The organism is Terrabacter sp. 2YAF2, assembly GCF_052114705.1.
Lineage (GTDB): Bacteria > Actinomycetota > Actinomycetes > Actinomycetales > Dermatophilaceae > Terrabacter.
This window is the reverse complement of record NZ_JBFRFG010000011.1, coordinates 57426-115096: the sequence shown is the minus strand read 5'-3', so window position 1 is coordinate 115096 and position 57671 is coordinate 57426. Positions and strand designations below refer to the sequence as shown.

Here is a 57671-nt window from a genome sequence, read left to right as displayed (position 1 = left end):
TCCCTGATCCACCACTTCAAGCTCGTCACCGAGGGCTTCCGGGTGCCGCCCGGCCAGGCCTACGTCGCCATCGAGTCGCCGAAGGGCGAGCTGGGCTGTCACGTCGTCTCCGACGGCGGCACGCGCCCCTACCGCGCGCACTTCCGCGACCCGAGCTTCAACAACCTGCAGGCCGTGGCCGCGATGTGCGAAGGCAGCCAGATCGCCGACGTCATCGTCGCCGTGGCCTCGATCGACCCCGTCATGGGAGGTGTGGACCGTTGAGCGGCCACGACGCTTCAGGCCACCTGCACGTCAGCCCCGAGTCCAAGGCGCCGTATGCCGCCGACGTCCTCGAGAAGCTGCACGCCGACGCCGCCGAGGTCATCGCGCGCTACCCGCAGAAGCGCTCCGCGCTCCTGCCGCTGCTGCACCTCGTGCAGTCGGTCGACGGCTACGTCACGGGCCGTGGCGTGAGCTTCTGCGCCGAGGTGCTCGACCTCACCGAGGCCGAGGTGAGCGGTGTCGCCACCTTCTACACGCAGTACAAGCGCCACCCCAACGGTGACTACACCGTCGGTGTCTGCACCAACACGCTGTGCGCCGTCATGGGCGGCGACCTGATCTTCGACCGGGTCTCCGAGCACCTCGGCATCGGTCACGACGAGACGACCGAGGACGGCAAGATCACCCTCGAGCGCGTCGAGTGCAACGCGGCGTGCGACTACGCGCCGGTCGTCATGGCCAACTGGGAGTTCTTCGACAACCAGACGCCCGAGAGCACGATCGGCCTCGTCGAGGACCTCCGCGCCGGCAAGGACGTCGCCCCGACGCGCGGAGCCGCCAAGGTCTGCACGTTCAAGGAGGTCTCGCGGGTCCTCGCGGGCTTCGAGGACGGTCGCGCCGACGAGGGCGTGGGCGCCGGCCCGGCGTCGCTGCTCGGCCTGAAGATCGCCAACGAGCACGGCTGGGTCGCGCCGGGTTCGGACCGCGGCAACGGCTCGCGCCCATCCACGGCCGACGGCAAGGAGGGATCGAAGTGACCGACACCCTGACCCCGATCCTCACGAAGTTCTGGGACGACCCGCAGTCCTGGACCCTCGCGACGTACGAGCGCCACGACGGCTACAAGGCCCTCACGAAGGCGCTCGACATGGAGCCGCAGGCGATCATCGACGCCGTCAAGGACTCGAGCATCCGTGGCCGCGGCGGCGCCGGCTTCCCGACCGGCATGAAGTGGTCGTTCATGAGCCCGCCCGACGGCGGTCCGCGCTACCTCGTCGTCAATGCCGACGAGTCCGAGCCGGGCACGTGCAAGGACGTGCCGCTCATGATGGCCAACCCGCACGCCCTCATCGAGGGCGTCATCATCGCGTCGTACGCCATCGGCTGCGAGCACGCCTTCATCTACCTTCGTGGTGAGGTCGTCCACGTCTACCGTCGCCTGCTCCGTGCCGTCGAGGAGGCCCGCGCGGCCGGCCACCTCGGCACGAACGTCGGTGGCAAGGGCGTCACGGTCGACATCACGGTGCACGCCGGCGCCGGTGCCTACATCTGTGGTGAGGAGACGGCGCTGCTCGACTCGCTCGAGGGTCGCCGCGGCCAACCGCGCCTCAAGCCGCCGTTCCCCGGCGCGGCGGGCCTCTACGCCCGCCCGACGTCGGTCAACAACGTCGAGTCCATCGCCTCGGTGCCCGGGATCATCCTCGAGGGCTCCGACTGGTTCAAGGGCATGGGCACCGAGAAGTCCACGGGCTTCGGCATCTTCAGCCTCTCGGGCCACGTCACGAACCCCGGCCAGTTCGAGGCCCCGCTCGGCATCACGATGCGCGAGCTCATCGAGCTCGCCGGTGGCATGCGCGGCGGCCGCAAGCTGAAGTTCTGGACGCCCGGTGGTTCGTCCACGCCGATCTTCACCGACGAGCACCTCGACGTGCCGCTCGACTTCGACTCGGTCGCCGCGGCCGGCTCGATGCTCGGCACCCGCGCGCTGCAGGTCTTCGACGAGACCGTCTCGGTCGTGCGCGCCGTCGCCCGGTGGACCGACTTCTACGCCCACGAGTCCTGCGGCAAGTGCACGCCGTGCCGCGAGGGCACGTGGTGGCTGCGCCAGATCATGAACCGCATCGAGGCGGGGGAGGGCACGCAGGACGACATCGACAAGCTCGTCGACATCTGCGACAACATCCTCGGCCGCAGCTTCTGCGCGCTCGGTGACGCGGCGACGAGCCCGATCACGTCGGCCGTCCAGTACTTCCGCGAGGAGTTCGAGGCCGGCATGCACACGCCGGCGCACGAGCTGTTCCCGCCGGAGCGGTCGGTGCTCTTCCCGGTCCCGGCCCCCACGTCGACCAAGGAGTCCAGCGGGATGGTGTCCGCATGACCGTCACGACCTCCCCGTCCGCAGGCGGCAACGCCGTCGACAAGGGCGGCAACGCGCAGGTGCCCCCGAACCCCGACCACGTCGGCCTCACGATCGACGGCGTGCCCGTCAGCGTGCCCAAGGGCACGCTCGTCATCCGGGCCGCCGAGACCGTGGGCATCGAGATCCCGCGCTTCTGCGACCACCCGCTGCTCGACCCGGTCGGGGCGTGCCGCCAGTGCCTCGTCGACGTGGCGATGCCCGACCGTGACGGCAACGTCCGCCCGATGCCCAAGCCGCAGGCCTCGTGCACGATGACGGTGTCCGAGGGCATGGTCGTCAACACGCAGCACACGTCCAAGGTCGCCGACAAGGCGCAGCAGGGCGTCATGGAGCTGCTCCTCATCAACCACCCGCTCGACTGCCCGGTCTGCGACAAGGGCGGCGAGTGCCCCCTGCAGAACCAGGCGATGAGCTCCGGGCGCCCGGTGTCGCGCTTCGAGGACGTCAAGCGCACCTACCCCAAGCCGGTCAACATCTCCTCGCAGGTCCTGCTCGACCGCGAGCGCTGCGTGCTGTGTGCCCGCTGCACCCGCTTCTCCGACCAGGTCGCCGGCGACCCCTTCATCGCGCTCGTCGAGCGTGGCGCGCTCCAGCAGATCGGCATCTACGAGGACAAGCCGTTCGAGAGCTACTTCTCGGGCAACACCGTCCAGATCTGCCCGGTCGGCGCGCTGACCGGCGCCGCCTACCGCTTCCGCAGCCGGCCGTTCGACCTCGTGTCGACGCCGTCGGTCTGCGAGCACTGCGCGAGCGGCTGCGCCATCCGCACCGACCACCGTCGCGGCGTCGTGCTGCGCCGGATGGCGGCCGAGGACCAGGCCGTCAACGAGGAGTGGAACTGCGACAAGGGCCGGTGGGCGTTCACCTACGCCACGCTGCCCGACCGCATCCAGCTGCCGATGGTGCGAGACGACAGCGGCGAGCTCAAGGTCGTCGGCTGGCCCGAGGCCCTTGCGGCCGCGGCTGCCGGACTGTCGCGCGCCCGGACCGCCGGCGTGCTCGTCGGCGGCCGCGTCTCGGCCGAGGACGCCTACGCCTACGGCAAGTTCGCCCGCGTGGTGCTCGGCACGAACGACGTCGACTTCCGCGCCCGGCCGCACTCGGCCGAGGAGGTCGCCTTCCTCGCCGAGCACGTCGCCGCGACCGGCCCCGACAGCGGCGCGGTGACGTACCCCGACCTCGAGGCCGCCAAGGCCGTCCTCCTCGTCGGCTTCGAGCCCGAGGACGAGAGCCCGATCGTCTTCCTGCGCCTGCGCAAGGCCTTCCGCAAGCGCAAGACGCAGGTGTATGCCGTCGCGTCCCACGCGACGCGCGGCCTGGACAAGGTGGGTGGCACCCTGCTGCCGACCGTGCCCGGCCACGAGGCCACGGCCCTGGCCGACCTCGCGGCTCCCGCGCGCGAGGCACTGGCCGCGGGTGGCGTCATCCTCGTCGGTGAGCGCCTCGCCACGGCCCCCGGTGCGCTGCGCGCCGCGGCCGAGCTCGCCGCCGCCACCGGTGCCCGGGTCGCCTGGGTGCCGCGTCGGGCGGGGGAGCGCGGTGCCCTCGAGGCGGGCGCGCTCGGTGCGCTGCTGCCCGGAGGCCGCCCCGTCGCGGACGCCTCGGCTCGCGCCGAGGTCGCCCGGGTCTGGGAGGTCGACCACGTCCCGGCCGCTCCGGCCCGTGACACGGCCGGCATCATCGCCGCGGCTGCTGCGGGAGACATCGAGGCCCTGCTCGTCGGCGGCGTCGACCCGTCCGACCTCGGTGACGCGGCTGCCGCCGCGGCGCTCGAGAAGGCGTTCGTCGTCTCCCTGGAGCTGCGCGAGTCGCCCGTCACGGCTGTCGCCGACGTCGTGCTGCCCGTCGCGCCGCAGGCCGAGAAGACCGGCACCTACGTCAACTGGGAAGGCCGCGTCCGCGCCTTCCAGGAGGCGCTGGAGAGCAACGCCGTCAGCGACCACCGCGCCCTCGACATGCTCGCCGGCGAGATGGGCGTCTTCCTCGAGACCCGCACGCAGCACGAGATCCACGCCCAGTTCGAGGCCCTCGGGCCCTGGGGTGGGGACCGCGCCACGAGCGCTCCGGAGGGCCAGCGCGCCGCCGCGGCGCCGGTGGGCACCGGCGACTTCGTCCTGTCCACCTGGGCCACGCTGCTCGACGCCGGCCGCATGCAGGACGGCGAGCCGTTCCTGGCCGGCACCGCACCGCTCGCGGTCGCGCGCCTGTCCGCGGCCTCGGCCACCGGGCTCGGCGTCGTCGACGGCGACGCCGTCACCGTGACCGGCCCCGTGGGCAGCGTCACGCTGCCGGCGGCCGTCACCGAGGACATGGTCGACGGTGTCGTCTGGCTCCCGACCAACGCGAAGGACTGCTCGATCCGCACGGGCCTCGGCACCGATGCCGGTGGCCGCGTCCACGTCACGAAGGGTGGTGCGGCATGAGCCTCGGCCTGACCGCATACGGGGTGGCGGCCGCGCTGCCCATGACCGAGAACCCCACGGCCGACTTCAGCGACACCCCGTGGTGGCTGGCCCTGATCAAGGCCGTCGGCATCTTCGTCTACCTGCTCATCTCGACGCTGCTCGTCATCTGGTTCGAGCGCCGCGTCATCGGCCGCATGCAGCAGCGCCCGGGCCCGAACCGCAACGGTCCCTTCGGTCTGCTCCAGACCCTCGCCGACGGCATGAAGTCGATGCTCAAGGAAGACATCACGCCGGCCCGCGCCGAGAAGCTCATCTACACCCTCGCGCCGCTCATCGCCGCGACGATGGCGTTCGTCTCCTTCGCGATCATCCCGGTCGGCGGCACGGTGTCGATGTTCGGCCACCGGACGCCCCTGCAGGTGACCGACGTCCCCGTCGCCGTCCTGCTCGTGCTCGCCGTCGCCTCGGTCGGCGTCTACGGCATCATCCTCGCCGGCTGGAGCTCGGGCTCGACCTACCCGCTGCTCGGTGGCCTGCGCTCGACCGCCCAGGTCATCAGCTACGAGATCGCCATGGGCCTCTCGCTCGTCGCGATCTTCCTCTACAGCGGCTCGATGTCGACCTCGGCCATCGTCTCGGCGCAGAGCTCGCTCTGGTATATCCTCCCGGCGTTCTTCAGCTTCGCCGTCTACGTCATCACCATGGTCGGCGAGACCAACCGTCTGCCCTTCGACCTCGCCGAGGGCGAGGGCGAGCTGACCGGTGGCTTCCACACCGAGTACTCCTCGATGCGCTTCGCGATGTTCTTCCTCGGCGAGTACGTCAACATGTTCACCGTCTCGGCCCTCGCCACCACCTTGTTCCTCGGTGGCTGGCAGGCCCCGCCGTTCATCTCGGCGATCAACGACAACATGTTCGGCGGCGGCTGGTGGGGCCTGCTGTGGTTCACCGCCAAGCTGTGGCTGTTCATGTTCATCTTCGTCTGGCTCCGTGGCTCCCTGCCGCGCGTGCGCTACGACCAGTTCATGCGCTTCGGCTGGAAGTTCCTCATCCCGATCACCCTGGCCTGGGTCGTCGCCGTCGCGTTCATCCGCGGCGCGCAGCTCGGCTTCCTCGGTGACAGCAAGCTGACCTTCGCGAACCGCGAGCTGTCGGTGGCCACCGTCGTCATCGTGGGCATCGTCGCCGTCATCGCCCTCGCCGCGGCGTGGATCTGGGACGACAAGCGCGCCGCCCGGGCCGCTGCCGAGGACGAGACGCCGCCGGAGGAGATCGACCCCTTCGAGGACGGCTACCCCGTGCCGCCACTGCCGGGCCAGCGCCTCGCCGAACCGACCCCGCGCCTGTCCTCGTCGCGGCAGCCCGTGCTGACGACGAGCAGCGCCGCCAGCACCTCGACCGCCGTCAAGGAGGAGGACCATGGCTGACGACACCGTCGGCAAGCACGTGTCGCCCCGGAGCCCCGCCCAGGGCTCGGAGGTCGGCGCGCCGCGTGACCAGCGATCCGGCAGCGACGAGCGCGAGAAGGGCTTCCTCTCGGAGCTGTTCGCGCCGGTGGCCGGGTTCGGGGTGTCGTTCTCGACGATGTTCCGCAAGGTCGCCACCGAGGAGTACCCGGAGAAGCCGCGCCCCACGGCGCCGCGCTTCCACGGGCGCCACCAGCTCAACCGCTACCCGGACGGGCTCGAGAAGTGCATCGGCTGCGAGCTGTGCGCCTGGGCCTGCCCGGCCGACGCGATCCTCGTCGAGGGCGCCGACAACGACGACACCCCGCTCGACCAGGGTGGCAAGGGCCGGTTCAGCCCCGGCGAGCGCTACGGCCGCGTCTACCAGATCAACTACCTGCGCTGCATCTTCTGCGGCCTGTGCATCGAGGCGTGCCCGACCCGCGCCCTGACGATGACGAACTTCTACGAGCTCGCCGACAACGACCGCGGCAAGCTGATCTTCACCAAGGACCAGCTGCTCGCCCCGCTCCAGAGCGGCATGCTGACGGCACCGTTCCCGATGTCCGACGGGCTCGAGGAGCGCGACTACTACCAGGGCAAGGTCAGCGGACCGACGGACGCGCAGCGCGCCTACGTCGAGGCCCGCGACGCGGTTGCGGACGACGACGACGCGTATGCCGGCGGACCGGGCAACGTCGGGGCCGCCGTGCCCGGGGCCCACGACATCGTGCACTCGACCCACCCGACCGCTGCAGACACCCGGGAAGGGGCCAACCCGTGACCTCCACCGCCGAAGCCGTCGGCTTCTGGCTGCTCGCCCCGGTCGCGGTCATCGCCGCGATGGGCCTGCTCTTCGCCAAGAAGGCCGTCCACGCCGCCCTCGGCGTGGCGCTTGTCATGTGCATCCTCGGGATCTTCTACATCATGCAGAAGGCCGACTTCCTCGGGATCGTGCAGGTGTTCGTCTACACCGGCGCCGTGATGATGCTCTTCCTCTTCGTCCTCATGCTCGTGGGCGTCGACTCGTCCGACTCGATCGTCGAGACGATCAAGGGCCAGCGCTGGGCCTCCCTGGTCCTCGTCGTCGGCCTCGCCGGTGTGCTCGTCTTCTCGCTCGGCCAGGTCGTCTTCGACCAGCAGAGCGTGCAGGCTGGCATGGACAAGCTCGTCGCGAGCAACGCCGACACCGGCAACGTGACCGGGCTCGCCGAGCTGATCTTCGGTCAGTACGTCTGGATCTTCGAGGTCACCTCCGCGCTGCTCATCACGGCCGCCCTCGGCGCCATGGTGCTGGCCCACCGCGAGCGCCTGACGCCGCGCATCACCCAGGCCGAGTGGGCCGCCAAGCGCGTCCGCGACAACAAGAACGTCGCGGGCCTGCCCGCGCCCGGTGTCTACGCCCGCCACAACGCGGTGGACACCCCGGCGCTGCTGCCCGACGGCACGCCCAGCGACCTGTCCGTCTCGCGCGTCCTCGTGGCCCGTGACCAGGTCGCGACCGCCGACGGCTTCAAGGACGTCGAGCGGCACATGGAGCGCGAGATCGAGGAAGGTCGGTCCAAGTGAGCCCGATGCACTACGTCTACCTCTCGGTGCTGCTCTTCGCGATCGGCACGGCCACCGTGCTGATCCGACGCAACGCGATCATCGTCTTCATGGGTGTCGAGCTCATGCTCAACGCGACGAACCTCGCCCTCGTCACCTTCTCCCGGATGCACGGCGCCCTCGACGGGCAGGTCATGGCCCTGTTCGTCATGGTCGTCGCAGCCGCGGAGGTCGTCGTCGGGCTCGCCATCATCATGGCGATCTTCCGCGCCCGCCGTTCGGCCTCGGTCGACGACGCCAACCTGCTGAAGCTGTAAGGAGCGCCGCCCACCATGGGAACTCTCGTCCAGACGCTCGCGAGCTCGTCGAGCACGCTGAGCACGTATGCCGTGGGCCTCGCCACGCACGAAGGTGAGGCGCACGCCGCCAGCGGGGTGACGGCATACGCGTGGCTGCTCGTCGCGCTGCCGCTGCTCGGCGCCGCCATCCTGCTCCTCGGTGGCCGCCGCACCGACTCGTTCGGTCCTGTGCTGGCGACCTGCCTGTCGTGGGGCGCGTTCGTCGTCGGCGCGGTCGTCTTCCTCGCGATGCTCGGCCGCGGCGCCGAGGACCGCGCGGTCAGCATCAACCTCTACGACTGGATCGCGGACGGTTCGTTCAAGCTGAGCGCCGGGCTACTCGTCGACCAGCTGTCGATGGTCTTCGTCCTGCTCATCACCTTCGTCGGCTCGCTCATCCACGTGTACTCGATCGGGTACATGGAGCACGACCCCGACAAGCGGCGCTTCTTCGCCTACCTCAACCTCTTCGTCGCGGCGATGCTCCTGCTCGTGCTCGCCAACTCCTACCTGCTGCTCTACGTCGGCTGGGAGGGCGTGGGCCTCGCGAGCTACCTGCTCATCGGCTTCTGGAACTACAACCCGGCTTACGCGACGGCGGCCAACAAGGCGTTCGTGGCCAACCGCGTCGGTGACTTCGGCCTGTCCATCGCGATCATCGTGATGTTCTTCCACTTCGGTGCCGTCGACTTCGCGACGGTGCTCGGCGCGGCCGGCAGCAACGCCAACCAGGGCTTCATGACCGCCATCGGCCTGATGCTGCTGCTCGGTGCCTGTGGCAAGTCGGCCCAGTTCCCGCTGCAGAGCTGGCTCGGCGACGCCATGGCCGGCCCGACGCCGGTGTCGGCGCTCATCCACGCGGCAACGATGGTCACGGCCGGTGTCTACCTCGTCGTGCGCTCGTCGCCGATCTTCCAGGCGGCACCCACGGCCCAGCTCGTCGTCGTCATCGTCGGGGCGATCACCCTGCTCTTCGGTGCCGTCGTCGGTTGCGCCAAGGACGACATCAAGAAGGCCCTCGCGGCCTCGACGATGAGCCAGATCGGCTACATGATGCTCGCTGCGGGCCTCGGCCCGGTCGGCTACGCCTTCGCGATCTTCCACCTGCTCATGCACGGCTTCTTCAAGGCCGGCATGTTCCTCGGCGCCGGGTCGGTCATGCACGGCATGAACGACCAGGTCGACATGCGCCGTTTCGGCGGTCTCTCCGGTGCCATGAAGATCACGTGGGCCACCTTCGGCATCGGCTGGCTCGCCATCCTCGGGGTGCCGCCGTTCTCCGGCTTCTGGTCCAAGGACAAGATCATCGAGGCCGCCTTCATCGGTGAGGGCTGGCGCCCGTGGGTCTTCGGTATGGCCGCCCTCATCGGTGCCGGCATCACGGCCTTCTACATGTCCCGCCTGTTCTTCATGACCTTCCACGGCAAGAAGCGCTGGACCGACGACGTGCACCCGCACGAGTCGGGCAGCCTCATGACGATCCCGATGATCGTGCTCGCCGTCGGGTCGGCCTTCCTCGGCCTCATCCTGGGCCCCACGGGTTTCTTCAACACGTGGCTCGAGCCGGTCACCGGTGCCGAGCCCGCGGGCGCCGAGCCGGTGATCCCCGTGCCGGTGCTCATGGCCCTGACGCTGATCCTCGTGGCGGCCGGCGGTGCGCTGGCCTGGATGCGCTACTGGCGTGACGAGGTCCCGGCCACGGCCCCCACGGGCTCGCTGCTCACGCAGGCCGCGCGCAAGGACCTCTACCAGGACCAGGTCAACGAGGCTCTCCTCATGCGACCCGGTATCCACCTCACGCGCTCGCTCGTCTTCGCGGACAGCAAGGGCGTGGACGGCGCGGCCGGTGGCCTCGCCGCCCTCGTCGGCGGGACGAGCTCCCGCCTGCGCAAGCTGCAGAACGGCTTCGCGCGCTCCTATGCCCTGACGATGCTCGCTGGTGTCGTCGCCATCCTCGGTGCTCTTTGGGTGATGTCCTGATGACCGCAATGTCCACCGTCCCCTGGCTGACGATCCTCGGCCTCATCCCGCTCGTCGGCGCGCTGGTCGTCGCCTTCGCGCCGGGGACCGCCGAGAGCGCCAAGCGGATGGCGATCGGCTTCTCCGTCGTGACGCTCGTCGTCGGCATCATCGCCGCGACACAGTTCGACCGTGGGTCGAGTGCCCAGTTCCAGCTCGGTGAGCAGCACTCGTGGATCCCGCAGTTCGGTGTCAGCTACGCCCTCGGCGTCGACGGCATCGCCCTCGTGCTCATCCTCATGGCCCTCGTGCTGACGCCGATCTGCCTGCTCGCCGCCTGGCACGACGTGCCCGAGGAGCCCGGCCGTAACGGCGCTCAGCGCGTCAAGACCTACTTCGCGCTGATCCTCGTGCTCGAGACGTTCATGGTCGGGGTGTTCGCCGCCACCGACGTGTTCCTCTTCTACGTCTTCTTCGAGGCGATGCTCATCCCGGTCTACTTCCTCATCGGCCGCTTCGGCGGTCCGCGCCGGCAGTACGCCGCGATGAAGTTCCTGCTCTTCTCGCTGGCCGGCGGGCTCATCATGCTCGTCGCCGTCATCGCCCTCTACCTGCAGGGCCCCGGCGGCACCGACGGCTTCCTCATCGAGCGCCTCACCGGCCTCTCGATGGACCCGACCACCGAGCGGCTGCTCTTCGTCGGCTTCTTCTTCGCCTTCGCGGTCAAGGCGCCGATGGTGCCGTTCCACACCTGGCTGCCCGACGCCGCCACCGAGTCCTCGCCGGCGACGGCGACGCTCCTCGTCGGCGTGCTCGACAAGGTCGGGACGTTCGGGATGATCCGCTTCTGCCTGCAGCTCTTCCCGCAGGCGAGCGAGTGGGCGACGCCCGTCGTCGTGGCCCTCGCGGTGCTCTCCGTCATCTACGGCGCGCTCCTCGCCATCGGCCAGACCGACATGATGCGCCTGGTGTCCTACACGTCGGTGAGCCACTTCGGCTTCATCGTGCTGGGGATCTTCGCGTTCACGACGGTGGGCCAGGGCGGCTCGACGCTCTACATGGTCAACCACGGCTTCTCGACGGCAGCGCTGTTCCTCTTCGCGGCCATGCTGGTCCGGCGCCGGGGGAGCAAGCGCATCCCCGACTTCGGTGGGTGGCAGCGCATCACGCCGGCACTCGCGGGCATCTTCCTCGTCGCGGGTCTGTCCGGCCTCGCCCTCCCGGGCCTGTCGAGCTTCGTCTCGGAGTTCCTCGTGCTCGTCGGCAGCTTCTCGACGCAGCCGGTGGCGGCGGTCATCGCGACCTCCGGCATCATCCTCGCCGCGCTCTACATCCTGCTCATGTACAAGAAGGTCATGACCGGCCCGAAGCCCGAGGGCCTCGTGGGCGAGCGCGAGCACGACCGGCTCGACGAGCGCGGCCGTCGCGGCCTCACCGCCGTGCGTGACCTGACGACGCGCGAGAAGCTCGTCGCCGCCCCGTTGATCATCGCCTTCGTCGTGCTCGGCTTCGTGCCGAACATCGCGCTGAACGTCATCAACCCGGCCGTCGACAAGACCCTGTCGCACGTCCAGCACGCCATTCCGAACCTCAACACGACCGGCACCGTGGCCGAAGGGAGCTCGAAGTGACCGCCGTCGCTCCGCTGGCGCTGCCCGCACTTCCCGCAGCGTTCCAGCAGTCGAACGTCGAATACCTCGCAGTCCTGCCGCTGCTCATCGTCTTCGTGACGGCCCTGGTGGGCGTCCTCGTCGAGGCCTTCGCCCCTCGTGAGCGTCGGCATGTCATCCAGGTGACGCTCGCGGTCGTCGGTCTGATCGCAGCGGCCGCGTCGATCATCCTCGCGGCCAAGCACCAGGGCCTGACGATGGGCCTGACGGACGGCACGACCAGCCACCAGCTCTTCGCCCTGGCGATCGACGGCCCGGCGCTCTTCATGCAGGGCGCGATCCTGCTCATGGGTGTGCTCGGCGTCCTCACCATGGCCGAGCGGTTCGGCGGCGTCGGCCCCGACGCGTTCACCCCGAGCGGTGCGTCGACGCCGGGCTCGGCCACCGAGACGGCGGCGGCCCGTGCAGGCGCGCTGACGTCCGAGGTCTTCCCGCTGACGATGTTCGCGATCTTCGGCATGATGCTCTTCCCGACGACGAACGACCTCATCGGCATGTTCGTCGCGCTCGAGGTGCTCTCGCTGCCGCTCTACATCCTCTCGGGCCTGGCCCGCCGTCGGCGACTGCTCTCGCAGGAGGCCTCGCTCAAGTACTTCCTGCTCGGCGCGTTCAGCTCGGCCTTCTTCCTCTTCGGCACGGCCCTGCTCTACGGCTACGCCGGATCGGTCTACTTCGGCGACCTCTCCAGGGCGATCGCCGCCGGCCCGCTGGCGATGAACGGCCTGCTGGTGCCCGGTGCGTTCCTCGTCTTCGTCGGCCTGCTCTTCAAGGTCGGTGCGGTGCCGTTCCACGCGTGGACGCCCGACGTCTACCAGGGCGCTCCGACGCCGGTCACCGGCTTCATGGCCGCGTGCACCAAGGCGGCCGCGTTCGGCGCGATCCTGCGCCTGGCCTACGTCGGGCTCGACACCGCCCGCTGGGAGTGGACCAACGCACTGGTCCTCGTCGCGATCCTGACGATGGTCGTCGGTTCGGTGCTCTCGGTCACCCAGACCGACATGAAGCGCCTGCTCGCCTACTCCTCGATCGCGCACGCGGGCTTCATCCTCGTCGGCGTGCTCGCCTTCGACCGCAAGGGCGTCGGCGCGGTGCTGTTCTACCTTGTCGCCTATGGCTTCTCGACGATCGCGGCCTTCGCCATCGTCTCGATCGTGCGCCAGAACGGCGCCGAGGCGACGCACCTGTCCCAGTGGGCCGGTCTCGGCAAGCGCTACCCGGTCGTGGCCGGGGCCTTCGCCTTCCTCATGCTCGCCTTCGCCGGCATCCCGCTGACCTCGGGCTTCGTCTCGAAGTTCGGGGTGTTCTCGGCGGCCGTCGGCACCGGGGGCGCGACGGGCACGGTCCTCGCCGTGGTCGGCGTCGTGTGCAGCGCGATCACGGTGTTCGTCTATGCGCGGGTCATCGTCCTGATGTTCTTCAGCGACGCCGCCGACGACGCGGTCGAGGTCGTGACGCCGTCGGTGTCGACGACCTTCTCGATCGCCATCGGCACGCTCATCACGCTGGCCCTCGGCGTCCTGCCGTCCGCGCTGCTCGACCTGGCCGACCGCGCCTCGCAGTTCGTCCGATGACGGCGCCGGCACCGCAGCACGGGCATGGGGTTCGATGACGACGCAAGCCATCCCGCCGATCCTCGGGATCCCCGGGGCGAGCGCGGACCTGTCGGCACGCCTGCGTGACGGGCTGGCTCGGGTCGACGCCGTGCTCACGCAGGTCGTCGACCACGAGGACCCCTTCATCGCCGGCGCCTCCGGACACCTCGTCGAGGCAGGCGGCAAGCGGTTCCGCCCGCTGCTGACGCTCCTCGCCGCCGAGCTCGGCGACGGGATCAACGATGACGTGGTCAGCGCGGCCGCGGGCGTCGAGCTGACCCACCTCGCCTCGCTGTACCACGACGACGTCATGGACGAGGCGAGCGTGCGACGCGGCGTCGCGTCCGTCAACGCCGCCTACGACAACTCGACGGCGATCCTCGTCGGCGACCTGCTCTTCGGCAAGGCGTCCGAGCTCGTCGCCGGACTCGGGGCCGAGGCCGTCCTCATCCAGGCGCAGACGTTCGTGCGGCTGTGCTCGGGACAGATCCGTGACGACCGGGCGTGCCCCGACGGCGTCGACCCCGTCGACTACTACCTCGGGGTCCTCGCCGACAAGACGGGCGTGCTCATCGCGACGGCCGGTCGCTACGGCGTCATGTTCAGCGGCGGTTCGGCCGAGACCGCCGAGCTCATGCGGTTCTACGGCGAGAAGGTCGGCATCGCGTTCCAGCTCGCCGACGACCTCATCGACATCGCCTCCGACGCCGACGACAGCGGCAAGGTCCCGGGCACCGACCTGCGCGAGGGCGTCGACACGCTGGCCGTCCTGCGCTTCCGGGCCATGGCCGACCCGTCCGATGCGACGGACGCGCGTCTGCTCGATCTCATCGACGGCGACCTGACCGACGACGCGCGCCTGGCCGAGGCGCTGGGTCTCCTGCGCGCCCACCCCGCGCTCGCCCAGGCCCGCGAGGAGACGTATGCCGTCGCCCGCGAGGCGCAGGCCCTGCTCGACCCGCTGCCCGACAGCGACGCCAAGGCAGCCCTGCAGGCCCTCGCCCTCAGCGTCGTCGACCGCGTCGGCTGAACCCCGAATCGAAAGAGCGATCCGTCCGGACCACCCGCGATCGAAAGAGCGATCCGTCCGGACCACCCGCAATCGAAAGAGCGATCCGTCCGGACCACCCGCAATCGAAAGAGCGATCCGTCCGGACGGATCGCTCTTTCGATTATGTCTGCGCGCGATCGAGAGAGGATCGTCCGCTCGATCGGGGAGGGGGCCGCGAGGCGGCTGACGCTGGGTAGGGTGCAGGGCATGCATCGCCGCCTGTCGCCGCCCGTCGCGGCGCGCCTCTCGGCTGCCACCGCCGACCTGCCCGCGCCCTTGGCCGTCGTCGACCTCGATGCGTTCGACGCCAACGCCGCCGCGCTCGTGCAGCTCGCTGCGGGCATGCCGATCCGCATCGCGACGAAGTCGCTGCGCAGCCGTCCGCTCATCGAGCGAGCCCTCGGTCGCGACGGTTTCGAGGGGCTCATGTGCTACGCCGTCCGTGAGGCGTTGTGGTGGGCCCGCGACGGCCACGACGACCTCCTCGTCGCCTACCCGAGCGTCGACGTGCCCGCCCTGACCGAGCTCGCGGCCGACCCCGCCCTGGCCAGGGCCGTCATCGTCATGATCGACAGCGTCGAGCACGTCGACTTCATCGCCCGGGAAGTGCCGGGACGCGAGGGCCTGCGCGTGGCGATCGACGTCGACGCCTCCCTTCGCGTCGGCCCGGCCCACCTGGGCGTACGTCGGTCGCCGACCCGGACCCCGGACGAGGTCGAGACCGTCATCCGTCGGGCCCAGGAGCGGGGCCTGGTCGTCGCAGGCCTGATGTTCTACGACGCCCAGATCGCCGGCCTGCCCGACTCGTCGCCGGCCGTGCGCCGGATGAAGAAGGCCTCCGACGCCGAGCTGCGGACCCGCCGCGCCGAGGTCGTCGCAACCGCCCGAGACCTTGCCGACCTGGAGGTGGTCAACGGCGGTGGCACGGGAAGCCTGCACGTCACGCACCGGGACCCGTCCCTGACCGAGCTCGCTGCCGGTTCCGGGCTCTTCGCCCCGACTCTCTTCGACGGCTACGGCGCGCTGTCGCTCCGGCCGGCTGCCTACTTCGCCGTCCCGGTGGTGCGCCGACCCGGCGAGGGGATGGTGACGGCATACGGCGGCGGCTACGTCGCGTCCGGGCCGCCGGGCTGGTCGCGGGTGCCCAGTCCGCTCGCCGAGCAGGACCTCGCCCTGGTCCGGCGCGAGGGCGCCGGTGAGGTGCAGACGCCCCTCGAGGGGCCCGGGGCCGACCGGCTCTCACTGGGTGATCGGATATGGTTCCGGCACGCCAAGGCGGGGGAGCTGGCCGAGCGCTTCGCGGAGTTCGCGCTCGTCAGCGGCGACGGAGGCGACCAGGTCGTGGGGCGGGCTGCGACCTATCGTGGGGAAGGGCAGTGTTTTGGCTGACAGCGAGGGCGGTGTCGGGGGGCGCGTCGTGCGCAGCGTCGACTGGTCCAACTGGGCCGGCACCGAGTCCGCGAGGCTCGCCCGGGTGGCGACGCCGCGCAGCGAGGCCGAGGTCGTCGAGGAGGTCACCCGTGCGGGGGCTCGCGGCCTCCGGGTCAAGGCCATCGGCGCCGGCCACTCGTTCACCGGCGTCGCCGTCACCGACGGGGTGCAGCTGCGGCTCGGCGCCCTGACGGGAGTCACCTCGATCGACGCGACGCGCGGCGAGGCCACCGTCCGGGCGGGCACACCGCTGCACGTGCTCAACGAGGAGCTGGCGGCCTTCGGCTGTGCGCTTCCCAACCTCGGCGACATCGACCGGCAGAGCCTCGCCGGCGCGACCGGCACCGGAACCCACGGCACCGGGCTGCGCCTGACGGGACTCTCGGCAGGGATCCGGGCCCTGCGCATCGTCCTGGCGGACGGGTCGGTGCGCGAGTGCTCGCCGACCCGTGAACCCGAGCTCTTCCAGGCCGCCCGGCTCGGGCTCGGTGCACTCGGCATCATCACCGAGATCACCGTCGGGGTCGTGCCGGCCTTCTTGCTCCACGCGGTCGAACGCCCCGCGTCCCTCACGGCGGTGCTCGAGCACGCGGACGCCGACGTCGAGGCCAACGACCACTTCGAGTTCTACTGGTTCCCGCACACCGACCGGGTCCTGACCAAGCGCAACAACCGCGTGCCCGAGGGCACGCCCAGGCGGCCGCTGCCCACGTGGCGCGAGAAGCTCGATGACGACCTGCTGAGCAACCGTGTCTTCGAGCTGACCAACCGCCTCGCGACCCGGATGCCGCGAGCGACGAGGGGCATCAACGCCGTCGCGTCGCGCGCCCTGAGCGAGCGGCAGTACACCGACAGCTCGCACAAGGTGTTCGTCACGGCGCGCGAGGTGCGCTTCATGGAGTCGGAGTGGGCCTTCCCGCGCGCGAGTCTCTCCGCCGTGCTGCTCGAGCTGCGGGAGTGGGTCGACTCCCACGACGAGCGCATCTCCTTCCCCGTCGAGTGCCGTGTCGCGGCCGCCGACGACGTCTGGCTCTCGACGGCGTACGAGCGGGAGAGCTGCTACATCGCGGTCCACAAGTACCACCGGCAGCCCCGAGGCGCGTACTTCGACGCCTTCGAGGCGATCGCGGTCAACCACGGTGGCCGGCCGCACTGGGGCAAGATCCACACCCGCGACGCCGCCTACCTCCGCGGCGTCTACCCGAGGTTCGACGACTTCCTGGCCGTGCGCGACCGCGTCGACCCCGAGCGGCGCTTCGCCAACCCCTACCTCGAGCGGGTCCTCGGACCCTGACGTGGACCGCGGGGTCGTATGCCGGGTGGCCGGGTCCGCGTCAGACTCCTGAGCGCGCCGTGCGCTGGCGCTCCCACGCGAGGTGCAGGGCGGCCCGGATCGCGTCGGCGTCTCCCGCGAGGTCGGCCTGCACCTTGGCGTGCGCCTCCCAGCGCGGCGGCACCCCGAACGTCGTCGGATGGGCTGAGACGAGGCGTTCCCGGTCCCGTCCACCGAGGCGGACGAGCAGCGTCCCCTGAGCGTCGGCGCGGGCGACGAGCAGCCCGTCGACGTACCACGCGCGCCGCCCCTCGGTGTTGCGGGCGCGGACACCGTCGAGAGCCCGGAGGTGGGCGTCGACGTCGTCGAGAGTCATCTGCCGACCGTAGCCCGACGGTGCGGCCCACGGGGGTCATGAGACCCTGGGGTCACGGGGTCACGGGGTCACCGGGTCACCGGGTCACGGCCACGCGGCATACGACCAGGGGAGCGAAATGGAGGGTTCGGTCAGGCCTGCGTGGCGGGACGGGTCATCGACAGGACGTCGAGGGCGTCGTCGAGCTGCTCCTCGGTGAGCGTGCCGTCCGCGACGTGACCTCGGTCGATGACGACGTCACGGATCGTCCGGCGCTCCTTGACGGCCTGCTTGACCACCGCCGCGGCGGCCTCGTAGCCGATGTAGCGGTTGAGGGGCGTGACGATCGACGGGGAGCCCTCGGCGAGGGTCCGCGCGTGCTCGACCTCGGCCGTGATGCCGTCGATGCACCGGTCGGCGAGCAGCCGGCTCGTCGCCGCGAGCAGCCCGATCGACTCGAGGACGTTCTTGGCCATGACCGGCAGCATGACGTTGAGCTCGAAGTTGCCCGCGGCACCCGCTGTCGTGATGACGACGTCGTTGCCGATGACCTGCGCGCACGCCATGAGCGTCGCCTCGGGCACGACGGGGTTGACCTTGCCCGGCATGATGCTCGAACCGGGCTGCAGGTCGGGCAGGTGGATCTCGCCGAGGCCGGTGCGCGGCCCCGAGCTCATCCACCGCAGGTCGTTGCAGATCTTCGTCAGGCTCACGGCGACGACCTTGAGCGCACCCGACAGCTCGACCACGGCGTCCTGCGCCGACTGCGCCTCGAAGTGGTTCGCCGCCTCGCGGAAGGGCAGACCCGTGACCCCCGAGACCCGCTCGATCACCTGGCGCGCGAAGCCGGGTGCCGCGTTGAGTCCCGTGCCCGCGGCGGTCCCACCGAGGGGGAGCTCGCTCGTCGCCTCGGCGGCGGTGCGCACCCGGCTGGCGCCGAGCTCGATCTGCCGCCGGTAGCCACCGAACTCCTGACCGAGCGTCACCGGCACGGCGTCCATGAGGTGGGTGCGGCCCGCCTTGACGACGTCGGTGAACTCGGTCTCCTTGTGGCCCAGCGTCATCGCGAGGTGCTCGAGAGCCGGGACGAGGTCGAGCACCGCGGCCGAGGTGGCCGCGATGCGCAGCGCGCTTGGGAACGTGTCGTTGCTCGACTGGCCCGCGTTGACGTGGTCGTTGGGGTGCACGTCGAGGCCGGTCGCGAGGTGCGCGATCCGTGCGACGACCTCGTTGACGTTCATGTTCGTGGACGTGCCCGAGCCGGTCTGGAAGACGTCGATCGGGAATGCGTCGTCGTGCTCGCCGTCCGCGACCTCACCGGCCGCCGCAGCGATGGCACGCGCGCGTCCCTCGTCGAGCACCCCGAGCTCGGCGTTGACCTCGGCGGCGGCGGCCTTGAGGCGCGCGAGCGCGTGGACGACGCCCGGCGGGACCGGCTGGCCGCTGATCGGGAAGTTCTCGACGGCCCGCGCCGTCTGGGCGCCCCACAGCGCGTCGGCGGGCACCTGGACCTCGCCCATCGAGTCGTGCTCGGTCCGGAATCCCTGTGCTGCGGCGTCGCTCATGCCCCCATCATGCGCCAGCCCGGGGTCTGCACCGGGCGCACCGGCCTCGCCGACCCCGCCTCGGCGGAGTTGTGGTGGTGATGGGGCTGGTTCGGGGTGCACCGACTCCGCCCGGGTGGAGTTGTGGTGGTGATGGGCTGGTCCGGGGTGCACCGACCCCGCCCCGGTGGAGTTGTGGTGGTGATGGGGCTGGTTCGGGGTGCRCCGACTCCGCCCGGGTGGAGTTGTGGTGGTGATGGGGCTGGTTCGGGGTGCACCGACTCCGCCCGGGTGGAGTTGTGGTGGTGATGGGGCTGGTTCGGGGTGCGCCGACCCCGCCCCGGCGGAGTTGTGGTGGTCGCGGTGGCCGTGAGTCGGGAGGATCAGTGGGTGCTGGAGGCAGTGACGTCGTGGTCGTGGCTCGTGCCCGGGCAGCCCTCGGATCCCGCGCAGGACCACCCGGCAGGCATCGCCGTCGTATGCCGTGTGCCCGGGTGCCCGACGACGACACCCTCCCGCTCGGGCGCGGGCCGCCCCGCCGGGGCCGGGTTGCGGATGAGCGACCACGACAGGACGCCCCCGGCGGCCAGCAGCCCGGCGCAGATGAGCATCGCCGTCCGGTAGGCCGACGAGAACGCCTCGGGCACCGCGTAGTCCGAGCCGCTGAGCCCCACGACCGCCGGTAGGGCCGCGACGGCGAGCAGGCTCCCTGCGCGGGCGACGGCGTTGTTGACCCCGCTCGCCACACCGGCGTAGCGGTCGGGGGCGGCGGCCAGGACCGTGGCGGTGAGCGGTGCCACGAGCAGCGTGAGGCCGACGCCGAAGACGGTGATGCCGGGCAGGATGCCGGTCCAGTAGGTCGAGCCCGCGCCGACACCGGAGAGCAGGAGCACGCCGACGCCGCACACGAGCGGACCGACGGTCATCGGCAGCCGCGGGCCGATGCGCGACGCGAGCTCACCGCCCCGGGCGGCGAAGAGCAGCATGAGCACCGTCACCGGCAGCGAGGCCATCCCGGCGAGCAGCGGACCGTAGCCGAGCACGGTCTGCACCTGGAGGGTGAGGAAGAAGAAGACCGCGCCGAGGGCGGCATAGACGAGCAGGGTCATGGCGTTCGCCGCGCTGAACTGCCGGGAGTCGAAGAGGGCCGGCTGCACCATGGGGTGCGAGCTGCGCCGCTCGACCACGACGAAGGCGGCACCGACGGCGAGACCGAGCGCGCCGACCCCGACGGCAGCCGCGAGACCGAGGGCCTCGTGCTCGATGAGCGCGAAGGTCGTGATGCCCAGGGCGAGCGTCGCCAGGACCGCGCCGATGACGTCGAACCGGGGGTCGGCGTCCTCGTCCCGGGTCTCGGGGACGTGCAGCTGGGCGATCCACACGGTCGCCGCGCCCAGCGGCACGTTGACGAGGAACGCCCACCGCCAGCTCGCGTACTGCACGAGCCACCCGCCCACGAACGGCCCGAGGGCGGCAGCGATCCCGCCGAGCCCGGACCACGTGCCGATGGCCTTGCCGCGGTCGTCGGGGCGGAACGAGGCCTGGATCATAGACAGGCTGCCGGGCGTGAGGAGCGCTCCGCCGATGCCCTGGAGCACGCGGGCCACGACGAGCTGACCGGGTGACTGGGCGAGCCCGCAGGCCGCGGATGCCACGGTGAACCACGCGACCCCGATGACGAAGACGCGCCGACGGCCGAAGCGGTCACCGAGCGAGCCGCCGAGCAGGATGAGGGAGGCGAGAGCGAGGAGGTAGCCGTTGGTGATCCACTGCAGGTCAGCCAGGCTCGCCCCGAGCTCGTGCCCGATCCGCACGAGCGCGACGTTGACGACGGTCCCGTCGAGCAGGGCCATGCCCGAGCCGAGCACGGCGGCAGCGATGACGAATCGACCGGTGCGGGAGCCGAGGGCGATGTCGCTCACATCCGCAGTCTGTCACTGCGGGGGTCCTCCGAGCCGTCAGCGCGGGCAGTCGTCGACCGGCAGGGCCTCGCGACGGGCGGCCCGAGCCCCACGGAGGCTGACGAGCGAGTCGACGGTCAGGACGAGCAGCGCGACCCAGACGATGCCGAAGCCGATCCACCGCTCCCGGGGCATGTGCTCGCCCAGGAGGAGCACCGCGCACAGCAGCTGCATGACCGGGGTGATGAACTGGATGAGCCCGATCGACACGAGCGGGATGCGGCGCGCGGCGGCCGCGAAGCACAGCAGCGGCACGGCGGTGACGACGCCCGACAGGACGAGCAGCGAGGTGTGCACCCCACCGTGCCGGCCGAACTCGAGACCGCCCTGGGCGCCCACGACGAGGAGCAGGACGACGGCGACCGGGGCCAGCACGACGGTCTCGACGGTGAGCCCGTGGATCGCGTCGAGGCTGACGCCGACCTTCTTCTTCGTCAGGCCGTAGAGCGCGAACGACACCGCGAGCGTGAGCGCCACCCACGGCACGCGGCCGCCGGAGACCCCGAGGTAGATGCCGGCGACGATGCCGATGCCGACCGCGACCCACTGCAGCAGGCGCAGCCGTTCGCCGAGCACGACGACGCCGAGTGCGACCGTCACGAGCGGGTTGAGGAAGTAGCCCAGCGCCGCCTCGGACGTGTTGCCCGAGGTCACGGCCGCCACGTAGACGACCCAGTTGACCGCGATGAGCACCGCCGCGACCGCGGTGCCGGCGAGCAGCCGGGGCCGACGCAGCAGCGGCCGGATCCAGCCGAGGTCGCGCACGACGAGCAGCACGACGACGCAGAAGAGCAGGGTCCACAGGATGCGGTGGGCGAGGATCTCCCAGGGCCCGGCGGGCTTGAGCGCGTCGAAGTAGAGCGGGAAGAGCCCCCAGAGGCCGTATGCCGCGAAGCCGAGGAGGGTGCCCCGCCCGACCTCGCCGTGCGGCGCGCTCGACCCGGACCCACGCGTGTCGGCCCCGGTGGGCGCGACGGACGAGACGGTCTCGCGCGCGCTCACGCCCCCACGGTCCAGGTGTCCCGGCCGGCCAGCAGCGCGTCGATGTCGGCGTCGGTGACCTCGCCCGTGCGGGCCGAGGCGATCTGCTCGCGCAGCAGGTCGTCGTAGGTCGGGCGCTGCACGTTGCGGAAGATCCCCATCGGCACGTGGCCGAGGTCGGGGCTGTCGAGCCGCGAGAGCGCGAAGGCCGCCGACGGGTCGGTCGCCGACACGTCGTGGCGCACGATGCGGGCCGGGTCGGCCTCGCCCCGCGGCACGACGTCGAGCGACCCGCGGTCGTCGCGCACGACGACGGTGTCGCCCGCCGCGACCTCCTCACCGTCGGTGAGGTGCAGGATGCGGGCGGCCGCCTCGGTGCGGTCCTTGAGGACGTCGAAGACGCCGTCGTTGAAGATCGGGCAGTTCTGGTAGATCTCGACGAGCGCCGACCCGCGGTGCTCGGCAGCGGCACGCAGCACCCCGGTCAGGTGCTGCCGGTCCGAGTCCATGGTCCGTGCGACGAAGCTCGCCTCGGCCCCGAGTGCGAGCGACACCGGGTTGAAGGGGGTGTCGAGCGACCCGAGCGGCGTCGACTTGGTCACCTGGCCGAGGTGTGAGGTGGGGGAGTACTGCCCCTTCGTCAGGCCGTAGATCTCGTTGTTGAAGAGCAGGATCTTGAGGTTGACGTTGCGGCGCAGGGCGTGGATCAGGTGGTTGCCGCCGATCGAGAGTGCGTCGCCGTCACCGGTGACGACCCAGACCGACAGGTCCTCGCGCGTCGAGGCCAGACCCGTCGCGATGGCCGGGGCGCGCCCGTGGATCGAGTGCATGCCGTAGGTGTCGAGGTAGTAGGGGAAGCGCGAGCTGCACCCGATGCCCGAGACGAAGACGATGTTCTCGCGCTTGAGGCCGAGCTCGGGCAGGAAGCCCTGCACGGCGGCCAGGATCGCGTAGTCGCCGCACCCGGGGCACCAGCGCACCTCCTGGTCGGACGTGAAGTCCTTCTTCGTCAGGGCGGTCCCGTCGGCGAGGCGGGGAACGGCAGCGGTGCCGGTGGCACCGTTTCGGGGGTCCACGGGGGCGGAGCCCTCGTGTGTCGGCATACCCAGGTCGACGGGCAGGTCGGTGGTCACTTGGCGGCCTCCTTCAGGGGCGCGTCCGAGACGGACGCCACGGCGGTGGCGATGACGTCGGCGAGCTCGCCCGCCTGGAACGGCAGGCCGCGCACCGAGGTGTGCGACTCGACGTCGACGAGGTACTTCGCGCGCAGCAGCATCGCCAGCTGGCCGAGGTTCATCTCGGGAACGATGACGCGCTGGTAGGAACGGAGCACCTCACCGGTGTTGGCGGGGAACGGGTTGAGGTGGCGCAGGTGCGCCTGGGCCACGCGGGCGCCGGTGGACCGCGCGAGCCGCACGCCCGCGGCGATCGGGCCGTAGGTCGAGCCCCAGCCCAGCACCAGCACGTCGGCGTCGCCGGTCGGGTCGTCGGCGACGAGCGGGCCGATGGTGTCGGCGATCCCGTCGATCTTGGCCTGGCGCAGCCGCGTCATGTGGTCGTGGTTGTCGGGGTCGTAGGAGATGTTGCCGGTGACGTCGGCCTTCTCGATGCCGCCGACCCGGTGCTCGAGACCGGGGGTGCCGGGGACCGCCCACGGCCGGGCGAGCGTCCCGGGGTCGCGCAGGTAGGGGTGGAAGGTCGGCTGGCCCTTGTCGTCCACGGCGTTGGGCTCGGTCGCGAACTCCACGGCGATGTCGGGCAGCTCGGCCGTCCGCGGCAGGCGCCACGGCTCGGAGCCGTTGGCGAGGTAGCCGTCGGACAGGACGATGACGGGCGTGCGGTAGGTCGTCGAGATGCGGACCGCCTCGACGGCGATGTCGAAGCAGTCGGCCGGGGTCGCCGGAGCCACGACGGCCACGGGCGACTCACCGTTGCGCCCGAAGAGGGCCTGGAGCAGGTCGGCCTGCTCGGTCTTCGTCGGCAGGCCCGTCGACGGTCCGCCGCGCTGGATGTCGCAGACGATGAGCGGCAGCTCGAGCGAGACGGCGAGGCCGATCGTCTCGGCCTTGAGCGCGAGGCCGGGGCCGGACGTCGTCGTGACGCCGAGGGCGCCACCGAAGGACGCGCCGAGCGCGGCACCGACCCCGGCGATCTCGTCCTCGGCCTGCATCGTCGCGACGCCGTAGCGCTTGAGGCCGGCGAGCGTGTGCAGGATGTCGGACGCAGGCGTGATCGGGTAGCTGCCGAGGAAGAGCGGCAGGGCCGCGCGGTGCGCGGCCGCGACGAGGCCGAGCGACAGCGCGACGTTGCCGGTGACGTTGCGGTAGGTGCCGGGGGCCATCGTGGCCGCCGCGACCTCGTAGGCGACGGCGAAGTCCTCGGTGGTCTCGCCGTAGTTGAAGCCGGCGCGCAGGGCCGCGAGGTTGGCCTCGAGGATCTCGGGCTTGTCGGCGAACTTCGCCTTGAGGAACGTCTCGGTGCCGTCCATCGGCCGGGTGTAGAGCCAGGAGAGCAGCCCGAGCGCGAACATGTTCTTCGCGCGCTCCTTCTCCTTGCGGGTCAGGTCGGTGAACGACGCGAGCGCCTCGACGGCGATGGACGTCAGGGCGACAGGGTGCACGACGTAGCTCTCCAGGGACCCGTCGTCGAGCGGGCTCTCGACGTAGCCGACCTTCGAGAGGTTCCGCTTGGTGAACTCGTCGGTGTTGACGATCAGCGTCGCCCCGCGCGGCAGGTCGCGGAGATTGGCCTTGAGCGCTGCGGGGTTCATCGCGACGAGCACGTCGGGCGCGTCGCCGGGCGTCAGGACGTTGTGGTCGGCGAAGTGCAGCTGGAAGCTCGAGACGCCGGGGAGGGTGCCCTGAGGGGCGCGGATCTCGGCCGGGAAGTTGGGCAGCGTCGACAGGTCGTTGCCGAGCAGCGCGGTCTGCGACGTGAAGCGGTCTCCGGTGAGCTGCATGCCGTCGCCGGAGTCCCCGGCGAATCGGATGACCACGCGATCGAGCTTCTGGACCAGTTTGGCACTCATGCTCTGCGACGTCCTCGATCTTCCCTACGATTCACGGCCCGGGGCACTGTGCGGCGGGTAATTTCCATGGTAGATCGCCCTCTGCGGACATTTGCGCGGGTTGCCATCACGTGGACATCACGAGCCGGGCGCGGGGACGACGCCACGGGGCAACGCGCATGGATAGGCTGGCCGTCATGTCCGGGTACGTGGCCGTCGCAGCGGTGCTGGGGGCGGGCGTCCTGCTCGTCACGGCAGCGATGGTCGTTCGGCGCCTGCTGGCCCCGCACGCCCCGCACACGGCCAAGCTGACGACGTACGAGTCCGGCGTCGACCCGGTGGGCGAGGGCTGGGCGCAGACGAAGGTGCGCTACTTCGTCTTCTCCTTCCTCTACGTCATCTTCGCGGTCGACGCGGTCTACCTCTTCCCGTGGGCCACGGTCATCCGGGACGCCGCCCTCGGCCGCGCGAGCCTCGTCGAGATGGGTGTCTTCATCGGCGTCATCGTGCTGGGCCTGGCCCATGCCGGCCGCCGTGGCCTGCTGAGGTGGATGTGATGGATCAGCCGAGCCGGCCCGTGAGCCTCCCGATGCCGACGGTCGGTCCCGCCTCGATGGGCGTGCTCGGTGGCCACGCGCCCAAGCCGATCAAGGTCGTGCTCAACTGGGGGCGTCGCTACTCGCTGTGGGTCTTCAACTTCGGGCTCGCCTGCTGCGCCATCGAGTTCATCGCGGCGTCGATGGGCCGGCACGACTTCATCCGCCTCGGCGTCATCCCCTTCGCGCCCGGCCCGCGCCAGGCCGACCTCATGGTCGTCTCGGGCACCGTGACCGACAAGATGGCCCCGGCGATCCGGCGCCTCTACGACCAGATGCCGGAGCCGAAGTACGTCATCTCCTTCGGCGCCTGCTCCAACTCGGGCGGCCCCTACTGGGACTCCTACTCCGTGACGAAGGGCGTCGACCAGATCGTCCCCGTCGACGTCTACGTCCCCGGCTGCCCGCCCCGCCCGGAGGCCCTGCTGCACGGCATCATCCGCCTCCAGGAGCAGATCGCGAGCGAGCGACTCTCGGCGCAGAAGCTCAAGGGCAGGTATGCCGGCACACGCGTCGGCAGCGCCGGTGACGTCCGCCGCCCGCTGCTGCGTCGCGGCCCGAAGCCGCCGGAGGGTGCCCGGTGAGGGTCACCGACGTGCACGACGTGCCCTTCGGGGAGTGGTCCAGCGCGGTGCTCGCGGCCCGCGAGGAGGGCTACGCGTACTTCGACTGGCTGACCGCCGTCGACGAGACGGATCGCGAGGGTGACGCCGCCGGCTTCGACCTCGTGTGCCACCTGCTCGACACCCGTGCGCCCGGAGCGCTGAGGTCGATCCTGCTGCGGACGCGGGCGCCCGAGGGGGTGCCGGTCCCGTCGCTGACCGCGGTCTTCCGGGGCGCGGCCTGGCACGAGCGCGAGACCCACGAGATGTTCGGCATCGAGTTCGACGGTTTCGACGACGGCACCGGACTCGGCCTGCGACCGCTCCTGCTGCCCGACGGCTTCGAGGGGACGCCGCTGCGCAAGTCGTTCGTGCTCGCCGCCCGCGCCTCCAAGGCGTGGCCCGGGGCCAAGGAGCCGGGCGAGGGCCACGACTCGGCGCGGGCTCCCGGCCGGCGCCGCGTCCAGGCCCCCGGTGTCCCGGGTCCCGAGTGGGGGCCGCGGTGACCCTCCACGTGGCGCCGTGGCTCGAGGTCGTCCTGCGCGCGGTCGCGGTCCTCGCGGCCTTCCTCGTGCTGCCGCTCCTCGTCGGCCAGACCGAGCACAAGGTCATGGCCCACATGCAGGGCCGGCTCGGCCCGATGTATGCCGGTGGCTTCCACGGGTGGGCGCAGCTCGTCGCCGACGGGGTGAAGTTCGTCCAGAAGGAGGACATCACCCCCGCTCGCGCCGACCGCTGGGCCTTCCGCCTGGCGCCGTTCGTCGCGCTCATCCCGTACCTCGTCGCCCTCGCCGTCATCCCGCTCTCGCCGCGCGTCGTCGGGGCCGACGTCGACGCGAGCGTCGTGCTCGTGCTCGCCGTCATCGGCGTCGGCATCATCGGGACGCTGATGGCCGGGTGGGCCTCGGCCAACAAGTACTCCCTGCTCGGGGCCATGCGCGCCGCGGCCCAGCTCGTCTCCTACGAGCTGCCGATGGTGCTCGCCGTCGCCTCGGTGGCGCTCGCCGCGGGCACCCTCTCGCTCGTCGGCATCGCCGAGGCCTGGCACCCGTGGTGGATGCTCTGGCAGCTGCCCGGCGCGGTCGTCTTCCTCGTCGCGGCCCTCGCCGAGCTCCAGCGACCGCCCTTCGACATGCCGCTGGCCGACTCCGAGATCGTCTTCGGCGCCTTCACCGAGTACACCGGTCTGCGCTTCGCGTTCTTCCTGCTCGCCGAGTACGCCGGCATCGTCGTCATGTCGCTCCTCTTCGCCGTGCTGTACCTCGGCGGCTGGGCCGGGCCCTTCGAGCAGTGGGTCGGCTGGCTCTGGACGGTGCTCAAGGGGTTCGTCGTCGCGGTCGTCGTCATCTGGCTGCGCGTCTCCTGGCCCCGCATGCGCGAGGACCAGCTCCAGCGCCTCGCCTGGGTGTGGCTCGTGCCGATGGCCCTGCTCCAGCTCGCGATCACCGCCATCGGCGTGGTGGTGATGACCTCATGACCCAACCGTCGAAAGGCCACCTGTGGCCGCCTCTGACGCGTCGAGAGGCCACATGTGGCCGCCTGACTGGCGTCGAGGAGCGAGCGGAAGAGCGACTGGAAGAGCGAGTGGAGGAGGGGGTGAGCGGACGTGGGTGACGGCATACTCCCCGGGCTCGTCAAGGGGCTCGCGACGACGGCGAGGTCGCTGACGCGGCACACGCACACGGCTGAGTACCCCGACGTCTCGCCCGCGCTCCCGCCCCGCTCGCGCGGCGTCATCGCGCTCACCGAGGAGAACTGCACCTCGTGCATGCTCTGCGCGCGTGAGTGCCCCGACTGGTGCATCTACATCGACTCGCACAAGGAGGAGCTGCCCCCGACGACGCCGGGAGGCCGGGCCCGCCAGCGCAACGTCCTCGACCGCTTCGCCATCGACTTCTCGCTCTGCATGTACTGCGGCATCTGCATCGAGGTGTGCCCGTTCGACGCGCTCCACTGGAGCCCCGAGTTCGAGTACGCCGAGCTCGACATCCGCGACCTGCTCCACGAGAAGGACCGGCTCGGAGCGTGGATGGCCACCGTCCCGGCGCCGCCTGCGCTCGACCCCGGCAGCGCCGACCCCGCCGAGGTGACCGCAGCCGCGCGGCCCGCCAGGGCAGGCGGCGGAGCGGGTGGTATGCGTGGGGCGGGCGCCGCCGCCCGGCCGACCCGGGTGCGCAAGGAGTCCACCCCGGCCCCGCCCGCGGCCGACCCCACGCGGGTCATGCCCAAGGTGGAGCAGACGTCGCCCGTCGTGCCCGCCGACGGCGCCGAGGCGGAGCAGGCTGCGGAACAGGCTGCGGCGCAGGGGGATTCGACGCAGGTGTTGCCGACGGTGTCCACCGACGACGAGGGCCGCGAGTGACCACCCGCGACATCGTCTTCGTCGCTGTCGGTGCGGTCACTGCGCTCTCGGCCCTGCTGTCGGTGACGACGAAGCACGTCGTCCACGCAGCGCTGTGGCTACTGGTCTCGCTCGGCTCGCTGGCCGGCGCCTACCTCGTGCTCGGCCAGGAGCTCGTCGGTCTGGTCCAGCTGCTCGTCTACGTCGGGGCGATCGTCGTGCTCGTGCTCTTCGCGTTGATGCTGACCCGCGCCCCTATCGGTCCCCACGCCGAGATCGACACGCCGCGCTGGCAGCGGCTCGCCGGCGCGGTGCTCGGGGGCGCGACGACCGCGCTGCTCGCGTCGCTCCTCCTGCCGCTCTTCTCCGGTGCGACGGCGAACCTCGACACCCCGACGACGACCACGCCGCAGGTGGCCCAGGCGGTCTTCGGCACCTGGGTCTGGCCCTTCGAGCTGCTCTCGGTGCTGCTCCTCGTCGCGCTCATCGGCGCCTTCGCGGTGTCGCGCCTGGTCCTCCAACCGGACGGCGACCGGGACAGCCTGGCCGTCACGTCGGCGACGGCATCGGCGACGGCATCGGCGACGGCGTCGATGACGTCGTCCACGTCCACGTCGGCGTCGGCGCCGAGGGGGCGCGGATGATCCACCTCTCGCTCCCGGCTGCCCTCGCCGCCCTGCTCGCCGGCATCGGGGTCTACGGCGTCCTCGCGCGGCGCAACGCCGTCCTCGTCCTCATCGGCGTCGAGCTCATCCTCAACGCCGCCAACCTCCTGCTCGTCACGGCGGGCAGCCGCCCGGGGGCGCCGCTCTCGGCAGGGCCGGTCCTCACCCTCTTCGTCATCACCATCGCCGCCGCCGAGATCACGGTGGCGCTCGCGATCATCCTCGTGATGTTCCGCCGCGCCGATCACATCGACCTCACCGCGGTCCCCGACCTCACCGACGAGCCCGCGCCGGCGGGGGAGGGGGCGTCGTGAGCTGGGTCGTGCGGATGCTCGTCGTGCTCCCGGCCCTCGCCGCTGCCATCGGGCTGCTCGTCGGACGACGGCGAGCCCTCGCGGCCGGAGTGGCCGTCGCCACCTCGGCCTCCGTGGCGGTGCTCGGGCTCATCCAGTGGGTCGCGCCGTCTGGCACTGATGACATCGACACCCTCGGGAGACTCCCGCTCGGCGACCTCTCGGTGCCGTTGCACCTGTGGTCCGACCCGACCTCGGGGCTCGTGTCGTTCGTCGTCGCGCTCGTCGTGCTGGGCATCCAGGTCTTCACGGCGTGGTACCTGCGCGACGACCACCGCTACGGCCGGTTCGCCGCCACCGTCTCGCTCTTCGCGGCCGGCATGCTGCTCCTCGTCCAGGCCGGCGACCTCGTCCTCGTGCTCGTCGGCTGGGAGATCATGGGCTGGTGCTCGTGGCTGCTCATCGGCCACGACAGCGAGCGTCCGGCAGCCCGGCGGGCCGCCTACAAGGCGTTCCTCGTCACCCGGGTGGCCGACATCGGCATGGTCGTCGGCATCGTCGCGCTCTCGGTGCGGGTCCGGTCCACCGACCTCCTGGCGGTGCTCACGGCGACGGGCGACCGCACGCTGCTCACCGTGGGGCTCGTCGGTGTCGTCATCGGTGTCGCCGGCAAGTCGGGTCTCGTGCCGTTCCACGACTGGCTCCCCGACGCGATGGAGGGCCCGACCCCGGCGTCGGCCCTCATCCACGCCGCGACGATGGTCGCGGCCGGCACCTACGTCATCGCGCGCCTCTTTCCGCTCTACGCCGAGAACGACGCAGCGCGGACGCTGCTGGCGATCCTCGCCGCGGTGACGATGGTCTATGCCGCCTTGGTCGCGCTGGCCCAGACCGACCTCAAGCGGATGCTCGCCTACTCGACCCTGAGCCAGATCGCGATCATGCTCTCGGCCCTGGCCGCGGCGCCAGCCGAGCTCGGCCCCGGAGCCGGCATCTCGCACCTCATCGGACACGCGTTCTTCAAGGCGCTGCTCTTCCTCGGCGCCGGCTGGCTCTCGGTGCTCGCCGGCGCGACGGCGCTCGCGGCGCTGCGTGGTCGGCTCCGCCCGACCGGAGCGCTGCGCTGGTCGATGGGCCTCGGGCTGGCCGCGCTGGCCGGGGTGCCGCCGCTCATCGGCTTCTTCACCAAGGACACCGTCATCGACGCCGCCCTCGAGGGCGCGACGAGCGGCGGCGGCTTCCGTGCCTGGCTCGTCGTCGTCGCGCTCTTCGTCACCGTCGTGCTGACCGCGGCCTACTGCACCCGGGCCTGGCTGCTCCTCGACACCCCGGTGGCCGCGACCGGTGGGCTGCCGACCTCTGTGGCCGCCGTCGTCGCCGAGGAGGACGTCGCCGTCGTGACGACCGCCGACACCGCCGACGACGCCGAGATCGAGCGCGTCCACGCGCACGGGCACGCCGCCATCACCCTGCCCGCCGCGCTCGTCGTCTCGGTCCTCGCCGCCCTCACCGTCGTCGGCACCCTGTTCCTCACGAGCCTGCGCGGCGGCCTGCACGTCGGCCTCCTCAGCGCCCTGCTGTCCGTCCTGCTCGTCGCCGGCGCCGCGTATGCCGTGTGGTCCCTCAGCGACCGCGGCCGGGTCGACGTCGCCGACCTCATCCCCGACCACGTGCGGGAGCCGGCGGTGCGTGGGTTCGGCGTCGACACGGCATACGTCGGCGTCGGGCGGGCGGTGACCGCGGTCGCGCGGCTCGTCGTCGCCCTCGACCGTGACGTCGTCGACGCCTACCCACGAGCGACGGCGGTCGTGGCGCGGGCCGCGGGGCGCGCCGGTGAGCGCAGCCACCGCGGCGTGCCGTCCCTGTCGCTGCTCAGCCTGCTCGCGGGCGTCGTGCTCGTCGCGATCCTGGGGGTGACGGCATGGCGCTGACCCTGATGCTCCTGCTGCCGCTGCTCGCGGCGATCGCCCTCATCGCGATCCCCGGTGAGTCCACGGTCGAGCGTGGCATCGCGCTCGGATCGACCGTCGTGACAGCGGTGCTCGCCGTCATCGTCGTCCGGGGACGTGACGAGGTGGACGCGCCGTGGATCCGCTCGCTCGGCGTCCGGTGGCACTTCGGCGTCGACGGCATCTCGGCCGCGCTCGTCCTCCTCACGGCGCTGCTCACCGTCGCCGTCGTCGCGCACGCGCTCTCCGGCCCGATCCCGAAGGGCGGCACGGGCTCGACCTTCCTCGGCTGCATCCTGCTCGTCGAGTCGGGGGCGCTCGCGACGTTCATGGCGCGCGACGCCATCCTCTTCTTCATCGCGTTCGAGGTCGTCCTCGTGCCGATGTGGGTGCTGGTGCGCCGCTTCGGCGACGACCACGTGCCGGACGAGACGCGCGCCGACGCCGCCGGCCGCTTCGTGCTCTTCACCGTGCTCGGCTCGACGCTGATGCTCATCGGCATCCTCTTCCTCGTGCACCAGCAGGGCACGAGCGACCTCATGGTCCTCGCGGACCGCCATGGCGCCGGCCTCTCCCGGTCGCAGCAGGTGGCCATCGCCGCGATCCTGCTGCTCGGGCTCGGGATCAAGGTGCCGCTGTGGCCGCTGCACACGTGGCTGCCCTCGGCGCACACCATCGCGCCGACCGCCGGCTCGGTGCTGCTCGCGGCCGTGCTCCTCAAGATGGGCACCTACGGCATCGTCCGCCTCGCGGTCGCCACGGTGCCCGACGGCGTCGCCGTCCTGAGCCCCGTGCTCGCCCTCCTCGGGGTCGTCGGGATCCTCTGGGGAGGTCTGGCCTGCCTCGTCGAGCGCGACCTCAAGCGCCTCATCGCCTACAGCTCGGTGGCGCACATGGGCTTCGTCGCGCTCGCCATCGCCTCCGGCAGCGAGACCGGACTGCAAGCGGCCCTCTTCGGCAACATCGCGCACGGTGTCGTCGCGGCCCTGCTCTTCTTCGTCGTCGGTGACCTCAAGGAGCAGTGGGGCTCGTCCGACCTCCACGTCGCGCGGGCCGCCCTGCGCGACAAGGCTCCCCGCTTCGGGCTCGCGCTCGTCGTCGGGCTCGCTGCTGCCCTCGGCCTCCCGGGCCTCGTCAGCTTCTGGGGAGAGTTCCTGGCGCTGTATGCCGCGTGGTCGCCCGCGCCCGGCCGTCCCGTCGCGCTCCTGCGCGTTTGTGTCGTGCTCGGCGCCGCCGGCCTGGCGCTCGCGGCGGCCTACGCGCTGCGGGTCGCCCGCATCGTCTGGGCCGGTGAGGGCAGCGACGCCGCGGAGGGCCCCGCTGCCGAGCCGGTCGCCGACGCCCGTGGCTCCCGGTGGGCGGTGGCCATGACCCTCGTCGTCGTCATCGTCGCGCTCGGCGTGCTGCCACAGCTGCTGCTCGGACTGTCCCACGCCGCGACCGCCGGTCTGCTGGCCGGACTCGGGGCGACGCCGTGAAGGGCCTCGCCATCGACTACGCCATCCTGCTGCCGGCGCTCGTGCCGCTCGCCGGTCTCGTGCTCGTGCTCGTCGCCGACCTCGTCAGCCCGCACCTGCGCCGCCTGCCGTATGCCGTCGCCGGGCTCGCCGCCCTCGGGTCGGCGGCCGCGACCGTGCCCGGCCTCGCCGGCGCCACGACGCGCGAGACGTTCTGCCTGACCGGTCGCGCCGCCGGTTCGCTGCCGGCCAGCAGCGGGCTGCCGCAGGTGTGCCTGTGGCAGGCCGACGCCCTCGGCAGCACCCTCCAGCTCGCGGCTGCCCTCTCCGCGGCTGTCTGCATCGCCCTCGCGTGGCCCCGCGCCCGCCGAAGCCGTCCGACCGGCAGCACCCGTGAGCCGGTCGAGGCCGTGCTGCTGCTCGCGGCGCTGTCCGGCACGGTCGTCGTGGCGGCCAGCCGGGACGTCGGCACCTGGCTCGTCGCACTCGAGCTCGCGACCCTGCCCGTCATCGCGCTCGTCGCCCTCTCCGGCCGCCGGTCCGCCGTCGCCGGGGCCACGCAGCTGCTCGTGACCTCGCTCGTCTCCTTCGCCCTGCTCGTGCTCGGGGTGGCCCTGTGGTTCGCCGGGACGGGCAGCCCGTTCCTGACGCCGGACGCGGCGCTGTCGTCCGGTGGTGCGTTCTCGACGGTGGGCGGCGCCTCCGGCGCTGCGTCGGCCGCTGCGTCGGCCGCGGCGTCGGGCGCAGCCGCGGCCTTGCCGTCCGTGTCGGGCGGGGTCGTGGCGCTCGCCACCGTGCTCGTCCTCGCAGGTGTCGGCTTCAAGCTCTCGCTCGTGCCGTTCCACGCGTGGACGCCCACGGCATACGCCGGCTCGTCGGTGCCCGTGGCGACGTTCCTCGCGACGGTGTCCAAGGTGGCCGCGCTCGCCGCCCTGCTCGTCGTGCTGCGTGCGGTGGCCGTCCTCGGCACCCCCGCCGTGCTGTCGGTCGCCGTGCTGTCCGCGCTCAGCATGACGCTCGGCAACGTCATGGCGCTGCGTCAGGACGACGTCGTGCGCCTGCTCGCGTGGTCGACGGTGGCCCAGGCCGGCTGGGTCGTGCTGCCCCTCGTCAGCATCTCCGCGCTCGGGGTCGGGGCCAGCGCCACCTACCTGCTCACCTACGTCGTCGCGACGCTCGTGGCGTTCGCCGTCGTCGCCGTCATGGTGCGCGACCGGCCCGGGCAGGGGCGCTCGATCGCCGACTACGAGGGCCTGTGGCAGCGCAGTCCGTGGCGGGCCGGCGCCCTGGTCCTGGCCCTGACGTCCCTCGCCGGGCTGCCGCCGGGCATCATCGGCCTCGTCGGCAAGATCACGGCCCTGCGACCGGTCGTGGCAGAGGGCTGGATCTGGCTGGCCGTCATCGCGGCGGCCAACGCCGTCATCGGCGTCGCCGTCTACCTCCGATGGCTGCGGGCCGTCATCACCGCGCCCGCCGACGCGGCGGACACCGCGCGTGCTCACGGGGGTGGCGGGGCGCTGGCGCGCCGCCGGCCGGTCATGGTGGCCGGGCTCGTCCTCGCCTCGGCGGTGCTCGTCGTCGTCAGCGTCCAGCCAGACCTGCTGCTGCGCCTGCTGGGCTGACGGCGACCCCGAGGCGATGGGCCTCGGGGTCGTGGTGGTCGGGTTCCTGGCCGGGCTGTGTCACACGATGTCCCGGGCTGCTCCGTGTCACAGCACGCTCCCAGCGACCTCCCAGTGGGAACACCGCCCTCGGGTCGCTCGTTCACCCGACATGCACAACCACTTCAACGGGCTCAAGACGGCCGCCCTCTTCGGCGGCATCTGGGCCCTCCTGCTCGGGATCGGCGCGCTCGTCGGTGGCGGGCGCTTCATCTGGGTCTTCGCGCTGATCGGTGTGGCGACGACCTTCTACGGCTACTGGAACAGCGACAAGCTCGCCATCCGCGCCATGCACGCCTACCCCGTCTCCGAGGCGCAGGCGCCGGTGATGTACCGCATCGTCCGAGAGCTCTCGACCGCCGCCGGCAAGCCGATGCCGCGCCTCTACATCAGCCCCACCCAGGCGCCGAACGCCTTTGCGACCGGGCGCAACCCGCAGAACGCGGCGGTGTGCTGCACCGAGGGCATCCTCGGCCTGCTCGACGAGCGTGAGCTGCGCGGCGTGCTCGGCCACGAGCTGATGCACGTCTACAACCGCGACATCCTCACGAGCTCGGTCGCCGCCGCGATCGCCGGTGTCATCACCTCGATCGGCCAGATGCTGATGTTCACGAGCATGTTCGGTGGCGGCGGCTCCGACGAGGACCGCCCGAACCCGTTCGCGCTGCTCGCGATGAGCCTGCTCGCCCCGATGGCCGCCATGATGATCCAGATGGCGATCAGCCGCACCCGCGAGTACGACGCCGACGAGGACGGCTCGAAGCTCACCGGTGACCCGCTCGCCCTCGCCTCGGCGCTGCGCAAGCTCGAGTCGGGCGTGGCACGCGCCCCGCTCGCGCCGCAGCAGGACATCGTCAACGCGAGCCACATGATGATCGCGAGCCCCTTCCGCGCCCAGGACGTGACGCGCTTCCTCTCGACACACCCGCCGATGGACCAGCGGATCGCCCGCCTGGAGAGCATGGCCGGCGGCCCGCTCCACCGCTGATCCTGCTCAGCGACCGAGCATCCCGGCATCCCGCGCGCCGATGGTGCCGTCGATCTGGCAGGCTCGGCCCCATGCGCAGTCTCACCCTGGCCGAAGCCCGCGAGCGATCCTCGCTGATCACCGTCACGTCGTATGCCGTCGAGCTCGACCTCGACCAGGGCGCGGAGGTCTTCGGCTCCCGCACGGTCGTCCGCTTCGCCTGCGCCGAGCCCGGTGCCGACTCCTGGGTCGACCTGAAGGCCCGGTCCGTCGAGACGGTCTCCCTCAACGGAGCGCCGCTCGACCCGGCGAGCGCCGCAGACGGCCGCCTGGCGCTCACAGGGCTCGCCGCCGACAACGAGCTCGTCGTCGCCGCGACGATGGCCTACAGCCACGACGGGCAGGGCCTGCACCGGGCCACCGACCCCGCCGACGACCTCGACTACGTCTACGGCCACCTCTTCCTCGACGCCGCCCCGAGCGTCTACGCCTGCTTCGACCAGCCCGACCTCAAGGCCCCCTACGACGTCACCGTGCACGCCCCGCTCGACTGGACGGTGCTCGGCAACGGCGCCGCCGAGCAGACGAGCCCCGGCACGTGGACGCTTGCCACGACGAAGCCGCTCGCGACGTACTTCATGACGGTGTGCGCGGGACCCTACGTCTCCGTGCGCGACGAGCATGACGGCATACCCCTGGGTGTCCACGCGCGGGCGTCGCTGCGCGAGCCGCTCGAGCGGCACGCGGCCGAGCTCTTCGACGTCACGAAGCGGTCGTTCGACTACTTCCACGGGCTCTTCGGGATCCGCTACCCGTTCGGGGAGTACCACCAGGTCTTCGTCCCGGAGTTCAACGCCGGCGCGATGGAGAACCCGGGCTGCGTGACCTTCCGGGACCAGTACCTCTACCGGGGTGCCGCGACGCGTGACGAGCTGCTGACGCGTGCCAACACGGTGAGCCACGAGATGTCGCACATGTGGTTCGGCGACATCGTGACGATGAAGTGGTGGGACGACCTCTGGCTCAACGAGTCGTTCGCCGAGTACATGTCGCACCGCTGCCTCGTCGACGCGACCGAGTACACCGATGCGTGGGTCGACTCCTCGATCGTGCGCAAGGTCTGGGGCTACGGCGCGGAGCGCTCCCCGTCCACCCACCCGGTCGCGGGCGTCGAGGCCCTCGACGCGCAGAGCGCGCTGCAGAACTTCGACGGCATCTCGTATGCCAAGGGCGCGGCGACGCTGCGCCAGCTCATCGCGTACGTCGGCGACGACCAGTTCATCGCCGGCGTCCGCGCCTACCTGACCGACAAGTCGTACGGCAACGGCACGCTCGCCGACTTCCTCGGCGCGATCGAGACCGCGAGCGGCAAGGACCTCGAGGCGTGGTCACGCGGATGGCTGCTGACGGCCGATCGCGACACGATCTCGGTCGAGATCGAGGAGCAGGACGGACTCGTCGAGCGCGCCGTCATGAACCGGCAGTCGCCGCCTGACCGCCCCGCCGACCGGCCGCACGCCTTCGACGTCGCCGGGTGGACCGACGGCCGTGAGCTCGGGCGGGTCAGGGCGACGATCACGGCTCCCGAGACGACCCTTGCCGAGCTCGAGGGCACGCCGGAGCCGGCCGTGCTCGTCCCCAACGCCTCGGACCTGACGTGGGCGCGCGTGCGCCTCTCGGACTCGACGGTCGCGGCCCTCCCGACGCAGCTCGCCCAGATCCCCGACGGCCAGGCCCGCGCCGTCGTGTGGTCCTCCCTCATCGACGGCGTGCACGGTGCGACGACCTCGCCCGAGGCGTTCCTCGAGGTGTTCGACGCGGCGTGGCCGCACGAGACGAACTCCTCGATCCTGACTCGGGTCGCGGCATACGCCGAGCACCGCGTCGTGCCGTACTTCGTCCCGCGCGACCAGCAAGAGGCCGCCCTGGCCCGCCTCAACCGGGCCGGGGTGGGGCTGCTCGAGCGCGCGACGGCGGGCACGACCGAGTCCCTCGCGGCGGCCCGTCTCGTCGCCGGCACGAGCGATGACGAGACGCTGCTGCGCGCCTGGGCCGACGGCAAGGGCCTGCCCGCCGGTCTCGAGGAGGACGGCGACTTCCGGTGGATCGTCGTGCGCAACCTGGCCTCACGCGGGCTCATCGACGTCGCTGACATCGACGGCTTCCGCGCCAAGGACGACACCCTGCAGGGCGGCCTCAACGCGCTCCTGTGCCGTGCGAGCCTGCCCCGTGCCGAGGCCAAGGCGTGGGCGTGGGAGCAGCTGACCGGCCGCCAGGGTCGCTCCAACTACGAGATGGTGCACCTGGCCCGCGGCTTCTGGGCTGCCTCCGACGACGCCCTCGTCGCCGACTACGTGCCGCGCTACTTCACCGACGTGCCGGCCATGTCCGCCTGGGTGGGCGAGGATGCCCTCTCGCGCGTCGTCCTCGTCGCCTTCCCGCGGGTCTTCACGGACGAGACGGCGCGCCTCAGCGCCGAGGCCATCTCGCGCGACGACCTGACGCCGGCCGTCCACCGCTCGCTCGTCGACGCGGACGCCGAGCTTCGGGAGGCCCTGGCGTCCCGGGCGACGTTCGCCGCGGCCGTCTGAGCGCATGGCGACCCCGACGCGTGAGGGGCTGCCGGAGGTGGTCGGCACGATCTGCGCGGCCCACGCGGAGATGCTCGACGCGCGGCTGCCGGGACTGCTGGCGGGACTGTACCTCCACGGCTCGATCGGCTTCGACGGCGAGTTCCACGGCGGCAGCGACATCGACTTCGTCGCCGTGACGAGCCGCCGACCCACCGACGACGACATCGAGGTGCTCCGGGACGTGCACGCCGAGATCGGCCGGCGCTGGGCCGAGCCCGACTACGACGGCTTCTACGTTCTCGAGGCCGACCTCGCCGGCTCGCCGGACGTGGTGCCGGACGTCCCCGGCGTGCTGCACCAGTGGTTCGACGTCGGCACCCACGCCGACGTCAAGCACATCACGTGGCGCGAGCTGCGCGACCACGGAATCACCATGCGGGGTAAGGACGTTCGCGACGTCACGATCTGGAGCGACGACGCCGCACTGCACGCCTCCACGCTCGAGAACCTCGAGACGTACTGGCGCTCGCAGCTCGAGGCGATGGAGCACCACCCGCGCGAGGCGTCCCTGCCGCACGCCACCGAGTGGGGTGCCCTCGGGGCGTCACGGCTCGTCCACCTGCTCGTCACCGGGCGGCCCACGTCCAAATCCGGTGCCGGTCGGTGGGCGCTCCGGACCTACCCCCACCACCGCGAGATCCTCGAGGAGGGGCTGCGCGTCCGCGAGCATCCCGACGCGCCGTCGTCGTATGCCGCAGACCCCGGTCGTCGTCGCCGTGACCTCATCGCGTTCATGACGGAGGTCATCGCCGACGGCGTCTCCCGGACGAGCTCCGGGCCCACGGGCCACCCGGGACCGTCGACGTGAACGGCGACGGGGCGAGCCCCTGGGTCATCGAGCTCGCCGTCGTGCGGGACCCGATCTGTGAGGCGCTGCTGCACGACTACTACGTCGACGTCAGCGACCGGTGGTACCAGCACCGGGAGGGGCGCGACTCGACACCGGAGGAGATCGAGACCGGCTTCCCCCAGATGCGCAGCGACGACCTGGCGCCCCCGACGGGGGAGTTCGTCGTGGCCCGGCGCGCTGACGACGACACGGTGCTCGGTGGTTGTGTCGGGTTGCGGCGCCTGAAGGACACTGCGGGACGGCGGGTGGCGGAGCTGCGGCGACTCTACGTGCGCCCTGAGCTCCGAGGGGCCGGGCTCGGGGCGAGCCTCCTTCTGTGCGCGGAGGAGATCGCACGCGTCTGGGGCGTGTCCGCGATGCGCCTCGACACCCGCCTCGACCTCGGCGAGGCCCGGGCGCTCTACCTGCGTCACGGCTGGGTCGAGGTGCCGGCGTTCAGCGAAAACGACTACGCCGAGGTCTGGTACGCCAAGCCCCTCCGGTGATCGGCGGCCAGGTCGAGGAGATCTGCCGGCACCAGGTGCCGAAGGATCTCCACGACCTCGGCCACCGGCCGCTCGGCCCGAACGCTGGAGCGTCAGCGGTTGTAGGCCGTCGTGTGACGTGGCTCGTAGAGCTGGATCTCGTCGGCTCCCGGGACCGCCATCATGACGACGAGGCCGTAGCCGTGGTCGGCGGGGTCGGTCGTGAACACCGCCCCACGCGCGATGAGCTCGTCCATCGTGGCCCGTAGGTCGTCGCACATGAGCGAGATCGCGTGGTGCCGCGGCGCCGACCACGACGACCCCTCCGGTCCGCGCGTCGGGTGCACCCCGAGTTCGCTCGGACCGCTCCTGAAGATGAGCCACGCGTCGGCGTCGCCGCCTCCGTCCGAGCCGGGCTCGTCGGTGACGCACGGCCACTGGAGGACGTCTCGGAAGAAGGCGCGCGTGGCCGTTGCATCGTCGGAGTACACGAGATTGTGGACGGCGGTGATCATGGTCGGGACGCTACGCCCGTAGAAGCCCCCGCGTCAGGTGCCGTGTGGTTCGATGCGCTGGTGGCACCACGGGGTGGTCAGGGCAAGCGGAAGCCTGCGAAGAGGGCGCCGTTCCTGCTCCGCTGCCTCTACCTCTGCATGGTCTTCCGTGCGCCGGCGGAGCACTTCGGCTACGGCCGAGCACTGGCTGTCGCCGGCGTCGTCGCGGCCGGGGTGATCGCGGTTCGAGGCGCCGGAGTCCTCCTCCACGTGCACGACGTCCGACGGTCGGGAGGGAGTCTGACCCCGGGTGCGATCCTGCGGCTGGTCGTGACGATGCCCCCGGTCGTGCTGAGGTCGACGCCGGATGCCCCCGGCCTCCTGTATCGGTGGCGCGGTCACCTGCGCCGAGAAGGTGCCGAGAGACGGGACCTGGAGCACCACCCCGGAGGGCGGGTCACGGTCACCGTGCTCTACAAGGACTCCGAGGGGGACCCGGTGCCACAGGTCCCGGCCTACTGCCCGGGGTCGTTCACGGTGGAGGTCGAAGGCGACGTCCTCATCTCGAACCGCAGCCACCCGCCCCTGCTCGGCGATGCGACCACCTTGTGGTCCACGCTCGTCGCCGACGCCGCCGCGGGCGACCTCACCGTCCTGCGTCGCGAGGGGGACACGTGTGTCGTGGCCCGTGTCGGCTTCCCGCGTGGCGCGAGGTTCGCGATCGTCATGGCCGAGCCGGACTGGGACCTCGTCTTGGCGGCCCACCCCGCTCGGCCCGTGGCAAGTCGGGCGTCCCGGCCCTGACCGTCAGGCCCAGAGGGACACGGAGTCGCGCACGGAGAAGCCCGCGGACACGGTCACCAGGGACTGGGCTCGTAGTCCTTGACGAAGCAGCCGTAGAGGTCCTCGCCGGCCTCGCCGCGCACGATCGGGTCGTAGACGCGGGCTGCGCCGTCGACGAGGTCGAGCGGTGCGTGCCAGCCCTCGGCCGCGATGCGCAGCTTCTCGTCGTGGGGCCGCTCGTCGGTGATCCAGCCGGTGTCGACGGCCGTCATGAGGATGCGGTCGGTCTCGAACATCTCGCCCGCGCTCGTGCGGGTCATCATGTTCAGCGCAGCCTTGGCCATGTTGGTGTGCGGGTGGCCCGGACCCTTGTAGCGGCGGGAGAACTGGCCCTCCATCGCCGACACGTTGACGACGTAGGCCCGTCGCGCACCAGCGGTGACCGCGGCACGCATCGCCGGGCGCAGCCGCGAGACGAGGATGAACGGGGCGGTCGAGTTGCACAGCTGGACCTCGAGCAGCTCGAGCGGGTCGACCTCCTCGACCTTCTGGGTCCACGAGTTGTTGCGCTGGAGGTCGGGCAGCAACCCACCGGCGTCCACGGCGGTGCCCGCCCGGTGGGCCTCGAGGCTGGCGTGTCCGGCCGAGAGGGCCAGGGCTGTCATGGACGCGGCCGTCTGGGCGGCGACGGCGTGCTCGACCGACTCGCCGTCATGGTGCGCCACGGCGTGGTTGCCGAGGGCGCCGGCGATCGAGGCCGGGTGCGCCTCGCTGATCCTGTCGAAGGTCACCATCTCCGGCAGCGCGACACCGTCGGGGAGCGGCGCCGACTCGAGCTCGACGAGGTTGCTGTAGGCACCGGGGGACCGGCGCACCGTCTGCGCGGCGTTGTTGACGAGGATGTCGAGCGGGCCGGCCGCAGTCACCTCGTCGGCGAGGGCGACGACCTGGGTGGGGTCGCGCAGGTCGATGCCGACGATCTTGAGCCGGTGGATCCAGTCGGCGCTGTCCTCCATCGAGGCGAAGCGGCGCATGGCGTCCTTGGGGAAGCGCGTCGTGATCGTCGTGTGCGCGCCGTCGCGCAGCAGGCGCAGCGCGATGTACATCCCGATCTTCGCGCGGCCGCCGGTGAGCAGGGCGCGCTTGCCCGTGAGGTCGGTGCGCTGGTCGCGCTTGGCGTGCGAGCGGGCTGCGCAGTCGGGGCACAGCCAGTGGTAGAACGCGTCGACGAGGGTGTAGTCGCGCTTGCAGATGTAGCAGCCGCGCGGGTTGACGAGCTCACCGGCGAAAGCCCCGGATGCGTTGGAGACCAACGGAATTCCCTTGGTCTCGTCGTCGATCCGCATGGGCGAGCCGGTGGCCGTCGCCTCGATGACCTGCCGGTCGGCCTTGCGCTCGGCCCACGTCTTCGCGTTGCGCCGGTCCTTCTTGAGCCGCTTGTACATCAGGGACGCAGCGCGCTTGAGGGTCTCGAAGTCGGGGTCGTCGATCTCGAGAGAGGGGGCCAGGGCGAGCACCCGCACGGCGGTCGCGACGTCCTCGGGGTCGAGGCGCACGACGGCGGCAGGGTCTTGCTCGATCTCGGTGTCACTCACCGCGCAAGGGTACGCGGGCGGTCGCCCCGCTCCCCAATCCGCCGAACCCGGGAGATGACGGCATACGGTCTCGGGAGCCGGCTTCGCCGGGGTCACGTCCAGGGTCGGGAGACCCTGACCGTGACCCCGGCGAAGTGGGTGGGGCCGTCAGTTCGAGGTCGACGGCTTGGCGGCCAGCGTCACGGGGACGTCCTGGCGTGCGCCGCCGCGGATCACGGTCAGGGTGGCCTTGTCGCCGACGGTCATCTCGCGGATCTGGGCGACGAGCGCCGTCGCGGAGTCGATGCGCTGACCGTCGACGGCGATGATGACGTCGCCGTTCTTGAGGCCGGCGTTCGCGGCGGGCGTGCTGGGGCTGACGGAGACGACCTGCGCGCCGGCGCGCTTCGCGGTGCCGTCCGAGACGACCGCGTCGCGGGTGCTGACGCCGAGGTAGGAGTGCTCGGCCTTGCCGCTCTTGATCAGCTGGTCGGCGATGGACTTCGCCTCCTTGACCGGGATTGCGAATCCGATGCCGATGTTGCCGCTCTGGCTTCCGCCGGAGCTCTGCCCCAGCGAGGCGATCGAGCTGTTGATGCCGATGAGCTCGCCCTTGCCGTTGACGAGCGCGCCGCCGGAGTTGCCGGGGTTGATCGCCGCCGACGTCTGGATGGCGTTCGTCACGACCTCGTCGCCGGACGACTGCTGCTGGCCGAAGGGGGACTGGCTCGGCGTGCCGGTGCTGACCGGGCGGTTGAGGGCCGAGATGATGCCCGTCGTCACGGTGCCCGAGAGGCCGAGTGGGTTGCCGACAGCCATGGCCGGGTCGCCGACCTTGAGCGTCTCGGAGTTGCCGAGGCTGATCGGCGTCAGGTCGCCGGGGCCGTTGGTCAGCTTGATGACGGCGAGGTCGGTCGACGCGTCGGTGCCGACGATCGTCGCGCCGTAGGTGCGGCCGTCGCTCAGGGTCACGGTGATCGCACCGTTGCCCGTGGCGTCACCCACGACGTGGTTGTTCGTCAGGATGTGCCCGCTCTTGTCGAAGACGACTCCCGAGCCGGCGCCCGAGCCCTGCTGGGTCGTCACGTCGATGCTGACGACGCTCGGTGAGACCGCGGCGGACACGGCGGCCCAGTCGGGCGCGGAGGCATTGCCCTGCACGACGGTGGGCGAGCTGTTCTGGTTCGAGTTCGTCGTTGCCGTCGCGGCAGGGGTCGACCCGGTGGCGGTGCTCTGGCCCCCGAGCTGCGTGGCGGCATACGTGCCTCCGCTCGCGAGGACGGCGGCGAGCAGGGCGACCCCGACGGTCTGGCCGAAGCGGTTGTCGCGCTTCGGGGCCGGCCGGCTGCCCTCACCCAGCGGCGGCGTCGGCGGGGCCGGCGGCACGGGGGGTGCGGACTGGCTGTAGTAGCCGCCCTGCGGGATCTGCTGGGTGTGGTCCTCGGGTGCCATGGTCATGGCTCCTCCTCGCTCTGGTCTGTTCCTCCATCAGACCTACCCACCTTTGGACTCGGTTGTGGCATTCCTAGGAATGGGCTGTGCCTTGGGCTGCGCCGTGGTGACGCCGCTCACCCTCCTGGTCCCGGCGGTGAACGGGGAGCTGGACGACGAACGTCGCACCGCCACCGGGCGTCTCGCGCACTCGAACGCTGCCGCCGTGCGCCTCGATGATCGCGTGCACGATCGCGAGCCCGAGACCGTTGCCGCCACCCCTGCCGCGGCTGCGGGAGCGGTCGGCGCGGTAGAAGCGCTCGAAGACGTCCGCGCGTTCGTTGGGTGGTATGCCGTGTCCGTGGTCCCGGACGTGGAGCGCGACGTGGAGCGCGTCCACCCGGCCGGCGAGGATCTCGATCGGGGTGCCGGCCGGGGTGTGCACCCGGGCGTTGGTGACGAGGTTGGTGACGACCTGTCGCAGCTGTTGTTCGTCCGCCTGCAGCTCCGTCGGCTCGATGGGCCCGTTGATGCCGGTGGCGACGATGTGACGGTCGGGCGCGATGGTGCGGGCGTCCTGCGCGGCGTCGGCGGCCAGCACGGCCAGGTCGACGGTCTGGAGCTCGAGCGGGCGCTCGCCGTCGAGACGAGCCAGGGTGAGCAGGTCCTCGACGAGGCCGCTCATCCGGTGGGCCTCGGACTCGATGCGGCCCATCGCGCCGGTCACGGCGTCGGCCGTCGGCAGGGCGCCCTGGCGGTAGAGCTCGGCGTAGCCACCGACGGCGGCCAGCGGCGTGCGCAGCTCGTGTGAGGCGTCGGCGATGAAGCGCCGCATCTTCGCCTCGTTGGCCTCGCGCACGGCGAAGCTCTGCTCGATGCGGGCGAGCATCGCGTTGAGGGAGCGCGACAGGGAGGCCACCTCGTCGTCGGTGTCGGGCACGTCGATGCGCTGGGTCAGGTCGCCCACCGCGATCTGGGCCGCGGTGTCCTCGATGCGGGTCAGGGGCCGGAAGGTCCGGCGTATGAGGAACCAGCCCAGCGCCGCCGTGACGATGAGGGTGATGGCACCGATCCCCGCGGCATAGAGCAGGAACCGGTCGACGGTCCGGTCGAGGGCGCTCAGGGGCAGGGCCAGGACGTAGATCTGGGTGCGCGGCTCGTTGAGCTGGGCCAGGGCGAGCCACTGGGCGTCCCCGCCGGTCGAACCGATGCGGAAGGGGACGTGCCCCGTGACCTTGGGGTCGGAGGCCGTGAGGTTCGGGATCTGGGCCTGGTCCTGCTCGGTGACCGCCTCACCGCGGGAGATGACCGAGCCGGTGCGCACGTCGATGATCCGGGTCGTGAAGCCCGTGGGCAGCTGCGGGCCGGCTGCACTGAGCTCTGCCGGGTCGATGGACGACAGGCTCGCGGCATAGACGCGAAGCTCCTGTTCCGTCTGGTTGAGCAGGTAGACCCGCAGCAGGGCGCTGACGACGAGCGAGGTCACGGCCAGGGCGACGGCGATGAGCCCGAGCGTGACCGCGAGCAGACGCCACCGCAACGGCATCGCCCGCAGCCGGGGCAGCCGCTGCTTCCGGCTGCCCACGAGGACGGCCGGCTCGGCGGTCACGTCGACCATCCGGTCAGGAGGTCGTCAGCTCGGGGGGCACGCGGAGAACGTAACCCACACCGCGCTTGGTGTGGATGAGCGAGGGCCCGTCGGCGTCGATCTTGCGCCGGAGGTAGGAGATGTAGGACTCGACGATGCCGGACTCGCCGCGGAAGTCGTAGTCCCAGACGTGGTCGAGGATCTGCAGCTTCGACAGGACCCGGTTGGGGTTGAGCAGCAGGTAGCGCAGCAGCTTGAACTCGGTGGGGGACAGGTCGATGACGCGACCACCCCGGCGCACCTCGTGGGAGTCCTCGTTGAGCTCGAGGTCGTGGAAGCGCAGCGTCGCGCCGTCGTCGGCCTGACCGCGCGTGCGGCGCAGCACGGCGCGGATGCGGGCGATGACCTCCTCGAGGCTGAAGGGCTTCGTGACGTAGTCGTCACCGCCCACGGTGAGGCCCTGGATCTTGTCGCCCGTCGCGTCGCGCGCGGTGACGAAGACGATCGGCTGCTGGCGCCCGCGGTCACGCAGGCGCCGCGTCACCTCGAAGCCGTCGACGTCGGGGAGCATGACGTCGAGCACGACGAGGTCGGGCTCCGACTCGGCCGCCATGGCGAGGGCGGTGGTGCCGTCGGCGGCCGTCTCGACCTCGAAGCCGGCGAAGCGCAGCGACGTCGCGAGCAGCTCACGGATGTTCGGCTCGTCCTCGACGACGAGCAGGCGGGCCTCTGCGGCCTGTGCTGTCTGGGTGTCCACACCGAACAGTGTCGGCACGTTTGCTGGGAGTTCGCTGGGAGTTGGTCGGATCCTTCGGCCCTCAGCTCAGAGGTCGTCGGCGTCGACGATCCGGTAGGCGTAGCCCTGCTCTGCGAGGAAGCGCTGACGGTGCGCGGCGAAGTCCGCGTCCACGGTGTCGCGGGACACGATGGTGTAGAAGTGCGCGGTGCGCCCGTCTCCCTTGGGCCGCAGGACGCGGCCGAGCCGCTGTGCCTCCTCCTGGCGTGAGCCGAAGGTGCCGCTGATCTGGATCGCGACGCTCGCCTCGGGCAGGTCGATGGAGAAGTTCGCGACCTTGCTGACGACGAGGGTCGTGATCTCACCGGTGCGGAAGGCGTCGTAGAGGCGCTGGCGCTCCTTGACCGTCGTCTCGCCGGTGATCACCTCGGCGCCGAGCCGCTCGGCCACCTCGTGGAGCTGGTCGAGGTACTGCCCGATGACGAGCGTCGGCTCACCGGCGTGCTGCTTCGCGAGCTTCTCGACGACGGGCAGCTTGGCGTCGGAGCACGACGCGAGGCGGTAGCGCTCCTCCGGCTCGCTCACGGCATACGCCATCCGCTGGCCGTCGGGGAGGCTGACCCGGACCTCCACGCAGTCGGCGGGAGCGATGTAGCCCTGGGCCTCGATGTCCTTCCACGGCGCGTCGAACCGCTTCGGGCCGATGAGGCTGAAGACGTCGGCCTCCCGGCCGTCCTCGCGCACGAGTGTCGCCGTCAGGCCGAGCCGGCGGCGTGCCTGCAGGTCGGCCGTCATGCGGAAGATCGGGGCCGGCAGCAGGTGCACCTCGTCGTAGACGACGAGGCCCCAGTCGCGGGCGTCGAGCAGGTCGAGGTGCGCGTAGGCGCCCTTCCGCTTCGTGGTCAGCACCTGGTAGGTCGCGATGGTGACGGGACGGATCTCCTTGCGGGCGCCGGAGTACTCGCCGATCTCGTCCTCGGTCAGCGTCGTGCGCTTGAGCAGCTCGTCCTTCCACTGCCGCGCGCTGACGGTGTTGGTCACGAGGATGAGCGTCGTCGCCTTGGCGGCCGCCATGGCGCCCGCGCCGACGAGCGTCTTGCCCGCGCCGCAGGGGAGCACGACGACGCCGGAACCGCCGTGCCAGAAGCCGTCGACGGCGTGCTGCTGGTAGGGGCGCAGGTGCCAGCCGTCCTGCTTGAGGTCGATCGCGTGCGCCTCGCCGTCGACGTAGCCGGCGAGGTCCTCGGCGGGCCAGCCGATCTTGAGCAGCTCCTGCTTGAGGGTGCCGCGCTCGCTCGGGTGCACGACGACGGCCAGGTCGTCGAGACGCTCGCCGGTCAGAGGCTTGATCTTCTTGTGCCGCAGCACCTCCTCGAGCACCGGGCGGTCCGTCGTGCGCAGCACGAGCCGGGTGCCTTCCTCGGAGTCGGCGAGCCCCTCCTTCTCGAGGGTCAGGCGGCCGTAGCGGGCCATCGTGTCGGCCACGTCGACGAGGAGGGCGTTCGGGACGGCATACCTGCTGTGCGTCATGAGGGCGTCGACGACCTGCTCGGCGTCGTGCCCGGCGGCGCGGGCGTTCCACAGGCCGAGCGGGGTGATGCGGTAGGTGTGCACGTGCTCGGGCGCGCGCTCGAGCTCGGCGAACGGCGCGATGGCACGCCTCGCGGCCTCGGCGGTCGGGTGGTCGACCTCGAGGAGGAGGGTCTTGTCGCTCTGGACGATCAGGGGTCCATCATTCATCGACTCGTCCAACCGTTCGTGGCGTGCGGGTGTTCCCGGGGCGCGAAGTCACGCCTGACAGTATGGGTGCATGCGATCCCCACAGGTCGAGGCGGCGACGGGGCTGCCCCCGAAGGTGACGATCTACGAGGTCGGCCCACGCGACGGGCTGCAGAACGAGAAGACCGTCGTGCCGGCCACGACGAAGGTCGAGTTCATCCGCCGGCTCGAGGCCGCGGGTCTCGGCACCATCGAGACGACGTCCTTCGTGCCGGCGAGGTGGGTCCCGCAGATGGGTGACGCCGAGGAGGTGCTCGCTGCCCTCGGCGCCGACGGGGTCGGCCGGCGGCGACCTGCCCTCGTGCCCAACGAGCGGGGCCTCGACCGCGCCGAGGAGCTCGGGCTCAGGGCGATCGCGATCTTCGGCTCGGCCACCGAGACCTTCGCGCAGAAGAACCTCAACCGCTCCGTCACCGAGCAGTACGCCATGTTCGAGCCGGTCGTGAAGCGCGCCCTCGCAGACGGCATGTGGGTGCGGGCCTACGTCTCGATGTGCTTCGGCGACCCCTGGGAGGGGCCGGTGCCGGTCGAGCAGGTCGTCGACACGGCGGAGCGGCTCATGGACCTCGGCTGCCACGAGCTGAGCCTCGGCGACACGATCGGGGTCGGCACGACCGGCCACGTGCACCGGCTGCTCGAGGCGCTGGATGCGCGGGGGATCGGCACCGACCGGGTCGCCGTGCACTTCCACGACACCTACGGCCAGGCCCTCGCCAACACCATGGCCGCCCTGCGCGACGGCGTCTCGGTCGTCGACGCGTCGGCCGGTGGCCTCGGCGGCTGCCCCTACGCCAAGTCCGCCACGGGCAACCTCGCCACCGAGGACCTCGTCTGGGCGCTGCACGGCGCCGGCGTCGAGACCGGGGTCGACCTCGACGCGCTCGTCGAGACGTCGGTGTGGATGGCGGGGCAGCTCGGCCGGCCCTCGCCGAGCAACGTCGTCCGAGCCCTCGCCGGCGCCTGAACGGTCCGACCGGCCGGAACGAACCGGGTTCTCGGCCCCTGGAGGGGGTTTCCGGCCGTCGCTCCGGCCGAGGTGCCCGTCAGGCGGGCGGCTGGTCCTTGGTGAGGTGGAGCAGCCAGTCGCGGTCGGTGCGGATCAGGGCGTAGCGCCGTGACGCCCCGCGCCCGTGGAGCACGAAGACGATCCGGTGGTCGTCGCGGGACTCCTCCTCCCACCAGCCGGTGTCGGCGACCGACTTGTGCTCGTCGGTGTAGGCGAGATGGTCCATGGCGTGGTCGTCGACCGCGACCGCGAGCCGGTCGTGGCGGCTCGACGTGGGCAGTCCCTTGGGCACCGCCCACGAGCGGAGCACGCCGTCCTCCTCGAGCCGCAGGTCGAAGTGCGGACGCGGCTTGCGGTGGTCGTGGAGCACGTATGCCGGCCGGTGGCCTTCGCGGGATCCCTTGCCTCCCAAGGCCGGTCAGGCCTCGAGCGTCGCGCCGGTGATGCGGTGCACCGAGAAGGACTTCTCGTGCCCCGACTCGTCGGTGGCCCGGACCCGTCCGCCCTCGACCCGCTGTGGGTGGATCAGGTGGCGGCTCGTCGCGCCGTGGCCGTCGGAGTAGCCGATCCACACGCCGTGCCGGTCGGCGACCGCGTCGCGCAGCAGCGACAGCGTCACGACGGGGTCCATCGCCTGGATGCGCGGGCCGGGGCGGCTCTCGTCCTCGACGCGACGCTGGTCGGCCGTCGCCTCGGCTGCGCGCAGCCCGTCGACGAGCGACTGGGTGTAGGGCCGGTCGACGGGAGAGACCATCGGGCCGGGGCCGCGACGGCGAGATCCGGCGCGACGGCGCGGCGTCTCGGCGTGGACGACGGTGCCGTCCTGACCCTCATGCACCGGCGCGAACCCGTTGTCGCGCAGCAGGTCGACGAGCACGCGCGGGTCGGCAGAGGACACGAGCACCGTGGGAGCGAGCCGCCGCAGGCGGAGGGGAGCCAGGTCGCGCGACGCGAGCATCGTGTCGAGCACCGCCTCGTCGTCGGAGCGGATGTAGGCAGCGGCGCCGCCGATGCGGGTCTGGCCGTGCTTGCGGGCGACGTCGGACACGAGGTACTCGAGCGGCTGGGGCACCGGGGTGCGACTCGACCGGCGCACCGTCTCGGTGAAGTCCGCGGCGGTCCACCCGGCGTCGAGCGCCCGGCGCACCGACTCGGGCGTGAACCGGTAGACGGTGGCCCCGCCGCGGGACTCGACGTCGGCGGCGAGGCGCATGAACGAGCCGAGACCGCCGACGAGCGGCCCGGGTGCGACGGCGGTGAGGTCTGCCTGGACGAGGATGTGGTCGACGGGGGAGGGCAGGTGCGTCGCCATGCAGGCCGCGACGTCGTCGAGCGAGTCGGGGGAGGCGAGCAGGGCGCGGCCGGCCTCGGACAGGGCGCCGCGACCGGTCACGCCGAGCCAGTCCGCCTCGCGTAGGACCGCCTCGACGGCTTCGTCGAGCACGGCGGCGGACCGGTTGGGCCGGCGCCAGGCGAGGCGCCCGCGGAGCGAGCCACGGTCGGGCGCGCTGCCCTGCTCGAGCGAGGCGAGCTCGCGCAGCACCTCGCGCCGGATCGCCCGGATCGCGGGCCACTGGACGTCCGGGCCGAGGGCGTTGGCGGGCCCGGTGCCGGTGCTCCGGCGGCCGACGAGGTGGGGTGCTCGGGTCGAGCCGAGCCACGCGAGGGCCAGCGTCGCCCACCGGTGCCCGGCCTCGCTCGAGCTCCACTCGTCGATCTCCGACGTGGGAGCCCACACCGGCACGACCTCGCCGTCGTCGGCGACGAGTCCCGCGGCATACGCCAGCTCGACGACGAAGGCGGTGTGCTCGGGGTCGAGGTCGAGCGTCAGCTGGGTGACCCGGAGGTCACGGACCGACAGGCCACCGGCGCGGAGCACGCGTGGGGGGTCGGCTCCCCAGGCGGCGGCGAGCTCGTCGACGTGCGTCAGGCACTCGCTCGCGGCGCCGCCGGCGGCGCCGTCGACGAGGGTGACCGAACGAGCCTCGATCGCGGGAGGGGTCAGCTCGACGGACCGGTGCAGGCGCCCGTCGCGCAGGACCAGACCGACCTCGCGGGGCATCGCCACCCGGTCGGTCGACACCGGCACGAGGAGGTGGTGCTCGAGCAGCCAGCGCGCGGTCGTGCGCCCGGGCTGCGCGGTCGGCAGGACGCCGAAGGCCGGCCCCCACGTCATCCGTTCGAGCATGGCGCGCGAGTCGTCGGGGGCCTCGGCGATGGTCGCCCGGATGCGGTCCGGGTCGGCGTGCTCGGGCGGCGCCGACGGTCGCAGCTCGTGCATCGGTGCGCCCAGGCCCGCCACGGTCGTGCCGAGCACCTCGGGAACGGTGCGAACGACGTGGTCGCCGTCGGCGCCGCGCCAGAGGAGGGCGGCGCGCCAGAGGTCCTGCACAATGGTGTCGACGGTCGTGGCGTCGTCGGTGCCGAGCAGGTGCAGCAGCACGCTGCGGTCGGCGGCGTCGCCGGCGACCACGATGGACTCGAGCACCTGGAGGTGGCCGCGGTCGAGGGCCTCGACGGCCCGTTGCACGCTGGCCCGGGTCCCCGCGCGGGCCGCGAGGCTCGTCAGGTCGGCCGGCGCCGGGCGCGCGAGATCCGGGCGCGCGAGCACGAGGTCGATGAGCTCTGCGTCGCTGCGACCGCGGATGTCGTCGGCGAGGCTCCGGCTCGGGGTGGCCATCCGCCCAACCTACTGCCCTGGCACCCGCCACCCGCCACCCGGCGCCCGTATGCCGTGGGCCTCCGCTCGCGGTGCCGGATCGCCCGCTAGCGTTGCCCCCATGAGCGCGCTCTCACCGGCCCCGGGCGCCGAGCCCGCACCGGCACACCCGACCGGCGAGCAGTGGACCATCGGCCACGGACCGTTCGAGGCGACCGTCGTCGAGGTCGGCGGCGGCCTGCGCACCCTGACCCGTGACGGCGTCGACCTCGTCGCGGGGTATGCCGCCGACGAGACGTGCGCCTCCGGTCGTGGGCAGCAGCTGATGCCCTGGCCCAACCGGATCCGCGACGGCCGCTACACCTTCGGCGGCACCGAGCACCAGCTGTCGGTGACCGAGGTCCCGCGCGGCAACGCCAGCCACGGCCTCGTGCGCTGGGCACTGTGGGAGCTCGTCGAGCTCGAGGACGACCGCGTCACGGTCGGCTACCGCCTGCACCCGCAGCCCGGCTGGGACCACTTCCTCGACCTCCGCACCTCCTACCTGCTCGACGACTCGGGTCTCGTCGTCACGACGGCCGCGCGCAACGTCGGGCCGGCCGCCGCCCCCTTCGGCTACGGCGCGCATCCCTACCTCGCCATCGGTGACACGCAGCTGGTCGACGTCGAGCTGCGCATCCCGGCCGCGACCTGGGTCGAGGTCGACGAGCGACTGCTCCCCGCGGCGACGCATCCGGTCGACGGCGGGCCGTTCGACTTCCGGGTGGCGCACCGCGTCGACAGCGCCCGTCTCGACACCGCCTACACCGACGTCGTGCGCGACGCGGACGGCCTGTGGCGCTGCACCGTGGCGGCCGCCGATCGCGCGACGACCCTGTGGGCCGACGCAGCCTTCCCGTGGCTGCAGGTCTTCACGGCCATCGCCGAGGACCGCAAGGGCGAGGTCGGCATCGCCGTCGAGCCCATGAGCTGTCCCGCCGACGCCTTCAACTCGGGTGACGGGCTCGTCGTCCTCGAGCCGGGCGAGGAGTGGACGGGCACCTGGGGCATCAGCCCCGCCTGAGGCGCCCGGCGACTCGCGGTGCGGGTGGTGCCGGGCCCCGCCGGACCGGGCAATCCCGTTGCGGTGAGCCGTTAGGGTGGGAACAGAGCGCAAGGAGCGCCATCGAGTCGCGCCGTCGCACGGCCGACCCAGATCTGAACGAGGTGGACTGTGCCGACTGGCAAGGTCAGGTTCTACGACGCGGACAAGGGCTTCGGATTCATCTCCGAGGACTCCGGCGCGGACGTCTTCCTGCACGCGAACGCGCTCCCCGAGGGCGTCACGACCCTGAAGAAGGGCGTGCGTGTCGAGTTCGGCATCGTCGAGGGACGCAAGGGCGCCCAGGCGCTGTCGGTCAAGCTCCTCGACCCGGTCCAGTCGGTCGCCGCCAACATGTCCGCCCGGGAGCGCAAGACGCCCGAGGAGCTCGTGGTCATCCTCGAGGACGTCGTGCAGCTGCTCGACGGCGTCGGCGAGGGCTACCGCGCCGGACGCCGCCCCGACCGCAAGCTCGCCTCGAACGTCGCGCGCGCCCTGCGCGGCCTCGCGGACGAGCTGGAGAAGTGAGCTGATGACCGTCACCGCCCCCAAGACGGACGCCGTGCTGCTGGCCGCGTCCGACCTCGCCCGCAGCGTCCTCGAGGAGGTCGCCGAGCCCGGAACCATCGGCGCCCACCTCGGCATGGACCTGCTCGAGGAGCGCCTCGGCATGCACTGGTTCGAGTGCACGTCGCCGGGCTACCGCGGGTGGCGCTGGGGCGTCAGCGTCGCCCGGGTGCAGCGCGCCAAGGTGGCCACGGTCTGCGAGACCAACCTGCTCCCCGGCGCCGACGCCGTCCTGGCCCCCGAGTGGCTGCCGTATGCCGACCGGCTCGCCCCCGGCGACCTCGGCGCCGGCGACGTGCTGCCCTTCCGGCCCGACGACCCCAACCTCGAGGCCGGCTTCGAGGCCACCGGCGACGAGGACGTCGACCAGATGGCCTTCTTCGAGCTCGGCCTCGGCCGGCCGCGCGTGCTGTCGGCGGAGGGTCGCGAGTCCGCCGCGACCCGGTGGTACTCCGGCGACCACGGTCCCGAGTCCGAGGTGGCAGCCAAGGCGACCGCGCACTGCACGACCTGTGGCTACTTCCTGCCGATGGCGGGCGCCCTGCGGGTGACGTTCGGCGTGTGCGCCAACGAGTGGAGCCCGTCCGACGGCCGCGTCGTCTCGCTCGACCACGGCTGCGGTGCGCACTCCGAGACCGACATGGACCACCCGGAGCCGACGTCGGTCGGTGAGCCGATCGTCGACGAGTTCGCCGTCGACATCGAGCCCACCGAGCGAGCGTCCGAGGGCGAGGGCCAGCGGCCGACCGAGGAGCAGCACGGCTCGGACGACCCCGTCACCGACTGACGAGGGACCTCGACCTCGGACGAACCACCCGGCATACCCGGGTGGTTCGTGTCGTTCGGGGGCAGCTCAGGCGGCGTCGCGGGCGTTGCCGCGCCCACGGCGCACGTAGACCCAGCCGAGGCAGCCCAGCACGAACCCGGCCACGCACGTCCATGGCCACCAGTCGCGGTCGCCCTGGTGCAGGGCGGGGACGACGAGCGTGACGACGAGGGCGACGACCCAGACGGCGAGCCCGACCTCGATGATCCGCAGCATCGGCACGTGCAACGGCTCGATCTGCCCGGGGCTCGTCGGGTCGGCGGTGGCCGGCGGCACGTCGGGGGTGGTCTCATCGGTCACGCTCCCAGCCTATGGTCTCGTGACAGGCGCGAAACGCGCCACCACTAAGGTGTGCGCCATGTCGACGGATACGCGCATCACCCCCACTCCTACACGGACCGGGCTCGACGACTTCTTCAAGATCACCGAGCGCGGGTCGACCGTCGCCCGTGAGGTCCGCGGCGGCGTCGTCACCTTCTTCACGATGGTCTACATCGTCGTGCTCAACCCGATCATCCTCTCGGGCGTCGTCGACGGCTCGGGCTCGATGATCGGCGGCACCAACGACCTGGTGCGCAGCAAGCTGCTCGTCGCAGTCGGGACGGCCGTCGTCGCGGGCGTCATGTCGATCCTCATGGGTCTCGTGGCGAACTTCCCGATCGCGCTCGCGGCGGGCCTCGGGATCAACGGCCTCATCACCGGGATGGTGCTGACCCACTCGGCAGAGAAGATCACCTTCGCCGACCTCATGGGTCTCGTCGTCATCGAGGGCGTCATCATCCTCGTGCTCGTGCTGACGGGGTTCCGCAAGGCGGTCTTCAAGGCGATCCCCGGACCGCTAAAGGTCGCGATCTCCGTCGGCATCGGCCTGTTCATCGCCTACATCGGCGTCATCGACGCCGGCTTCGCGCGCCGGCCCACGACGCCGGGCTCGGTCCCGAGCGAGCTCGGCATCGGCGGCAGCCTCGACGGCTGGCCGACGCTCGTCTTCGTCGTCGGCGTCTTCCTCATCGCGGTGCTGCTCATCCGCAAGGTCAAGGGCGCCATCCTCATCGGCATCGTCGCGGCGACGGCGCTCGCGATGGTCCTCGAGGCGATCTTCCACATCGGGCCGCGTGTCTTCGACAAGTCGGGCGCCCTGACCAACCCGTCGGCGTGGGCCCTGACGGTCCCGAAGCTGCCAGACACCATCACCAACACCCCCGATCTCGGCATCCTCGGCCAGTTCAGCCTGCTCGGCTCGTTCGAGAAGATCGGCATCGTCACCTCGATCATGTTCGTCTTCTCGCTGTTGCTCGCCGACTTCTTCGACACGATGGGCACCGTCGTCGCCATCGGCACCGAGGCCAAGCTCCTCGACGAGGACGGCAACCCGCCCCGCACCGACCGCATCCTCGTCGTCGACTCGGTCGCGGCCATCGCCGGTGGGGCCGGTGGCATCAGCAGCAACACGTCCTTCATCGAGTCGGCGTCCGGCGTCGAGGAGGGTGCTCGCACGGGTCTCGCGTCGGTCGTCACCGGCGTGCTCTTCCTGCTCGCGACGTTCCTCGCGCCCCTCTTCGCGGTGGTCCCGTCCGAGGCCGCGGCCCCGGCGCTCGTCATCGTCGGGTTCCTGATGATGACGCAGGTCAAGAACATCGAGTGGGACGACATGGAGGTCGCCCTGCCGGCGTTCCTCACGATCGTCCTCATGCCGTTCACCTACAACATCACCGTCGGCATCGGCGCGGGCTTCATCGCCTGGGTGCTCATCAAGATCGCCCGCGGCAGGACCCGCGAGATCCACCCGCTGCTGTGGGTCGTCGCGGCCTTCTTCGTCGTGTACTTCATCAAGGCGCCGCTCGAGTCGATGCTGACCTGAGCTCCTCTGCTGCACAGGGTGATCGGGTGCGCCACGTCGCCCGAGCCCGTATGCCGTGAAGGCCCCCTCCCGCTCGGGAGGGGGCCTTCACGGCGTCCCCCGGTGCGGAGTGGCGCACCCGGGTTGTCCAGGGTTGGGAATGGTTAGCCGAGGTAATGAGTTAGGCTAAGTATCTCCAGACTGTACTTCCGAGGATCCGCCCTTGACTGCCAAGAACCCCATCGCCCAGCTCTCCAGAGCTGAGCTCGTCTCTCTCTCCAACGACATCCGACTGGCCTGCATGCGCATCTCGCGGCGGGTCCGTTTCGAGTCCGACCGCGAGCTGCCGCCGCACCAGTTCTCGGTGCTCTGCCGGCTCGAGGCCACGGCTCGCACCAACAGCGAGCTGGCCGACATCGAGCGCGTGTCGGCGCCGAGCATGAAGCGCACGACGAACATGCTCGTCGAGCGCGGCTACGTCTCCCGCGCGGACGACCCCACCGACGGACGACAGGTCATCCTGTCGCTGACGACGGAGGGTCGCCGGGCGCTCAAGCGCATCCGCAAGCACCGCGACGAGTGGATGCTCGCGCGCTTCGAGCAGCTGACCGACGACGAGCGGGAGCTGCTCCAGCGCGCCGCCGCCGTCCTGGCCAAGGTGGCCAGCGAATGAGCCCCACCTTCCACTCGCTCTCGATCCCCAACTACCGCATCTACGCCTCGGGCGCGATCGTCTCCAACGTCGGCACGTGGATGGGCCGTGTCGCCCAGGACTGGCTCGTGCTCACGGTCCTCACCGACCACTCGTCGACCGCACTCGGCATCGTGACGGGCCTGCAGTTCCTGCCGTTCCTCATCCTCGCGCCGTTCGCGGGCATGCTCGTCGACCGTTTCCCCAAGCGACGCATCCTCTTCCTCACGCAGACGGCCCTGCTCGCGACGGCCCTGCTCCTCGCGGTCCTGACCGCGACGGGCGTCGTCGAGCTCTGGCACGTCTACGCGCTCGCCTTCGTCCAGGGCGTCGCGACGGCCGTGGACAACCCGGCCCGGCAGACGTTCGTGTCGGAGATGGTCGACACCGAGCACCTGCCCAACGCCGTCGCCCTCAACAGCGCCTCGTTCAACCTCGGCCGACTCGTCGGGCCGGCCGTGGCCGGCCTCGTCATCGCCTGGTTCGGCATCGCCCCCGCGCTCTACATCAACGCCGGGACGTTCGTCTTCGTGCTCGTCGCGCTGCTGCGGATGAACACGAGCCTGCTGACCCCGTCGCCCCGCGCCCGGGGCAAGGGGCAGATCCGGGAGGGACTGCGCTACGTCAAGGGCCGACCGGACCTCGTGCTCATCATGGCTCTCGTCTTCGTGCTCGGGACGTTCGGCATGAACTTCCAGCTCACCATGGCGCTGATGGCCACCAAGGTCTTCGACAAGGGCCCGGGGGAGTACGGCCTGCTCGGCTCGATCATGGCCATCGGTTCGCTGACGGCCGCCCTGCTCTCGGCGCGCCGGGCACGGCCCCGGATGCGGGTCCTGCTGGTCGCCCTCGCCGGCTTCACGGTGTCGACCGCGTTCCTCTCGACCGCGCCGAACTACGTCATGTTCGCCGTCTTCCTCGTGCCGACCGGCCTCGCCGCCCTGACCGCCCTGACCACCGCCAACGCCATGGTCCAGGTCAGCGTCGACCCCGTCATGCGGGGCCGGGTCATGGCGCTCTACATGGCCATCTTCATGGGCGGCACGCCCATCGGTGCCCCGGTGATCGGGTGGATCGGTGACGTGTGGGGTCCCCGTTGGACCATTGCCATCGGCACGGTCGCGGTCGGCCTCAGCCTGGTCGCGGTGGCCCTCTGGGTCTCGCGTCGGCAGAA

The 57671-nt window shown here is 71.5% G+C and carries 51 protein-coding genes (2 of these 51 cut by a window edge); 36 read left to right on the top strand and 15 right to left on the bottom strand.

What is annotated here, in order from left to right; genetic code table 11:
• The 14 genes from AB4030_RS13930 to AB4030_RS13865 all read left to right on the top strand — a co-directional run.
• Window positions 1–264: the final stretch of an NADH-quinone oxidoreductase subunit D gene (locus AB4030_RS13930; protein WP_442279799.1), read on the top strand. It extends 1125 nt beyond the left edge of the window; 264 of the gene's 1389 nt are visible here — the last part of the coding sequence; its start codon lies beyond the left edge, outside the window; its stop codon occupies window positions 262–264.
• Window positions 261–1022, top strand: coding sequence for an NADH-quinone oxidoreductase subunit NuoE (gene nuoE, locus AB4030_RS13925; RefSeq protein WP_442279798.1), 762 nt, complete (start codon window positions 261–263; stop codon window positions 1020–1022). Before AB4030_RS13930 ends, nuoE begins: the two co-directional genes overlap by 4 nt.
• Complete coding sequence (gene nuoF / locus AB4030_RS13920) at window positions 1019–2362, top strand: NADH-quinone oxidoreductase subunit NuoF (protein WP_442279797.1); 1344 nt, start codon at window positions 1019–1021, stop codon at window positions 2360–2362. The genes nuoE and nuoF overlap by 4 nt, the downstream gene beginning before the upstream one ends.
• Window positions 2359–4827, top strand: a complete 2469-nt coding sequence (locus tag AB4030_RS13915) for an NADH-quinone oxidoreductase subunit G (protein ID WP_442279796.1) — start codon at window positions 2359–2361, stop codon at window positions 4825–4827. Before nuoF ends, AB4030_RS13915 begins: the two co-directional genes overlap by 4 nt.
• The gene (nuoH, locus tag AB4030_RS13910) at window positions 4824–6236 is read left to right on the top strand and encodes an NADH-quinone oxidoreductase subunit NuoH (protein ID WP_442279795.1); all 1413 of its coding nucleotides are present in this window, start codon (window positions 4824–4826) and stop codon (window positions 6234–6236) included. The genes AB4030_RS13915 and nuoH (AB4030_RS13910) overlap by 4 nt, the downstream gene beginning before the upstream one ends.
• On the top strand, window positions 6229–7038 hold the full coding sequence (nuoI, locus tag AB4030_RS13905) for an NADH-quinone oxidoreductase subunit NuoI (RefSeq protein WP_442279794.1): 810 nt from the start codon (window positions 6229–6231) through the stop codon (window positions 7036–7038). The genes nuoH (AB4030_RS13910) and nuoI overlap by 8 nt, the downstream gene beginning before the upstream one ends.
• Window positions 7035–7823 carry an NADH-quinone oxidoreductase subunit J gene (locus tag AB4030_RS13900; protein WP_442279793.1) on the top strand — a complete coding sequence of 263 codons (789 nt, stop codon included), beginning with the start codon at window positions 7035–7037 and terminating at the stop codon, window positions 7821–7823. Before nuoI ends, AB4030_RS13900 begins: the two co-directional genes overlap by 4 nt.
• Entirely contained in the window at window positions 7820–8119 is a 300-nt protein-coding gene (nuoK, locus tag AB4030_RS13895; RefSeq protein ID WP_442279792.1) for an NADH-quinone oxidoreductase subunit NuoK, read from the top strand. Before AB4030_RS13900 ends, nuoK (AB4030_RS13895) begins: the two co-directional genes overlap by 4 nt.
• Window positions 8120–8134: 15 nt before the next feature.
• Window positions 8135–10120: an NADH-quinone oxidoreductase subunit L gene (gene nuoL / locus AB4030_RS13890; protein WP_442279791.1), complete on the top strand. Its 1986-nt coding sequence runs from the start codon at window positions 8135–8137 to the stop codon at window positions 10118–10120.
• Between the two features lie 8 nt (window positions 10121–10128).
• Complete coding sequence (locus AB4030_RS13885) at window positions 10129–11730, top strand: NADH-quinone oxidoreductase subunit M (RefSeq protein WP_442279822.1); 1602 nt, start codon at window positions 10129–10131, stop codon at window positions 11728–11730.
• Window positions 11727–13340: an NADH-quinone oxidoreductase subunit NuoN gene (gene nuoN, locus AB4030_RS13880; protein WP_442279790.1), complete on the top strand. Its 1614-nt coding sequence runs from the start codon at window positions 11727–11729 to the stop codon at window positions 13338–13340. Before AB4030_RS13885 ends, nuoN begins: the two co-directional genes overlap by 4 nt.
• A 34-nt stretch (window positions 13341–13374) precedes the next feature.
• A complete protein-coding gene (locus tag AB4030_RS13875) occupies window positions 13375–14391 on the top strand; it encodes a polyprenyl synthetase family protein (protein WP_442279789.1) in 1017 nt (338 codons plus the stop codon).
• A 228-nt stretch (window positions 14392–14619) separates the two neighbouring features.
• The gene (locus AB4030_RS13870) at window positions 14620–15801 is read left to right on the top strand and encodes an alanine racemase (RefSeq protein WP_442279788.1); all 1182 of its coding nucleotides are present in this window, start codon (window positions 14620–14622) and stop codon (window positions 15799–15801) included.
• On the top strand, window positions 15794–17137 hold the full coding sequence (locus AB4030_RS13865) for a D-arabinono-1,4-lactone oxidase (RefSeq protein ID WP_442279787.1): 1344 nt from the start codon (window positions 15794–15796) through the stop codon (window positions 17135–17137). Before AB4030_RS13870 ends, AB4030_RS13865 begins: the two co-directional genes overlap by 8 nt.
• Window positions 17138–17177: 40 nt before the next feature.
• Here the strand turns inward: AB4030_RS13865 and AB4030_RS13860 are convergent, their stop codons facing one another.
• The 6 genes from AB4030_RS13860 to AB4030_RS13835 form a co-directional block, all read right to left on the bottom strand.
• Window positions 17178–17492 carry a hypothetical protein gene (locus AB4030_RS13860; protein ID WP_442279786.1) on the bottom strand — a complete coding sequence of 105 codons (315 nt, stop codon included), beginning with the start codon at window positions 17490–17492 and terminating at the stop codon, window positions 17178–17180.
• A 131-nt stretch (window positions 17493–17623) separates the two neighbouring features.
• Entirely contained in the window at window positions 17624–19036 is a 1413-nt protein-coding gene (locus tag AB4030_RS13855) for a class II fumarate hydratase (RefSeq protein ID WP_442279785.1), read from the bottom strand.
• Window positions 19037–19398: 362 nt separating this feature from the next.
• On the bottom strand, window positions 19399–20937 hold the full coding sequence (locus AB4030_RS13850; protein WP_442279784.1) for an MFS transporter: 1539 nt from the start codon (window positions 20935–20937) through the stop codon (window positions 19399–19401).
• Between the two features lie 36 nt (window positions 20938–20973).
• Window positions 20974–21978, bottom strand: a complete 1005-nt coding sequence (gene rarD / locus AB4030_RS13845; protein ID WP_442279783.1) for an EamA family transporter RarD — start codon at window positions 21976–21978, stop codon at window positions 20974–20976.
• Window positions 21975–23078 (bottom strand): 2-oxoacid:ferredoxin oxidoreductase subunit beta, encoded by a 1104-nt coding sequence (locus AB4030_RS13840; RefSeq protein ID WP_442279821.1) that lies wholly within the window; start codon window positions 23076–23078, stop codon window positions 21975–21977. Before AB4030_RS13840 ends, rarD begins: the two co-directional genes overlap by 4 nt.
• An 8-nt stretch (window positions 23079–23086) precedes the next feature.
• Complete coding sequence (locus AB4030_RS13835) at window positions 23087–24985, bottom strand: 2-oxoacid:acceptor oxidoreductase subunit alpha (protein WP_442279782.1); 1899 nt, start codon at window positions 24983–24985, stop codon at window positions 23087–23089.
• Between the two features lie 176 nt (window positions 24986–25161).
• Between AB4030_RS13835 and AB4030_RS13830 the strand changes: the two genes are divergently transcribed.
• From AB4030_RS13830 to AB4030_RS13765, 14 genes are all read left to right on the top strand, one after another.
• Window positions 25162–25521: an NADH-quinone oxidoreductase subunit A gene (locus AB4030_RS13830; protein WP_442279781.1), complete on the top strand. Its 360-nt coding sequence runs from the start codon at window positions 25162–25164 to the stop codon at window positions 25519–25521.
• Entirely contained in the window at window positions 25521–26144 is a 624-nt protein-coding gene (locus tag AB4030_RS13825) for an NADH-quinone oxidoreductase subunit B (protein WP_442279780.1), read from the top strand. The genes AB4030_RS13830 and AB4030_RS13825 overlap by 1 nt, the downstream gene beginning before the upstream one ends.
• On the top strand, window positions 26141–26668 hold the full coding sequence (locus tag AB4030_RS13820; RefSeq protein ID WP_442279779.1) for an NADH-quinone oxidoreductase subunit C: 528 nt from the start codon (window positions 26141–26143) through the stop codon (window positions 26666–26668). Before AB4030_RS13825 ends, AB4030_RS13820 begins: the two co-directional genes overlap by 4 nt.
• On the top strand, window positions 26665–27639 hold the full coding sequence (gene nuoH / locus AB4030_RS13815; protein ID WP_442279778.1) for an NADH-quinone oxidoreductase subunit NuoH: 975 nt from the start codon (window positions 26665–26667) through the stop codon (window positions 27637–27639). The genes AB4030_RS13820 and nuoH (AB4030_RS13815) overlap by 4 nt, the downstream gene beginning before the upstream one ends.
• Before the next feature lie 129 nt (window positions 27640–27768).
• Window positions 27769–28524 carry a NuoI/complex I 23 kDa subunit family protein gene (locus AB4030_RS13810; RefSeq protein ID WP_442279777.1) on the top strand — a complete coding sequence of 252 codons (756 nt, stop codon included), beginning with the start codon at window positions 27769–27771 and terminating at the stop codon, window positions 28522–28524.
• Window positions 28521–29147 carry an NADH-quinone oxidoreductase subunit J family protein gene (locus tag AB4030_RS13805; RefSeq protein WP_442279776.1) on the top strand — a complete coding sequence of 209 codons (627 nt, stop codon included), beginning with the start codon at window positions 28521–28523 and terminating at the stop codon, window positions 29145–29147. The genes AB4030_RS13810 and AB4030_RS13805 overlap by 4 nt, the downstream gene beginning before the upstream one ends.
• The gene (gene nuoK / locus AB4030_RS13800) at window positions 29144–29482 is read left to right on the top strand and encodes an NADH-quinone oxidoreductase subunit NuoK (protein ID WP_442279775.1); all 339 of its coding nucleotides are present in this window, start codon (window positions 29144–29146) and stop codon (window positions 29480–29482) included. Before AB4030_RS13805 ends, nuoK (AB4030_RS13800) begins: the two co-directional genes overlap by 4 nt.
• On the top strand, window positions 29479–31392 hold the full coding sequence (locus AB4030_RS13795; protein WP_442279774.1) for an NADH-quinone oxidoreductase subunit 5 family protein: 1914 nt from the start codon (window positions 29479–29481) through the stop codon (window positions 31390–31392). Before nuoK (AB4030_RS13800) ends, AB4030_RS13795 begins: the two co-directional genes overlap by 4 nt.
• Window positions 31383–32888, top strand: a complete 1506-nt coding sequence (locus AB4030_RS13790) for a complex I subunit 4 family protein (RefSeq protein ID WP_442279773.1) — start codon at window positions 31383–31385, stop codon at window positions 32886–32888. The genes AB4030_RS13795 and AB4030_RS13790 overlap by 10 nt, the downstream gene beginning before the upstream one ends.
• Window positions 32885–34489, top strand: a complete 1605-nt coding sequence (locus tag AB4030_RS13785; RefSeq protein WP_442279772.1) for an NADH-quinone oxidoreductase subunit N — start codon at window positions 32885–32887, stop codon at window positions 34487–34489. Before AB4030_RS13790 ends, AB4030_RS13785 begins: the two co-directional genes overlap by 4 nt.
• A 151-nt stretch (window positions 34490–34640) precedes the next feature.
• Complete coding sequence (gene htpX, locus AB4030_RS13780) at window positions 34641–35516, top strand: zinc metalloprotease HtpX (protein WP_442279771.1); 876 nt, start codon at window positions 34641–34643, stop codon at window positions 35514–35516.
• Window positions 35517–35587: 71 nt separating this feature from the next.
• On the top strand, window positions 35588–38086 hold the full coding sequence (gene pepN, locus AB4030_RS13775; protein ID WP_442279770.1) for an aminopeptidase N: 2499 nt from the start codon (window positions 35588–35590) through the stop codon (window positions 38084–38086).
• A 4-nt stretch (window positions 38087–38090) separates the two neighbouring features.
• Window positions 38091–38936, top strand: coding sequence for a nucleotidyltransferase domain-containing protein (locus tag AB4030_RS13770; protein ID WP_442279769.1), 846 nt, complete (start codon window positions 38091–38093; stop codon window positions 38934–38936).
• Window positions 38933–39463 carry a GNAT family N-acetyltransferase gene (locus AB4030_RS13765; protein WP_442279768.1) on the top strand — a complete coding sequence of 177 codons (531 nt, stop codon included), beginning with the start codon at window positions 38933–38935 and terminating at the stop codon, window positions 39461–39463. The genes AB4030_RS13770 and AB4030_RS13765 overlap by 4 nt, the downstream gene beginning before the upstream one ends.
• Window positions 39464–39555: 92 nt before the next feature.
• Here the strand turns inward: AB4030_RS13765 and AB4030_RS13760 are convergent, their stop codons facing one another.
• On the bottom strand, window positions 39556–39957 hold the full coding sequence (locus AB4030_RS13760; protein ID WP_442279767.1) for a VOC family protein: 402 nt from the start codon (window positions 39955–39957) through the stop codon (window positions 39556–39558).
• 60 nt (window positions 39958–40017) lie between these two features.
• Here AB4030_RS13760 and AB4030_RS13755 point away from each other — a divergent pair, with 60 nt between their 5' ends.
• Entirely contained in the window at window positions 40018–40740 is a 723-nt protein-coding gene (locus tag AB4030_RS13755) for a hypothetical protein (RefSeq protein WP_442279766.1), read from the top strand.
• A 53-nt stretch (window positions 40741–40793) separates the two neighbouring features.
• Here the strand turns inward: AB4030_RS13755 and AB4030_RS13750 are convergent, their stop codons facing one another.
• The 5 genes from AB4030_RS13750 to AB4030_RS13730 form a co-directional block, all read right to left on the bottom strand.
• Window positions 40794–42314, bottom strand: coding sequence for an SDR family NAD(P)-dependent oxidoreductase (locus AB4030_RS13750; protein ID WP_442279765.1), 1521 nt, complete (start codon window positions 42312–42314; stop codon window positions 40794–40796).
• A gap of 147 nt (window positions 42315–42461) precedes the next feature.
• Entirely contained in the window at window positions 42462–43751 is a 1290-nt protein-coding gene (locus AB4030_RS13745) for a S1C family serine protease (RefSeq protein ID WP_442279764.1), read from the bottom strand.
• 67 nt (window positions 43752–43818) lie between these two features.
• Window positions 43819–45333, bottom strand: a complete 1515-nt coding sequence (locus AB4030_RS13740; protein ID WP_442279763.1) for a sensor histidine kinase — start codon at window positions 45331–45333, stop codon at window positions 43819–43821.
• A 13-nt stretch (window positions 45334–45346) separates the two neighbouring features.
• Window positions 45347–46069, bottom strand: a complete 723-nt coding sequence (locus tag AB4030_RS13735) for a response regulator transcription factor (RefSeq protein WP_442279762.1) — start codon at window positions 46067–46069, stop codon at window positions 45347–45349.
• Between the two features lie 66 nt (window positions 46070–46135).
• Window positions 46136–47788, bottom strand: coding sequence for a DNA repair helicase XPB (locus AB4030_RS13730; RefSeq protein ID WP_442279761.1), 1653 nt, complete (start codon window positions 47786–47788; stop codon window positions 46136–46138).
• A gap of 70 nt (window positions 47789–47858) precedes the next feature.
• Between AB4030_RS13730 and AB4030_RS13725 the strand changes: the two genes are divergently transcribed.
• Window positions 47859–48791 carry a hydroxymethylglutaryl-CoA lyase gene (locus AB4030_RS13725; protein ID WP_442279760.1) on the top strand — a complete coding sequence of 311 codons (933 nt, stop codon included), beginning with the start codon at window positions 47859–47861 and terminating at the stop codon, window positions 48789–48791.
• 79 nt (window positions 48792–48870) lie between these two features.
• Here the strand turns inward: AB4030_RS13725 and AB4030_RS13720 are convergent, their stop codons facing one another.
• Together AB4030_RS13720 and AB4030_RS13715 are read right to left on the bottom strand one after the other, a co-directional pair.
• On the bottom strand, window positions 48871–49245 hold the full coding sequence (locus AB4030_RS13720) for a DNA polymerase ligase N-terminal domain-containing protein (RefSeq protein WP_442279759.1): 375 nt from the start codon (window positions 49243–49245) through the stop codon (window positions 48871–48873).
• 6 nt (window positions 49246–49251) lie between these two features.
• On the bottom strand, window positions 49252–51513 hold the full coding sequence (locus AB4030_RS13715; protein ID WP_442279758.1) for a helicase-associated domain-containing protein: 2262 nt from the start codon (window positions 51511–51513) through the stop codon (window positions 49252–49254).
• Window positions 51514–51613: 100 nt separating this feature from the next.
• Between AB4030_RS13715 and AB4030_RS13710 the strand changes: the two genes are divergently transcribed.
• From AB4030_RS13710 to AB4030_RS13700, 3 genes are all read left to right on the top strand, one after another.
• Entirely contained in the window at window positions 51614–52555 is a 942-nt protein-coding gene (locus AB4030_RS13710) for an aldose 1-epimerase family protein (protein WP_442279757.1), read from the top strand.
• Between the two features lie 150 nt (window positions 52556–52705).
• Window positions 52706–53101: a cold-shock protein gene (locus AB4030_RS13705; protein ID WP_344253457.1), complete on the top strand. Its 396-nt coding sequence runs from the start codon at window positions 52706–52708 to the stop codon at window positions 53099–53101.
• Between the two features lie 4 nt (window positions 53102–53105).
• Window positions 53106–53927 (top strand): DUF3027 domain-containing protein, encoded by an 822-nt coding sequence (locus tag AB4030_RS13700; RefSeq protein WP_442279756.1) that lies wholly within the window; start codon window positions 53106–53108, stop codon window positions 53925–53927.
• Between the two features lie 66 nt (window positions 53928–53993).
• Here the strand turns inward: AB4030_RS13700 and AB4030_RS13695 are convergent, their stop codons facing one another.
• On the bottom strand, window positions 53994–54266 hold the full coding sequence (locus AB4030_RS13695) for a DUF2530 domain-containing protein (RefSeq protein WP_442279755.1): 273 nt from the start codon (window positions 54264–54266) through the stop codon (window positions 53994–53996).
• Between the two features lie 58 nt (window positions 54267–54324).
• Between AB4030_RS13695 and AB4030_RS13690 the strand changes: the two genes are divergently transcribed.
• From AB4030_RS13690 to AB4030_RS13680, 3 genes are all read left to right on the top strand, one after another.
• A complete protein-coding gene (locus tag AB4030_RS13690; protein WP_442279754.1) occupies window positions 54325–55827 on the top strand; it encodes an NCS2 family permease in 1503 nt (500 codons plus the stop codon).
• Window positions 55828–56029: 202 nt separating this feature from the next.
• Entirely contained in the window at window positions 56030–56479 is a 450-nt protein-coding gene (locus tag AB4030_RS13685) for a MarR family winged helix-turn-helix transcriptional regulator (RefSeq protein ID WP_442279753.1), read from the top strand.
• Window positions 56476–57671: the 5' portion of an MFS transporter gene (locus tag AB4030_RS13680; protein WP_442279752.1), read on the top strand. 91 nt of this gene lie beyond the right edge of the window; the window shows 1196 of its 1287 coding nt (coding positions 1–1196); it begins with the start codon at window positions 56476–56478; its stop codon lies off the right edge, out of view. The genes AB4030_RS13685 and AB4030_RS13680 overlap by 4 nt, the downstream gene beginning before the upstream one ends.

What these genes read in the sequence shown, in the direction of transcription:
- AB4030_RS13915 (WP_442279796.1), top strand. Translation starts at nt 2,359, where the DNA reads ATGACCGTCACGACCTCCCCGTCCGCAGGCGGCAACGCCGTCGACAAG.
- nuoH (WP_442279795.1), top strand. Translation starts at nt 4,824, where the DNA reads ATGAGCCTCGGCCTGACCGCATACGGGGTGGCGGCCGCGCTGCCCATG.
- nuoI (WP_442279794.1), top strand. Translation starts at nt 6,229, where the DNA reads ATGGCTGACGACACCGTCGGCAAGCACGTGTCGCCCCGGAGCCCCGCC.
- nuoL (WP_442279791.1), top strand. Translation starts at nt 8,135, where the DNA reads ATGGGAACTCTCGTCCAGACGCTCGCGAGCTCGTCGAGCACGCTGAGC.
- AB4030_RS13885 (WP_442279822.1), top strand. Translation starts at nt 10,129, where the DNA reads ATGTCCACCGTCCCCTGGCTGACGATCCTCGGCCTCATCCCGCTCGTC.
- AB4030_RS13875 (WP_442279789.1), top strand. Translation starts at nt 13,375, where the DNA reads ATGACGACGCAAGCCATCCCGCCGATCCTCGGGATCCCCGGGGCGAGC.
- AB4030_RS13870 (WP_442279788.1), top strand. Translation starts at nt 14,620, where the DNA reads ATGCATCGCCGCCTGTCGCCGCCCGTCGCGGCGCGCCTCTCGGCTGCC.
- AB4030_RS13860 (WP_442279786.1), bottom strand. Translation starts at nt 17,492, where the DNA reads ATGACTCTCGACGACGTCGACGCCCACCTCCGGGCTCTCGACGGTGTC.
- AB4030_RS13855 (WP_442279785.1), bottom strand. Translation starts at nt 19,036, where the DNA reads ATGAGCGACGCCGCAGCACAGGGATTCCGGACCGAGCACGACTCGATG.
- AB4030_RS13835 (WP_442279782.1), bottom strand. Translation starts at nt 24,985, where the DNA reads ATGAGTGCCAAACTGGTCCAGAAGCTCGATCGCGTGGTCATCCGATTC.
- AB4030_RS13830 (WP_442279781.1), top strand. Translation starts at nt 25,162, where the DNA reads ATGTCCGGGTACGTGGCCGTCGCAGCGGTGCTGGGGGCGGGCGTCCTG.
- AB4030_RS13825 (WP_442279780.1), top strand. Translation starts at nt 25,521, where the DNA reads ATGGATCAGCCGAGCCGGCCCGTGAGCCTCCCGATGCCGACGGTCGGT.
- nuoK (WP_442279775.1), top strand. Translation starts at nt 29,144, where the DNA reads ATGATCCACCTCTCGCTCCCGGCTGCCCTCGCCGCCCTGCTCGCCGGC.
- AB4030_RS13790 (WP_442279773.1), top strand. Translation starts at nt 31,383, where the DNA reads ATGGCGCTGACCCTGATGCTCCTGCTGCCGCTGCTCGCGGCGATCGCC.
- htpX (WP_442279771.1), top strand. Translation starts at nt 34,641, where the DNA reads ATGCACAACCACTTCAACGGGCTCAAGACGGCCGCCCTCTTCGGCGGC.
- pepN (WP_442279770.1), top strand. Translation starts at nt 35,588, where the DNA reads ATGCGCAGTCTCACCCTGGCCGAAGCCCGCGAGCGATCCTCGCTGATC.
- AB4030_RS13770 (WP_442279769.1), top strand. Translation starts at nt 38,091, where the DNA reads ATGGCGACCCCGACGCGTGAGGGGCTGCCGGAGGTGGTCGGCACGATC.
- AB4030_RS13760 (WP_442279767.1), bottom strand. Translation starts at nt 39,957, where the DNA reads ATGATCACCGCCGTCCACAATCTCGTGTACTCCGACGATGCAACGGCC.
- AB4030_RS13745 (WP_442279764.1), bottom strand. Translation starts at nt 43,751, where the DNA reads ATGACCATGGCACCCGAGGACCACACCCAGCAGATCCCGCAGGGCGGC.
- AB4030_RS13730 (WP_442279761.1), bottom strand. Translation starts at nt 47,788, where the DNA reads ATGAATGATGGACCCCTGATCGTCCAGAGCGACAAGACCCTCCTCCTC.
- AB4030_RS13725 (WP_442279760.1), top strand. Translation starts at nt 47,859, where the DNA reads ATGCGATCCCCACAGGTCGAGGCGGCGACGGGGCTGCCCCCGAAGGTG.
- AB4030_RS13715 (WP_442279758.1), bottom strand. Translation starts at nt 51,513, where the DNA reads ATGGCCACCCCGAGCCGGAGCCTCGCCGACGACATCCGCGGTCGCAGC.
- AB4030_RS13710 (WP_442279757.1), top strand. Translation starts at nt 51,614, where the DNA reads ATGAGCGCGCTCTCACCGGCCCCGGGCGCCGAGCCCGCACCGGCACAC.
- AB4030_RS13700 (WP_442279756.1), top strand. Translation starts at nt 53,106, where the DNA reads ATGACCGTCACCGCCCCCAAGACGGACGCCGTGCTGCTGGCCGCGTCC.
- AB4030_RS13690 (WP_442279754.1), top strand. Translation starts at nt 54,325, where the DNA reads ATGTCGACGGATACGCGCATCACCCCCACTCCTACACGGACCGGGCTC.